Annotated in this window: 50 protein-coding genes, 1 tRNA gene and 1 pseudogene (1 of these 52 running past the window's edge); 37 read left to right on the top strand and 15 right to left on the bottom strand. The window is 71.5% G+C overall.

The genetic code is table 11. From position 1 onward, the window contains the following. The 12 genes from metG to pth form a co-directional block, all read left to right on the top strand. A protein-coding gene (gene metG, locus VK923_08685; protein ID HSJ44740.1) for a methionine--tRNA ligase crosses the window boundary here: on the top strand, positions 1–1169 show its 3' portion. The gene continues 442 nt to the left of window position 1, outside the view; 1169 of the gene's 1611 nt are visible here — the last part of the coding sequence; its start codon lies off the left edge, out of view; its stop codon occupies positions 1167–1169. A gap of 90 nt (positions 1170–1259) precedes the next feature. Then, entirely contained in the window at positions 1260–1922 is a 663-nt protein-coding gene (locus VK923_08680; GenBank protein ID HSJ44739.1) for a helix-turn-helix domain-containing protein, read from the top strand. Further along, a complete protein-coding gene (locus tag VK923_08675) occupies positions 1909–3177 on the top strand; it encodes an MFS transporter (protein ID HSJ44738.1) in 1269 nt (422 codons plus the stop codon). The genes VK923_08680 and VK923_08675 overlap by 14 nt, the downstream gene beginning before the upstream one ends. Positions 3178–3296: 119 nt before the next feature. Beyond that, a complete protein-coding gene (locus VK923_08670) occupies positions 3297–4076 on the top strand; it encodes a TatD family hydrolase (GenBank protein HSJ44737.1) in 780 nt (259 codons plus the stop codon). Beyond that, a complete protein-coding gene (gene rsmA, locus VK923_08665) occupies positions 4073–4945 on the top strand; it encodes a 16S rRNA (adenine(1518)-N(6)/adenine(1519)-N(6))-dimethyltransferase RsmA (protein HSJ44736.1) in 873 nt (290 codons plus the stop codon). Before VK923_08670 ends, rsmA begins: the two co-directional genes overlap by 4 nt. A 75-nt stretch (positions 4946–5020) precedes the next feature. Further along, positions 5021–6028, top strand: coding sequence for a 4-(cytidine 5'-diphospho)-2-C-methyl-D-erythritol kinase (locus tag VK923_08660; protein ID HSJ44735.1), 1008 nt, complete (start codon positions 5021–5023; stop codon positions 6026–6028). A gap of 38 nt (positions 6029–6066) precedes the next feature. After that, positions 6067–6140 (top strand) — tRNA-Gln (locus VK923_08655). Positions 6141–6187: 47 nt separating this feature from the next. Then, positions 6188–7564 (top strand): bifunctional UDP-N-acetylglucosamine diphosphorylase/glucosamine-1-phosphate N-acetyltransferase GlmU, encoded by a 1377-nt coding sequence (glmU, locus tag VK923_08650; protein ID HSJ44734.1) that lies wholly within the window; start codon positions 6188–6190, stop codon positions 7562–7564. A 12-nt stretch (positions 7565–7576) separates the two neighbouring features. Next, positions 7577–8545: a ribose-phosphate diphosphokinase gene (locus tag VK923_08645; GenBank protein ID HSJ44733.1), complete on the top strand. Its 969-nt coding sequence runs from the start codon at positions 7577–7579 to the stop codon at positions 8543–8545. Positions 8546–8599: 54 nt separating this feature from the next. After that, positions 8600–8986 carry a LysM domain-containing protein gene (locus VK923_08640; protein HSJ44732.1) on the top strand — a complete coding sequence of 129 codons (387 nt, stop codon included), beginning with the start codon at positions 8600–8602 and terminating at the stop codon, positions 8984–8986. 142 nt (positions 8987–9128) lie between these two features. Continuing rightward, positions 9129–9827, top strand: a complete 699-nt coding sequence (locus VK923_08635) for a 50S ribosomal protein L25 (protein HSJ44731.1) — start codon at positions 9129–9131, stop codon at positions 9825–9827. Positions 9828–9845: 18 nt separating this feature from the next. After that, on the top strand, positions 9846–10436 hold the full coding sequence (gene pth, locus VK923_08630) for an aminoacyl-tRNA hydrolase (protein HSJ44730.1): 591 nt from the start codon (positions 9846–9848) through the stop codon (positions 10434–10436). 137 nt (positions 10437–10573) lie between these two features. Here pth and VK923_08625 read toward each other — a convergent pair whose 3' ends face one another. After that, a complete protein-coding gene (locus VK923_08625; GenBank protein ID HSJ44729.1) occupies positions 10574–11425 on the bottom strand; it encodes a YhjD/YihY/BrkB family envelope integrity protein in 852 nt (283 codons plus the stop codon). An 89-nt stretch (positions 11426–11514) separates the two neighbouring features. Between VK923_08625 and mfd the strand changes: the two genes are divergently transcribed. From mfd to VK923_08600, 5 genes are all read left to right on the top strand, one after another. Then, complete coding sequence (mfd, locus tag VK923_08620; protein ID HSJ44728.1) at positions 11515–14952, top strand: transcription-repair coupling factor; 3438 nt, start codon at positions 11515–11517, stop codon at positions 14950–14952. 306 nt (positions 14953–15258) lie between these two features. Then, positions 15259–15900 (top strand): SurA N-terminal domain-containing protein, encoded by a 642-nt coding sequence (locus tag VK923_08615; protein ID HSJ44727.1) that lies wholly within the window; start codon positions 15259–15261, stop codon positions 15898–15900. Further along, on the top strand, positions 15897–17057 hold the full coding sequence (gene mazG / locus VK923_08610) for a nucleoside triphosphate pyrophosphohydrolase (GenBank protein ID HSJ44726.1): 1161 nt from the start codon (positions 15897–15899) through the stop codon (positions 17055–17057). Before VK923_08615 ends, mazG begins: the two co-directional genes overlap by 4 nt. Before the next feature lie 151 nt (positions 17058–17208). Next, a complete protein-coding gene (locus VK923_08605) occupies positions 17209–18114 on the top strand; it encodes a hypothetical protein (GenBank protein ID HSJ44725.1) in 906 nt (301 codons plus the stop codon). After that, positions 18111–18674, top strand: a complete 564-nt coding sequence (locus tag VK923_08600) for an HhH-GPD-type base excision DNA repair protein (GenBank protein ID HSJ44724.1) — start codon at positions 18111–18113, stop codon at positions 18672–18674. The genes VK923_08605 and VK923_08600 overlap by 4 nt, the downstream gene beginning before the upstream one ends. Before the next feature lie 24 nt (positions 18675–18698). On the opposite strand, the gene VK923_08595 is transcribed toward VK923_08600, so the two are convergent. Both VK923_08595 and VK923_08590 read right to left on the bottom strand, forming a co-directional pair. After that, positions 18699–20480, bottom strand: coding sequence for an ABC transporter ATP-binding protein (locus tag VK923_08595; GenBank protein HSJ44723.1), 1782 nt, complete (start codon positions 20478–20480; stop codon positions 18699–18701). Beyond that, positions 20477–22321, bottom strand: coding sequence for an ABC transporter ATP-binding protein (locus tag VK923_08590; protein ID HSJ44722.1), 1845 nt, complete (start codon positions 22319–22321; stop codon positions 20477–20479). Before VK923_08590 ends, VK923_08595 begins: the two co-directional genes overlap by 4 nt. A gap of 212 nt (positions 22322–22533) precedes the next feature. Here VK923_08590 and VK923_08585 point away from each other — a divergent pair, with 212 nt between their 5' ends. Beyond that, a complete protein-coding gene (locus VK923_08585; GenBank protein ID HSJ44721.1) occupies positions 22534–22881 on the top strand; it encodes a spore germination protein GerW family protein in 348 nt (115 codons plus the stop codon). A 1-nt stretch (position 22882) separates the two neighbouring features. Here VK923_08585 and VK923_08580 read toward each other — a convergent pair whose 3' ends face one another. Together VK923_08580 and VK923_08575 are read right to left on the bottom strand one after the other, a co-directional pair. Next, entirely contained in the window at positions 22883–23116 is a 234-nt protein-coding gene (locus VK923_08580) for a dienelactone hydrolase family protein (protein HSJ44720.1), read from the bottom strand. Next, positions 23080–23493 carry a dienelactone hydrolase family protein gene (locus VK923_08575; GenBank protein HSJ44719.1) on the bottom strand — a complete coding sequence of 138 codons (414 nt, stop codon included), beginning with the start codon at positions 23491–23493 and terminating at the stop codon, positions 23080–23082. Before VK923_08575 ends, VK923_08580 begins: the two co-directional genes overlap by 37 nt. 518 nt (positions 23494–24011) lie before the next feature. Here VK923_08575 and VK923_08570 point away from each other — a divergent pair. Beyond that, positions 24012–26246 carry a 6-phosphofructokinase gene (locus VK923_08570; protein HSJ44718.1) on the top strand — a complete coding sequence of 745 codons (2235 nt, stop codon included), beginning with the start codon at positions 24012–24014 and terminating at the stop codon, positions 26244–26246. Positions 26247–26289: 43 nt separating this feature from the next. Here VK923_08570 and VK923_08565 read toward each other — a convergent pair whose 3' ends face one another. Continuing rightward, positions 26290–27264 carry an oxygenase MpaB family protein gene (locus VK923_08565; GenBank protein ID HSJ44717.1) on the bottom strand — a complete coding sequence of 325 codons (975 nt, stop codon included), beginning with the start codon at positions 27262–27264 and terminating at the stop codon, positions 26290–26292. A 177-nt stretch (positions 27265–27441) separates the two neighbouring features. Between VK923_08565 and VK923_08560 the strand changes: the two genes are divergently transcribed. From VK923_08560 to VK923_08515, 10 genes are all read left to right on the top strand, one after another. Next, complete coding sequence (locus VK923_08560; GenBank protein ID HSJ44716.1) at positions 27442–28590, top strand: 6-phosphofructokinase; 1149 nt, start codon at positions 27442–27444, stop codon at positions 28588–28590. A gap of 84 nt (positions 28591–28674) precedes the next feature. Continuing rightward, entirely contained in the window at positions 28675–29967 is a 1293-nt protein-coding gene (gene eno / locus VK923_08555) for a phosphopyruvate hydratase (GenBank protein ID HSJ44715.1), read from the top strand. 109 nt (positions 29968–30076) lie between these two features. Next, positions 30077–30523 (top strand): septum formation initiator family protein, encoded by a 447-nt coding sequence (locus VK923_08550; protein HSJ44714.1) that lies wholly within the window; start codon positions 30077–30079, stop codon positions 30521–30523. Positions 30524–30530: 7 nt separating this feature from the next. Continuing rightward, positions 30531–31019 carry a GNAT family N-acetyltransferase gene (locus tag VK923_08545; GenBank protein ID HSJ44713.1) on the top strand — a complete coding sequence of 163 codons (489 nt, stop codon included), beginning with the start codon at positions 30531–30533 and terminating at the stop codon, positions 31017–31019. After that, positions 31016–31570 (top strand): DUF501 domain-containing protein, encoded by a 555-nt coding sequence (locus VK923_08540; protein ID HSJ44712.1) that lies wholly within the window; start codon positions 31016–31018, stop codon positions 31568–31570. Before VK923_08545 ends, VK923_08540 begins: the two co-directional genes overlap by 4 nt. Next, positions 31560–32513, top strand: a complete 954-nt coding sequence (locus VK923_08535; protein ID HSJ44711.1) for a hypothetical protein — start codon at positions 31560–31562, stop codon at positions 32511–32513. The genes VK923_08540 and VK923_08535 overlap by 11 nt, the downstream gene beginning before the upstream one ends. Then, positions 32510–33784, top strand: coding sequence for an NAD(P)H-hydrate epimerase (locus VK923_08530; GenBank protein ID HSJ44710.1), 1275 nt, complete (start codon positions 32510–32512; stop codon positions 33782–33784). Before VK923_08535 ends, VK923_08530 begins: the two co-directional genes overlap by 4 nt. Positions 33785–33802: 18 nt before the next feature. Then, a complete protein-coding gene (locus VK923_08525; protein ID HSJ44709.1) occupies positions 33803–35278 on the top strand; it encodes a histidine kinase N-terminal domain-containing protein in 1476 nt (491 codons plus the stop codon). A gap of 224 nt (positions 35279–35502) precedes the next feature. Next, a complete protein-coding gene (locus tag VK923_08520; GenBank protein ID HSJ44708.1) occupies positions 35503–35754 on the top strand; it encodes a hypothetical protein in 252 nt (83 codons plus the stop codon). A 543-nt stretch (positions 35755–36297) separates the two neighbouring features. Further along, positions 36298–37239, top strand: a complete 942-nt coding sequence (locus VK923_08515; GenBank protein ID HSJ44707.1) for a type IV toxin-antitoxin system AbiEi family antitoxin domain-containing protein — start codon at positions 36298–36300, stop codon at positions 37237–37239. A gap of 357 nt (positions 37240–37596) precedes the next feature. Here VK923_08515 and VK923_08510 read toward each other — a convergent pair whose 3' ends face one another. Beyond that, positions 37597–38739, bottom strand: coding sequence for an acyl-CoA dehydrogenase family protein (locus VK923_08510; GenBank protein ID HSJ44706.1), 1143 nt, complete (start codon positions 38737–38739; stop codon positions 37597–37599). Positions 38740–38893: 154 nt separating this feature from the next. On the opposite strand from VK923_08510, the gene VK923_08505 reads away from it, so the two are divergent. After that, positions 38894–41791 carry an ExeM/NucH family extracellular endonuclease gene (locus tag VK923_08505; protein ID HSJ44705.1) on the top strand — a complete coding sequence of 966 codons (2898 nt, stop codon included), beginning with the start codon at positions 38894–38896 and terminating at the stop codon, positions 41789–41791. Positions 41792–41989: 198 nt separating this feature from the next. On the opposite strand, the gene VK923_08500 is transcribed toward VK923_08505, so the two are convergent. From VK923_08500 to VK923_08485, 4 genes are all read right to left on the bottom strand, one after another. Further along, the gene (locus VK923_08500; protein ID HSJ44704.1) at positions 41990–42241 is read right to left on the bottom strand and encodes a WhiB family transcriptional regulator; all 252 of its coding nucleotides are present in this window, start codon (positions 42239–42241) and stop codon (positions 41990–41992) included. 304 nt (positions 42242–42545) lie between these two features. Continuing rightward, positions 42546–43454 carry a diacylglycerol kinase family protein gene (locus VK923_08495; protein HSJ44703.1) on the bottom strand — a complete coding sequence of 303 codons (909 nt, stop codon included), beginning with the start codon at positions 43452–43454 and terminating at the stop codon, positions 42546–42548. 28 nt (positions 43455–43482) lie between these two features. Then, positions 43483–44247 (bottom strand): RNA polymerase sigma factor SigF, encoded by a 765-nt coding sequence (locus VK923_08490; protein ID HSJ44702.1) that lies wholly within the window; start codon positions 44245–44247, stop codon positions 43483–43485. Next, positions 44244–44615, bottom strand: a complete 372-nt coding sequence (locus tag VK923_08485; protein HSJ44701.1) for an ATP-binding protein — start codon at positions 44613–44615, stop codon at positions 44244–44246. Before VK923_08485 ends, VK923_08490 begins: the two co-directional genes overlap by 4 nt. Before the next feature lie 134 nt (positions 44616–44749). Here VK923_08485 and VK923_08480 point away from each other — a divergent pair, with 134 nt between their 5' ends. The 5 genes from VK923_08480 to VK923_08460 all read left to right on the top strand — a co-directional run bounded on the left by VK923_08480 (position 44750) and on the right by VK923_08460 (position 51565). After that, positions 44750–44947 carry a hypothetical protein gene (locus VK923_08480; protein HSJ44700.1) on the top strand — a complete coding sequence of 66 codons (198 nt, stop codon included), beginning with the start codon at positions 44750–44752 and terminating at the stop codon, positions 44945–44947. Between the two features lie 30 nt (positions 44948–44977). Beyond that, positions 44978–49546, top strand: a complete 4569-nt coding sequence (locus VK923_08475) for a DEAD/DEAH box helicase (GenBank protein HSJ44699.1) — start codon at positions 44978–44980, stop codon at positions 49544–49546. Between the two features lie 3 nt (positions 49547–49549). Beyond that, positions 49550–50365: a DNA-formamidopyrimidine glycosylase family protein gene (locus VK923_08470; GenBank protein ID HSJ44698.1), complete on the top strand. Its 816-nt coding sequence runs from the start codon at positions 49550–49552 to the stop codon at positions 50363–50365. Next, on the top strand, positions 50341–51087 hold the full coding sequence (locus tag VK923_08465; GenBank protein ID HSJ44697.1) for an AzlC family ABC transporter permease: 747 nt from the start codon (positions 50341–50343) through the stop codon (positions 51085–51087). Before VK923_08470 ends, VK923_08465 begins: the two co-directional genes overlap by 25 nt. Positions 51088–51256: 169 nt before the next feature. Beyond that, the gene (locus tag VK923_08460) at positions 51257–51565 is read left to right on the top strand and encodes an AzlD domain-containing protein (GenBank protein ID HSJ44696.1); all 309 of its coding nucleotides are present in this window, start codon (positions 51257–51259) and stop codon (positions 51563–51565) included. Between the two features lie 21 nt (positions 51566–51586). On the opposite strand, the gene VK923_08455 is transcribed toward VK923_08460, so the two are convergent. From VK923_08455 to VK923_08445, 3 genes are read right to left on the bottom strand one after another with little or no spacing between them, the layout of a single operon-like run. Beyond that, positions 51587–51835, bottom strand: a complete 249-nt coding sequence (locus tag VK923_08455; GenBank protein HSJ44695.1) for a cold shock domain-containing protein — start codon at positions 51833–51835, stop codon at positions 51587–51589. Between the two features lie 39 nt (positions 51836–51874). Beyond that, the gene (locus VK923_08450; GenBank protein ID HSJ44694.1) at positions 51875–52417 is read right to left on the bottom strand and encodes a GNAT family N-acetyltransferase; all 543 of its coding nucleotides are present in this window, start codon (positions 52415–52417) and stop codon (positions 51875–51877) included. Between the two features lie 53 nt (positions 52418–52470). Further along, positions 52471–54357 carry a penicillin-binding transpeptidase domain-containing protein gene (locus VK923_08445; GenBank protein ID HSJ44693.1) on the bottom strand — a complete coding sequence of 629 codons (1887 nt, stop codon included), beginning with the start codon at positions 54355–54357 and terminating at the stop codon, positions 52471–52473. 315 nt (positions 54358–54672) lie between these two features. Between VK923_08445 and VK923_08440 the strand changes: the two genes are divergently transcribed. Further along, entirely contained in the window at positions 54673–55503 is an 831-nt protein-coding gene (locus VK923_08440) for a lamin tail domain-containing protein (protein HSJ44692.1), read from the top strand. 1096 nt (positions 55504–56599) lie between these two features. On the opposite strand, the pseudogene VK923_08435 reads toward VK923_08440, so the two are convergent. After that, positions 56600–56911: pseudogene (locus VK923_08435) on the bottom strand (PPOX class F420-dependent oxidoreductase). A gap of 410 nt (positions 56912–57321) precedes the next feature. Here VK923_08435 and VK923_08430 point away from each other — a divergent pair. Then, positions 57322–57671: TetR/AcrR family transcriptional regulator C-terminal domain-containing protein (locus tag VK923_08430; GenBank protein HSJ44691.1), on the top strand; the 350-nt coding region annotated here is incomplete at its 3' end.

Genomic DNA, 57671 nt, shown 5'->3' with positions numbered 1-57671 from the left:
ACGCGGGGCCCTACTGCGTGCGCTGTGAGGCGTACTACACCGTCGAGGAGCTCGTCGGCGACGACCTGTGCCCGATCCACCTCCGGCCGGTCGAGCGCCTCGAGCAGGAGAACTGGTTCTTCCGTTTGTCGCGGTACGGCGACCGCCTGCTCGCGCTGTACGACGAGCACCCCGAGTTCGTGCGCCCGGCCGCGCGGCTCAACGAGGTGCGGTCCTTCGTGGCGTCGGGCCTGGCCGACATCTCGGCCTCGCGCAGCGCCTTCGACTGGGGCGTGCCGGTGCCATGGGAGCCAGGTCACGTCTTCTATGTGTGGTTCGACGCGCTGCTCAACTACATCACCGCGGCGGGCTACGGCGACAGCGACGAGTTTGACCGCCGCTGGCCGGCCGACGTCCACCTGATCGGCAAGGACATCCTGCGATTCCACGCCGTGTACTGGCCCGCGATGCTGATGGCCGCCGGCGTCGAGGTGCCCCGGCAGGTCTACGCGCACGGGTTCCTGCTGGTCGGTGGCGAGAAGATGGGCAAGTCCAACGCCACCGGCATCGCCCCCTCGCAGCTTGTCGACCACTTCGGCCGCGACTGCTATCGCTACTACTTCCTGCGGGAGATCTCATTCGGGCAGGACGGCACGTTCTCGTGGGAGTCGATGACCGATCGGTACACGGCCGACCTCGCCAACGACCTGGGCAACCTGGTCAACCGGGTGCTCAACATGGTCGGCTCGTACTGCGACGGCGCGGTACCCGAGCCGACCGGCGCGTCCGGCGATCCCGAGCGGCGGCTGGCGGACGACCTCGCGGTCGCCACCGACGGCCTCCGGGCGTTCGACAGGCTCAACTTCAAGGCGGGGTTGCAGGCGCTGTGGACGTTCGTGTCCGGCGTCAACCGCTATGTGGAGGCGCGCGCGCCGTGGGCGCAGCGCAAGGCCGGTGACATCGACGGCCTGCACACAACGCTGTACACCTGCGTCGACGCGCTGCGCATCATCGCCGTGCTGATCCTGCCGGTGATGCCCGACGCGGCCGAGGCCCTGTGGTCCAGGCTGGGCATCGACGCCGACCTGGACGACCAGCGCTTTCCGGACGCGGCGGCTCAGGGCGCGATGCCGGTCGGCGCGGCGACGACGCGTGGCGATCTGCTGTTCCCCCGCCTCGAGGACGCATAGGGGCATCCGGGCACCTAGCACGTGCATGCCCGCGGGACAACGGCAAAGACAATTTTTGCAAACTAATCTTTGCAGTTCTACCCTGCAGGCATGGAACCTCGTCACGCGGACCTCGACACCGAGCGGCTCAAGGCACTCGCGCATCCGCTGCGGCTGCGGATCCTCGGTGCGCTGCGCATCACCGGACCGTCGACGGCCAGCAGGCTGGCCGACCAGCTCGACGAGTCCAGCGGTCTGACCAGCTACCACCTGCGCATGCTCGCCGCCGCCGGGCTCGTGGAGGAGGAACCCGAGCGTGGGACCCGGCGGGACCGCTGGTGGCGGGCCGCCCACGACCTCAGCTCGTTCCAGTCGACCGACTTCGACGATACCGAGGGGGCGCCGGCGGCCGCATGGCTCGAGTCGTACGGCGACCGGGCGCGCGAGCGCGAGGCCGCCACGTGGACTGCAGAACGTGGCGACTGGTCCCAGGCGTGGCGTGACGCGGCCGACCGCTCGGACTACTACCTGCTGGCGACGGCCGACGAGTTGCACGCTCTGGTCACGGCGCTGCACGACACGATCCAGGCCGCGCTGGCGACCACCATCGCGCGGCGCGACGGTGCCGCACCGATCCCTGGCGACGCCGAGCACGTGCGCCTGCACCTGCTGGCCTTCCCGATGCACGAGGTGGCTGGTGTGCGGGTCGTACCGCCGACCCCCGGACCGGCCCGCACGCCGCGCACCACGGTCGACGACGATGACGACGGCTGAGCCGCTGGTGCCCGAGACCCCCCGAGCGACGCGCCGGATCACGCGTGCGTTCCTCGTCTGCCACGGCCTGCGGTGGCTGCCGATCGGGTTCGTGATCCCGATCCTGGTGCTGGTGCCGACCCAGCGGGGCCTGGCACTGCCGACCGTCGGCCTGATGTTCGCCGCCTACGGGCTGACAACGGCGCTGCTGGAGCTGCCGACCGGCGGTCTCGCCGACACGCTCGGCCGGCGGCCGGTGCTTCTGGTTGCGACGGTCGCCGACACCGGCCTGCTGCTGTCACTCGGGTTCGGCACCACGGCATGGCACTTCCTCGCCGGTGCCGTGGTCGGCGGGCTGGGCCGCGCGCTGTTGACCGGCCCGCTCGAGTCGTGGTACGTCGACACGGTGCGGGTCGTCGATCCCGCCACGGCGCTGCGTCCCGGGTTGTCCGCCGCCGGCTTCGCCGAGGGCATCGCGTTGGCTACAGGCGCCCTGCTCTCTGCACTGCTGCCCACCCTCGGCGCCGGCCTGCCGCTGGACGGACCGGTCTCGCAGCTGACGCTGCCGGTCTACGGCGGGCTCGTCGCGGAGGTCCTCAGCTTCTCGGCCGTGCTCGTCCTCGTCCACGAGTCCCGGCCGCGGGTGGCGGGCCGATGGCGCGCCAGTGTCCGCGCGGTCCCGGCGATCGTGGTCGAGGGCCTGCGCGCCGCCGCAGGCGCGCGCGACCTGCGGCGGCTGTTCGGCGCATTCGTCCTGGCGGCCATCGCCTACGTCGGCGTGGAGGTGCTGTGGCAGCCGCGGTTCACCGATCTGCTGGGCAGCGCGTCACGGGCGACCAGGACCTTCGGCTACGTCGTTGTCGCCATGAGCTTGGGTGCCGCGGCCGGCGCCTGGCTCGCGGACCGGCTGCCGGGCGCGATCGCCCGCCACGCCGGACGTATGGCCGCGGTGGCCACCGCCCTGTCTGCCGCCGCTCTGGCCGGTCTGGCGGCGGCGCCAACGTTCGCGGCGGCCTCCGCCGCCTTCGTCGGCGTCTACGCCCTCGGCGCGCTGCGCAGCGTCGCCGAGGCCGAGATGCTCCATGAGCGGGTGCCCGCCCAACGCCGCGCGACGATGGTGTCAGCGCAATCGCTGACCGAGCAGGTCGGCAACGTCATCGCGAGCATCGCCCTGACCCGAGTCGCCGCCGCTGCGGGCATCCCGACCGCGTGGGTCGTCGGCGCCGTCGTGCTCGTCGCCGCGTCCGTCCTGCTGGCGTTCATCGGCGACGAGTGAGGCGTAGGCAGGAAACCGCCGGCCACCCCGGACGGGCCGGTGGGCGCTGCTAGGCTTCCGCTCCTGCGGGCCTGAGCCACCCGCGACCTCGAGCGATCCGGACGGAGGGTCCGGCACCGGTGTACATCGACACGCACTGTCACCTCGAGATGGTTGACGGGGAGTTCCCCCGCGCCGTCGTCGAACGTGCCATCGACGCCGGGGTCGACACGATGCTGACCGTTGGCGTCGACCTCGCGTCGTCGGCCGAGTGCGTGCAGACCGCGGGTGCCGTACCCGTGGTGTGGGCTGTCGTGGGCATCCATCCGCACAACGCCATCGAAGCGACCGAGGCGGTGATCGGCCGCCTCGCGCAGCTCGCGGAGCATCCGCGGGTGGTCGGCATCGGCGAGACCGGGCTCGACTACTACCGTGACCATTCGCCCAACGACCAGCAGCGCGCGGCGTTCCGGGCACACATCGACCTTGCCAAGCAGCTCGACAAGGCGCTGGTCATCCACTGCAGGGACGCCCATGCCGACGTCCTGGACATCCTCGACGACAAGGGCGCACCCGAGCGCGTGGTCTTCCACTGCTTCTCCGGCGACACCGAGTTCGCGAAGCGGTGCGCCGCGAACGGCTGGTACATGTCGTTCTCGGGTACCGTGACCTTCCTCAACGCACCGGTCCTGCGCGACGCCGCGGCCACCGTGCCCCCCGAGCTGCTGCTGACCGAGACCGACGCGCCGTACCTGTCGCCGCACCCCCACCGCGGTGAGACGAACGAGCCGTCGCGGGTGTCGCTCGTCGCCGCCACGCTCGCCGAGCTGCACGGCATGACGGGCGAGCAGATGGGCCAGCTCACCAGCGCCAATGCCCGTCGCGCGTTCGCGCTGCCCGCGCCGGCCGACGCGGCGTGAACGGCCGGACCGGCCGCCTGCTCAGCGTCACCGAGCTGCGCGACCTGCTCCGTCGTCATGGCCTGGCACCGAACCGCCGGCTCGGTCAGCACTTCGTGATCGACCACAACACCCTGCGCCGTATGGTCGCCGATGCGGGCGTGCGGCCGGGGGACCAGGTGTGCGAAATCGGGCCAGGCCTGGGCAGCCTGACGCTCGCGCTGCGCACGGCCGGTGCGCGGGTGACGGCGATCGAGGTCGACGCCGGGATGGTGCGGGCGCTGACCGAGGTCGTCGGCGACGATCCCATGGTGCGGGTGATCCACGCTGACGTACGCGACGTCGACCTCGTCGCCGAGATCCCGGCTCCCGCGCTGGTCGTGGCCAACCTGCCGTACGCGATCGGCACGTCAGTCACGTTGGACACGCTGGCGCTGGAGCACTTCTCGCGGCTGCACCTCATGGTGCAGCGTGAGGTCGGGCAGCGGTGGACCGCCGAGGTCGGCGATCCCCAGTTCGGTGCGGTCAGCCTCAAGATCGGCGCCTACGCCGACGCTCGCGTGGTCGCGCGGGTCAGTCGGCGGGCCTTCCAGCCCGTGCCGGGCGTCGACTCGGTGACCGTGCACCTCGAGCCACGGCCGTGGGAGCGCGCGATACCGCGCCCGACGGTCGTAGCCCTGATCGACCAGGGCTTCACCCAGCGCCGCAAGCGTCTGCGCAACGCGCTCGCGCCACTGCTCGACACCGCGCGGGTCGACGTGGCGCTGGCTGCGGTCGGCCTGGCACCCGACGTCCGCGCAGAGCAGCTCCCGCTGACGACATGGTGTGAGCTGGCTGACGCGCTGCGCGACCGCCACATTGCCGACGGAGCGTCGCTGCCCCTACCATGACTCGCTGTCCACCCTGATCGACGCGGTCGCACCGCTCGGGCCACGACGATCACCGAGGTCCGGGAGTTCGCATCGGTGGCAGCCGAGGACATCGACGGCAGCGCGCTGCGCGTCCGCGTTCCCGCGAAGCTGAACCTGTTCCTGGCCATCCGCGGCCGGCGGGCGGACGGTTACCACGAGCTGGTCACGGTGTTTCAGACCGTCTCGGTGTACGACGACCTGCGGGTCGCGCTCCTCGGCCTCCCGGGCAGACGCCACCATCCGGCGGCCCGCAGGCACATGCGCGTCGAGCTCTGGGCCGATCCAACCCTGCCGCAGGGGCGTGACAACCTCGCGCTGCGCGCTGCGCTGCGCCTCGGGGAACTCAGCGGCATCGTGCCCTCCGAGAGCGGCACCGACCGTGACGCTGTCCGCACGATCATCGACCTCGACAAGCACATCCCGGTGATGGCCGGCATGGCCGGCGGCTCGGCCGACGCCGCGGGCGTGCTCGTCGCGCTGAACCGCCTGTGGCGCTGTGGCCTGTCGGTCGAACAGCTCCGGTCGGTGGGCGCCGAGCTTGGCAGCGACGTGCCGTTCTGCGTCACCGGGGGCACCGCGCTCGGCGCCGGCCGTGGCACCGACATCACCCCGGTGCTGGCGCGCGGACCGTTCCACTGGGTCATCTGCCCCGACCCCGAGCCCCTGTCGACGCCGGCGGTCTACCGCGCCTGGGACCACCGGTCGCGCCCAGCGGACACACGCGCCGACGAGGTGCTCTACGCGGTCCGCTCGACCGATCCCGGCCGGCTCGCGGCCGCGCTCGACAACGAGCTCGAGGACGCCGCCTTCTCGCTGCGCCCAAAGCTTCGCAGCCGCAAGCGTCAGCTGCTGGAGGCGGGAGCGCTGGCCGCGGTCCTGGCCGGCAGCGGCCCGACGCTGCTGGCGCTGGCCCCGGACGAAGCCGCCGCGCGCGCCCTCGCCCGCGCCATCGAGCACTGGTGCCCGCAGGCCATCGTCGCGACGTCGCCGGCCGGTGGCCCGGAGCTGTCACGCGACGCCGGGCTGTCCGACACGGGCCCGCTGCTGCGGACGTTAGAGTAAGCGCCATCTCTCGTGCGCGTGCTCCGCCGCGGGGGCGATGGGAGGTGGTGAAATGGCATCACGCCGTCCTTTGGAGTCGGAGTTGAAGGTTCGATCCCTTCCCTCCCAGCCACACCGAGCAGCCCGCTGAGCCGTCGACCAATCCGAGACAACACCCAAATGAGCCGTGCAGCCGTCGTCCTGGCAGCCGGAAAAGGCACCCGTTTCAAGTCCGACCTGGCGAAGGTCCTGCACCAGGTCGCCGGTCGGTCGCTGCTGCAGTGGGTGCTGTCCGCGCTGCGTCCTCTCGAGCTCGACCGTGTCGTGGTGGTGGTCGGCCACCAGGGTGACGACGTGGCCGCCGACGCCGCGCAGGTGCCCGGCCTGGAGCTGGTCACGGTCCACCAGGCTGAGCAGCGGGGGACGGGCCACGCTGTGCGGGTCGTGTTCGAGGCGGGTGCCCTGGACGGCATCGACATCGTCATGGTGGTCCCTGGGGACGCCCCGTTGGTCGCTGGCGCGCCGCTGGACCGGATGTTCGAGGTCCAGCCCGGCAACGCGGTGGCGATGATGACCACGGTGCTCGATGACCCCACCGGCTACGGGCGCATCCTACGCGACGACGACGGGGCGGTCCTACGCGTCGCGGAGGAGCGCGACGCCACTCCTGAGGAGCGGGCGGTGCGCGAGGTCAACGTGTCGATGTACGTGTTCGACACCGCAGCCCTGCGTCGCGAGATCGGACGCCTGGGGACCGACAACGCCCAGGGTGAGGAGTACCTGACCGATGTCGTCGAGCCACTGGTCGGCGAGGGGCTGGCCGCGGTGCGTGCGGCCGCCGCGACGGTGCGCGGCGTCAACGACCGCGCGGAGATGGCGGCGGCCGGCGCCGTGCTGCGCGCAGGCATGCTGGACCAGCTGATGCGCGACGGCGTGACGGTCGTCGACCCGGCCACGACCTACGTCGGCGCAGGCTGCGTGGTCGCGGCCGACGCCACGCTCCTGCCGGGCACCCACCTGGAGGGGGCCACGAGCATCGCCTCCGGCGCGGTCATCGGCCCAGACACCCGGCTGATCGACACCACCGTCGAGGCGGGTGCGGCCGTCACCTACACCGTGGCGTTGTCGGCGCACATCGGGCCGGACGCGAACGTCGGGCCCTTCACCTACCTGCGTCCCGGAGCCGAGCTCGCCCACCGCGCCAAGGCCGGCGCCTTCGTCGAGATCAAGCAGTCGGTCGTGGGTGAGGGCAGCAAGGTGCCGCACCTGTCCTATATCGGCAACACCGTGATCGGCGCCGGCTCCAACATCGGCGCGGCCACCGTGACGGTCAACTACGACGGCTACCGCAAGCACCAGACGACCATCGGCGACCGGGTGCGCATCGGGGCCGACACGATGCTGGTCGCCCCGGTCAAGGTCGGCGACGATGCGTACACGGGTGCGGGATCGGTCATCACCAGTGACGTACCGCCCGGTGCGCTCGCGCTGGAACGCAACCAGCAACGCATCATCGAGGGGTACGCCGAACGCCGACGGGCGTCGAACGAGACCTGAGGACACACCGCGATGGAAGTCGTGACCAAGAAGCGGATGCAGGTCTTCACCGGCCGGGGGTACCCCGAGCTCGCGCGTGAGGTCGTCGACCACCTGGGGATGCGCCTGGGCTCGGTCGACATCCACGAGTTCTCCAACGGCGAGCTGTACGTGCGGTACCAGGAGAACGTGCGTGGCAGCGACGTGTTTCTCATCCAGACCCACTGCTCGCCGGTCAACAACAACATCGTCGAGCAGCTCATCATGATCGACGCGGCCAAGCGCGCGTCCGCCAAGCGCATCATCGCCGTCTGCCCGTACTACGGGTACGCCCGCGCCGACCGCAAAGCCCGGTCGCGCGAGGCGATCACCGCCCGCCTGCTCGCCGACATGCTCACGACGGCGGGTGCTGACCGGGTCGTGTCGGTCGACCTGCACACCGGCCAGATCCAGGGGTTCTTCAACAAGCCGCTGGACCACCTGACGGCCCTACCCCTGCTGGTCAGCTGGCTCGCCGAACGGTTCGCCGACGACGACCTGGTGATCGCGTCGCCCGACGCCGGCGGCGTGAAGCTCGCCTCGAAGTACCAGGCGCTGCTGCCCAGCGCGCGGATGGCGTTCCTCGCCAAGACTCGCGAGGCCCACAACGTCGCCCGCACGCTGGCCGTGGTCGGCGACGTCGAGGGCCGTACGGTCGTGCTCGTCGACGACATGATCGACACCGCGGGAACGATCTGCGGTGCCGCCGAGGCCCTGGTCAACCGCGGCGCCGCCCGGGTCGTGGTCGCCGCGACCCACCCCGTGCTGTCGGGTCCGGCCTGCGAGCGGCTCTCGGACTCGGCCATCGATACCGTGGTCGTGACCAACACCATGCCGATCCCGGCCGACTGCGACTGCGCGAAGATCGAGGTCGTCTCGATCGCGGCGATCGTCGCGAGCACAATGAAGGCGATCTTCGAGGACGAGTCGGTCAGCGAGCTGTTCGACGATCGCAACCAGTAGGGTCGCCGGGGGACACTGGATGCCGGCGCGCACGCCCGAGCCAGAGGAGAACACGTGGAGCTGTCGCCCCCGCTGCGCTGGCTTGGCGCCCTTGCCGTCATGCTCGTCGTCGTGCTCATCGCCGTGCCGATGCTGCTGCAGACCATCGGCGACACGGTGGTGTTCGGCGAGGACGCGACCGCCGCGCCATCCGAGACCGCGGCGGCGCCATCGGAGGTCGCCAGCGGCGACGCTGCGGCAGACGAGGGTGGCGGAGGTGGTGGTGGCGGTGACGAGTTCCCCGTCACGTACGAGGTCGTGGCAGGCGACACCGGCACGAAGATCTCCGAGCAGTTCTACGACACGTCCGACGGATGGCCGGCGATCGCCGAAGCGAACGACATCGACCCGTCGGCGCCGCTGCGCGTCGGGCTCGAGCTGACGATCCCCGCGCCCGAATAGGCACACCGCTCCTCGCACGAAGTTGTGGCGATCACGCGGCCTGCCTAGACTGGCCTGTCGCCGGTGCCGGACGCGTCTTCGCTTGTCCGCACAGCGGATCTCGATCTTCTTCTTCCTGCAGTGACCAAGAGGAGTGCAGGCGATGGCTGACCAGGTGACGCTCACCGCGGAGGCGCGCGACGGCCGCGGCAAGGGCGAGGGTCGTCGCCTCCGCCGAGCTGGTCGCGTGCCCGCGGTCGCCTACGGCGCGGACCTCGATGCAACCCCGGTGTCGGTCGACGCGCTGGAGCTCTACCACGCCCTGCGCACGGACGCCGGGCTCAATGCCCTGATCCGCCTCGAGGTCGGCGGGGACACTCACCTGACGCTGGCGCGGCAGCTGCAGCGACACCCGGTGCGGCGCGAGATCATGCACGTCGACTTCGTCGTCGTCGACCGCAGCCGCAAGGTCACGGTCGACGTCCCGATACACCTCACCGGCGAGGCAGCCGGCGCCGACGAGGGCGGCGTCGTCGACCAGGTGCGGTTCGACGTGCCGGTCGAGGTCCTACCGCTGGAGGTGCCCGACAGCCTCGAGCTCGACATCTCCGACATGGGGGTCGGCGACGTCAAGCGCCTCGACGACCTCGACCTGCCCGAGGGCGTCGAACTGCTCGAGGACCCCGAGCACGCCGTCGTGTCCGTCTACATCCCGCAGGTCGAGGTGCCCGAGATTGAGGTCGCCGAGGGCGAGGAGCTCGAGAAGGCGCTCGGAGCCGAGGGCCAGCCCGTGCCGGCTGACGCGAGCGAGGCCGAGGCCACGGAGGAGGGTGGCGGCACCGGCGGCGGCAGAGACGAGTAGGTCGCCCGCACCTTCGTCGTGGACGACGAGCGCACGTTGATCGTCGGCCTGGGCAACCCGGCCGCGGAGTACGCCGGCACCCGCCACAACCTCGGTGCCGACGCGGTGCACCTGCTCGCCGAGGAGCTCGGCCTGCGCATGACCCGGCACCGCGCCGGTGGCGTCGCCGCCGACGGGCGTCTCGGACCCGACGGCCCGCCGATCACGCTGTTCGTGCCTGGGGGGTACATGAACACATCGGGCGGGCCGGTCCAGCGGGCGCTGCGCTTCTACAAGGTCCCACTGGAGCGCCTGGTCGTCGTGTATGACGACATCGACCTCGAGCCGTGGGTCGTCCGCCTCAAGCGCGGGGGTGGCCCCGGGGGCCACAACGGGGTGCGCGACATCATCAACCGCTGCGGGGGGCGTGACTTCGTCCGCGTGCGCATCGGCGTCGGCCGCCCGCCCGGACGGCAGAACGCCGCGACCCACGTCCTGGCACGCATCCCCGCGGCGCAGCGCGAGGACGCGCTGGCGGCGGTCCGCCGCGCCGCCGAGGCGACGCGCGACCTGGTGGCCGAGGGTCTCGAACCGGCCCAGAACATCCACCATGCCCCCCACCCCGCCTGACGCCCCCGTCCCGTACTTCGCTCCCCACCTCGACGTTCGCTCCTCACCTTTGGGCGTCAGCTTCGGGGTGTGGGTGATTGGTCGCGCTGCGTCCGCCTTCTGCTCCCCACCTCGACGTTCGGTGCACGAGGTGGGGGTCAGGTTTCGGGGTGGGGGTCAGAGTCCGGCGTGGGGGAGGTGAGGTGCGCGTCGATCGACAGGACCAGCAGGTAGCCGAGCAGGACGGCGACCTGCACCAGCAGCAGATACACGGTGAACAACACGACCCTGCCGACGTCCACCGAGCCGCCGAACGCGCGGCCGACCGCAACGCCGTAGCGCAGCACGAGCACCCAGCCCAGCGACATCCCCGCCAGGAACGACCCGGTCGCCAGCGCACCCCATACCGTCGCGGGCCAGCGCAGGCGCTGGACGGAGAAGAGCCGGTACAGCACGACGAGCAGGGCGGTCGCCGACAGCCAGCCAATCCAGAACGTCAGGTACACCCCGAGGACCTGCCCGATCGTCCCGCCGCCGAGCATGTCCGGTAGCGCGGCGACTGTCAGCAGGCCCGCGACCGTCACGAGCGGGAACACCCCCACGTACGGCAGCACCCGGATGCGCCCCGCCAGCGTCCGGTTCCGGCGCTGCTGGCCCTCCAGCACGTCGACGGCGCGCAGCATGCCCTCGCCGTACGTCGTCGCGGCGAGCACCGATGCGATCAGGGAGCCGATGCCCAGCCTCGGGCCGGCGTCGGCGAGGGAACGGATGATCTGCCGCACGCCCATCGTGGGTGGCACGAACGTCGCGAGGTCCCGCACCAGCATCGCGACGCGATCCGGGTCGATGACCAGGCCGGCGCCGTACAGGCCGAGCAGGAGCAGCGGCACGATGGCGATGCCGGCATACAGGGTCAGGCCGGCGGCCACCAGCATCAGGTCGTGTCCCGCCGCGCGGTCACGTGTGGCGCGCACGAGCGCAAGCGCCGTATCGAACCATCGAGCGAGCATGGGCCCATCGTGGCAGCACGTCCCGGTGCTGCCCCGACAACCGATGCATCCGCACTCCGGCGACGCGGCAGTGTGTCACCATTAGGGCCATGAGCACGCCCCGCCCGCCCCTGTCGGGGCTGCTGGACCACGTCCGTTCCTCACTCGACACTGACATGTTCGTGCCGGGTGCTCTGCACGTGGGTCCTGCGCTGCGCCCCCTGGCCTGTGCCCTGCTGAGCGAACGCGCGCGACCGCTGCTGATCGTCACCCCGACAGCCAGCGACGCCGAGCAGCTCGTCGACGGGCTCGGCGCGTTCATCGGCACCGACCGCGTCGCGCTGTTCCCGGCGTGGGAGACGCTGCCGCACGAGCGGCTGTCACCCCAGCCGGCGACGGTGGGGACGCGCCTGCGGGCGCTCGACCGGCTCGGCACCGACGACCTGCACGCCGTGGTCGCACCCGTGCGCGCGCTGCTGCAGCCGATGGACCCTCGGCTGGGGGAGCGGCGTCCGATCGTCCTGTCACCCGCCTACGACGGTGGCCTGGACCACCTGGTACACCAGCTCGCGACGCTCGGCTACGTCCGCACGACGCTCGTTGCCCAACGCGGTGAGTTCGCCGTGCGCGGCGGCATCGTCGACATCTTCGGGTCCTCCCACGACCACGCGTTGCGGGTCGAGTTCTGGGGTGACGACGTCGATCAGCTGCGCTGGTTCGGCGTGGCCGACCAACGGGCACTCGAACCGGTTGACACAGTCGACATCTACGCGGCGCGGGAGCTGGTCCTCGACGACGAGACCGCCGGCACGGCCCGCGCGCTCGCCTCACGCATCCCCGACCTCGCCGACCAGTTCGGCATGCTCGCCGACGGGATCGTGTTCGAGGGCGCCGAGTCGCTGATCACCGCGATGCATCCGGCGCCAGCGTGGCTGCTGGACCTGCTGCCTGCGGGTGCCGGCATCGTGCTGGTCGACCCGGTCCGGCTCGAAGGGCGCAGCGCGGAGCTGCGCGAGCAGGCCGAGGCGCTGGCGATCGCCGGCTGGTCCGAGGCCGGCGGCGGCATCATCCGCGACGACGGTGTCGGCTTCGGCGAGTACAAGCAGGTCACCGACCGCTTCGGCGGGGACCAGTGGACCCTGGACCCGTTCGGTCCGCCCGACATCCCGGGCCGGCCGTGGGACTCGTTCCGGGGCGACGTCGTCCAGGCCGCGCGCAGGGTGGCCGAGCTGTCGCGCGACGGCGTGCGCGTCGTCCTGACGACGCCCGGGCATGGCCCGGCCATGCGCCTCGGGGAGGTACTGCGGGAGCACGGCGTCGCAGCGCCGGTCGTCGCAACCGTCACCGACCAGCCCATCGCGATCACCGAGTCACCGCTGCGCGACGGGTTCGTCTCGCCCGAGCTCGGCGTCGCGCTGCTCGGCGAGTGGGATCTGTTTGGCCCCCGCCGGTCGCGGGCGAGTCGCCGGCTGCCGAGCAAGCGGACCGCGCAGGCCACGGTGCTCGACCTCACCCCCGGGGATCCGATCGTGCACGCCGTCCACGGCGTCGGCACGTACCGGGGCATCACGACCCGGCAGCTGCGCGGGCCGACGTCGAGCGTCGGCGGGCAGGCCGCCGGCCACCTGACCCGCGACTACGTGATCGTCGAGTACGCGGGCGGCGACCGGCTGTTCGTGCCGAGTGACAACGTTGACGCGCTCGCCCCCTACATCGGGGGCGAGGACCCGCGGATCATGCGGATGGGCGGGACCGACTGGGAGCGCGCCAAGGGCAAGGTCCGACGGGCGGTCCGCGAGATCGCCGGCGAACTGCTGCGGCTGTACCAGGCGCGCATGCACGCGCCCGGCATGGCGTTCGCGCCGGACTCGCCCTGGCAGGGTGAGCTCGAGCAGGCGTTCGCCCACGTCGAGACGCCCGACCAGCTGGCGGCGATCGACGACGTCAAGCGCGACATGGAGACGCCGGTCCCCATGGACCGCCTGATCTGCGGCGACGTCGGCTTCGGCAAGACCGAGATCGCGGTCCGCGCTGCAGCCAAGGCGGTGTTCGACGGCAGCCAGGTCGCGGTGCTGGTGCCGACGACGCTGCTCGCCCAGCAGCACGGCGAGACCTTCTCCGAGCGCTTCGCGGGCTTCCCGGTCCGGGTCGAGACCCTGTCGCGGTTCGCCACCCCGGCGCAGCAGCGCTCGGTCCTCGACGGTGTGGCCGACGGGACGGTCGACCTGGTCATCGGCACGCACCGGCTGCTGTCGGGCGACGTCGAGTTCGCGAACCTCGGGCTCGTCGTCGTCGACGAGGAACAGCGCTTCGGCGTCGCGCACAAGGAGAAGCTCAAGCAGCTGCGGACCAGCGTGGACGTGATGACAATGACCGCGACGCCCATCCCACGGACGATGGAGATGGCGATCACCGGCATCCGCGACCTGTCCACGATCGACACGCCACCGGAGGAGCGCCAGCCGATCGTCACGCACGTCGGACCGCACGACGAATCGATGGCCGCGCTGGCGATCCGGCGCGAGCTGCTCCGCGAGGGTCAGGTGTTCTGGCTGCACAACCAGGTGGCGACGATCTCTGCGGCGGCGCAGGCGGTGCGCGACCTGGTGCCGGACGCACGGGTCGAGATCGCCCACGGGCAGATGGCCGAGTCGCAGCTCGAGCGGATCATGATCCGCTTCTGGGAGCGTGACTTCGACGTGCTGGTGTGCACGACCATCGTCGAGAGCGGCCTGGACATCCCGAACGCCAACACGCTCATCATCGAGCGGGCCGACATGCTCGGCCTGGCGCAGCTCTACCAGCTTCGCGGCCGCGTCGGCCGATCGGTCGTGCGTGGCTACGCGTACATGTTCCACCCCGAGCGGCGGGCGCTGACCGAGGAGGCCTACAAGCGCCTCGAGACGGTGGCGACCCACACCGGCCTCGGCTCGGGGCTGTCGATCGCGCTGCGCGACCTTGAGATCCGTGGCGCGGGCAGTGTGCTGTCAGCGGACCAGTCGGGCCACATCGCCACGGTCGGCTTCGAGGCCTACGCCCAGCTGATGCGTGAGGAGATGGCGGAGCTGAATGACCCGGCGGCTGCAGCCCGCGAGCGTGCCGAGGCCGCCGAGATCACGATCGACCTGCCTGTCGACGCGCACCTGCCGCCGGACTACATCGCCGACGAGGGACTGCGGCTGCAGGCCTACCGGCGCATCGCCGGGATCCGCGACGGTGCCGGCGCGCGGGACGTCGCCGATGAGCTGACCGATCGCTACGGGCCGCTGCCCGAGGCGGCGAAGCGGCTCATCACCGTCGCCGCCCTGCGGGCGGCCGCCCGCCGGTGGGGGATCACCGAGATCGGGATCACGCCGCGCCGCACCGTCAGGGTCCTGCCGGTCCACCTCTCCGAGTCGCAGCAGGTGAGGCTTCGACGCCAGCGGCCACAGGCGCTGTGGAACGAGGCCGCGGGGGCCCTGGAGCTGCCGATGCCGTCGGCCGACGTGGAGCTGATCGGGTGGGTCGCGCGTGAGCTGAAGGCGGTCCTTGGGCGGCGCCGCCGCTGAGCCGAGCCGCTGCTCACCCCAAGGCCGTGTCTCCCGGCTCCAGCCGGCTTCAGCCGCGTCTGCATCCCGGCTCGCGGCGTGCGCTCGCACGACTTCGCGAAGCCTGGTTCCACGAAACACGACGTGGACCGGCTACGCCGGACAGATGTCCAGGCCCGGTGTGCGACCGTCACCGTGCCATACGAGGCGGGCGCAGCTGCCCTGGTCGCCGTGCCCTGGGCTCCCTGGGACGTTGGGAGTCGAGCGTCAGCGGGACGACCAAGCGCTCGGCCGGTCCGAGGGACACGGCCTACACTGACGCGGCACATGCGCACACAGGAGCGATCCGTGACCACGCTTGCCCGTCGTCTGGCCGTCGTGACCGTGGTGTCGCTGACCACGGCGTGCTCGCTGACGGGTACCGGCGACCCCGGGACCGCCGCGACCGTCGGCGACCGGTCGATCCCGGCAGCCGAGATCGACGAGACCCTCGCGTCGATCCGCGGCAGTTCGGCCTTCCAGCAGCAGGCCCAGGGCGACACCAGCGGGCAGTTCGTCCTCGACGCGCAGAACCAGGTCGTGACGTCGTTCATCCGGTCCGAGATTCTCGACGTCGTCGCCGACCGGCAGGACATCGCGGTGTCCGACGACGAGGTCGCGCGGGCCCGCGACGAGCTGGTCGACCAGCTCGGCGGCGCCGAGGCGTTCGAGGACCGCATCGCCGAGCAGGGCCTGTCGGAGGAGTTCGTACTGCAGCAGCTGCGCGACCAGCAGACGCAGGCGCTGTTGCAGGACAGCATCGGAGCGTCGGAGGACCTCGCGGCGTTCATCCGCGACGAGATCGCCGATGTCGATATCGAGGTCAACCCGCGGTACGGGCAGTGGGACGAGGCGAGCCTGTCGGTCGCACCGTACGACCCGCTGGCCGTCGCAGGCGGCGCCGAGGCCGCGGCGAGCGACGGCCCTTGACCGGCTCGGCGTCGGCACAGCCCCGCCTGGTCCTGATCGACACCGTCGACCAGCTCCCAGGACTGCTGCCACTGCACGCGTGGACGGCGCTGTCGGGCACGGACCTCGTCCTCGTTGGTGATGCGGGCCATCCGATGGTGGATCACCTGGTCAATGCCGACCTGCGGCACGAGGTGGTGCCCGAGCCCGAGGAGCCGGCGGCGTTGAGCCGTCGCGACCTGCTCAGCGGCGTCGATCCGCTGCAGCGCGCACGCGTCGCGTGGATCGTCGACCGCGTCCGCCAGGCCGGAGCCGTCGCGTACCTGTACGGCGCCGCCGACACCGAGGCGTTCACCCGGGCGCTGGGCATGGAGGCCGCGCGCAGCCAGGTCGAGGTCGAGGTCGTGTACTTCGGCGTGGCGCCGACCGGCGTCGGCCTGCTCGAGCTCGTCGCGGTCGAGCAGCGGCTGCGCGGCACCGGAGGGTGCCCGTGGGACCGCGAGCAGGACCACACGACGCTCGCGCGCTACGCCGTCGAGGAGGTCTACGAGCTGCTCGAGGCGATCGCGGGCGGTGACGACGACCACATCGCCGAGGAGCTCGGTGACCTGCTCCTGCAGGTCGTGTTCCACGCGCAGATCGCAGCGGACCACGGCAGGTTCGACATCGACACCGTGGCCAGGGGCATCGTCGACAAGCTGGTGCGCCGGCACCCCCACGTCTTCGGCGATGTGACCGTCGACGACGCCGCGTCGGTCATGGCCAACTGGGAGCAGCTCAAAGCCGACGAGAAGCCCGAACGCGCCGGTGTCTTCGACGGCATCGTCGAGGGCCAGCCGGCGATCCCGCTGGCGGTCGCGCTGCAGCGGCGCGCGGAGAACCACGGGTTCGCGTGGCCGGGGAGTAGGGACGCGCTCGCGAAGGTCCACGAAGAGCTCGCCGAGCTCGAGCAGGCCGCCGACGTGCACCAGGCGCATGAGCTGGGTGATCTGCTGCTGGCCGTGATCGCCGTCGCGAGGCAGCTCGACATCGATCCCGAGCTCGCGCTGCGTGCGAGCGCGTCGCGGTTCCGCGTGCGCTTCGCGCGAGCACTCGAGCTGGCTGCCGGCGCACCGGAGGACATCTCGCCGGCCGAGTGGCTCAGGCTCTGGAACGACGCGCGCGCCGACGTGACATGACCGGTCGGCCATCCCTGCGGTGACGACGGGAGCGCGTGCGCCGTGCAGCATCTTCACCGACGCGTGCGCGTCCCTGGGGGAACGCCACCCGGGTTCGACGTCATGAGATCGTGGGTGCTCCCCGCCCATGGTCGAAGGGAGTGACCAGACGGTGAGCGACGCCTACCCACGGCCCGGTGCCGACGAGCCGGCATGGCCGGAGACGGCCCGGTGGTCTCGGCTCGACGACCGGGTCCTACGGCCCCGCAACACCGGCGAGCCTGGCGACGGGGACGACCGCCAGGTGCGTGCGGTCCCGCCCGCACCACACCCGTGGCAGGCGGCCGTGGCCGGTGACGACCGGCACGCGTCGTCGTGGGCCGACAGCGCGCCGTCAGACGATCGTGCCACCTGGTCCGCAGCACACCGTGACGTCCCACCCCACGCACCGCCACCGCTCGCGCCGGAGCATGCCGGGGCGCCGACGTCCGCCGACCCGCCTCCGGCCCCGGACGCCGCTGCACGGGACGACCATGACGCACCGGCTCGCCGCGCACCCGACGAGGTCGAGCACGCGGTGTCCGTCGCGCAGCGGCTGCGGGAGGCGGTGGCACGGCTCACGCCGAGGGTCCGGGCGTCGGTCCCGCTGCGGACCGCGCTGTTCGTGCTGCCGCCGCTCGTCCTGCCGGCGGTCGCCTTCAACCTGTCGCTGGGCGCCGCGCTGGTCGTGTCCGTGCTGCTGCTGTGGCTCGCCGCCGCGGCCGGGGTGGTGGCGACGATGATGTTCGACGGCAGCGATCAGCTGGCTCTGCGGGCGATCGATCGGCGGCTCGACCAGCTGCCGCTCGCCGGCCGGGCGGCCGACGACGAGGCGCTCCTGGCCGTCGGCGCCCAGCTCGACGCGCTCAACGACCGCCTCGACGAGCTGACCGCCGGTTGGCACGGCGTCGCGGATCCGGCGATGGACCATCGGCCACAAGAGCAGTGGTCAACGTCGGAGGACGTGCCCCAGAATGACCGGTACGACCATGACGTCGGATCGGGACGTCACTGGAGTCCACCCCGATGGGAACGATGACCACACTGTCCTTCACGGGCGACGAGAAGGCCAACTCCTACCTCAGCACCAATCCGCTCGCGCTGCTGATCGGGCTGGTCCTCGACCATCAGGTGCCCATGGAGCGCGCCTACGCCGCGCCCTACGAGTTGTCCCGGCGCCTGTTCGCTCCGCTGGACCCGCGGACCGTCGCCACCCTACCGGTCAGCGAGATCGAGTCGTGCTTCCGGCGCCCGCCGGTCCTGCACCGCTCCCCGGGGGTCATGGCGCGCCGCGTCCACGCGCTGTGCACGTACCTGGCGGTGCATCATGGCGGTGACCCCGCAGCGCTGTGGGAAGGTGCTGTCGACGCACGGCAGGTGTACCGAACGGTGCGGGCGCTGCCCGGCTTCAACGACCACACCGCACGGGTGCTGATCGCCCTGCTCGGCAAGCAGCTCGGCGTGCGGCCCGCCGGCTGGGACCGCGTCGCCGGCGTCTACGCGCTGCCTGGCCACCGCTCGGTGGCCGACGTCGTGGACCGCGAAAGCCTCGAGCGCGTCCGGCTGTACACCAGGAGCCACACCAGGGTCGGCGCCTGACCTCCTGACGCGAGCCCCTGCCGGTCAGGACGGCGCGAGGGTGGTGCCGGCCGTCCAGTCGGCGTGGAGCGCGCGGTAGACGTCGCTGCCGGCAAGCAGGTCGGCGTGCGTTCCGGTCGCCACGATTCGCCCGGCGTCGAAGACGATGACGGTGTCGGCGCTCTCTGCCGTCGCGAGCCGGTGGGCGATCGTGATGCTCGTCCGTCCTGATGTCAGGTGCTCGATGGCGCGGCGCAGCTGGACGTCCAGCGCCGGGTCGACGGCCGAGGTGGCCTCGTCGAGCACCAGGACGTCCGGGTTGGCGATCCAGGCCCGCACCAACGCGACCAGCTGCCGCTCGCCGGCCGACAGCTGGGTGCCGCGCTGCCCGACCTGGCTGTCGATGCCGCCGCCCCTCGAGCCGAGCCAGTCGTCGAGGTCGAGGTCGGTGAACGCCCGGCGGACCTCCTCGTCGGTGGCACCGGGACGTCCGTAGCGGACGTTGTCGGCCAGCGAGCCGTCGAACAGGAAGCCCTCCTGCGGGACGAACGCGACGTGCTCGCGTAGTGCGGCCGACCCGACCTCGTCCAGCGGCACGCCGCCGATCAGGATGCGACCGGTGCCGGGTCGCAGCAGCCGGACCAGCAGCTTGGCGAACGTCGTCTTGCCCGAGCCCGTCTCGCCGACGATCGCGACTCGATCGCCCGCCGCGATGTCGACGCTCACGTCGTGGAGGACCTCGACCCCGGCGCCGTAGGCGAAGCCGACGCCGTCGGCGACGACCGACAGCCCACCGTTGGGAAGGTCGCGCCCGTCCTCGCGCTCGTCGAGGTCGGGCGCGATGTCGAGCACCCGCAGGATCCGGCGCACGCCCGACGCCGCCACCTGTGCCTGATCGAGCGTCTCGACCAGCATCTGGACGGGCTCGATGAACTGGTTGACCAGGAACAGGAACGCGATCAGCGTGCCGGCGGACACCTCGACGGCGAACAGGCCGACGACGAGGACCATGGCCTGGACCAGCGCGGAGAAGATCTCGCCGCTGCTGAACAGTGCCGCCGCGGTGCGGTGCGTGCGGTACTCGGCTGTGAACTGGGCGGTCAGCCGGTGACGCAGCCGCCGGCGCGTGCGCTGCTCCGCGCCGTAGGCCCGCACGGTCGGCAGGCCTGCGATCGCCTCGCCGATCGCGGCCATGCTGTCGGCGACGCGTACGCGGACCTGGTCGTACGCGCGCTGCAGCATCCGCTGGAACCAGCGCAGCACCAGGCCGTAGCCGAACGTGATGCCGGCGACGACCAGCGCGAGCTCCCAGCGGTAGACCAGCATCACCGCCATGACCAGAGTGACTCGCAGGACGCCCAGGATGAGGTTGATGCCGCCCCACCCGAGGAACTGCTGGATCTCCTGGACGTCCGAAGTCACGCGGGCGACGAGCGCACCGCGCCGCTCGCCCTGGACGTGCAGCAGCGACAGGCGGTGCAGGTGGGCGAACGTCATCACGCGCAGCTCGCAGAGCCCGTTGGCCGATGCGGTGCTCATGCGCACCTGTGCGTGACGGTTCGCGAACGCTGTCAGCGTGAGCACAATCAGCGCGACGCCGCCGAGCGCCGCGACGGCACGGATGTCGACCCCATCCGGCGCCAGCACATACCGGTCAATGACGACCTGCAGGCTGACAGGCACCACCAGGCGGCCGATCGCGCCGACGAACCCGAACGCGACGGTTGCCAGCAGGCCCCTGCGCAGCGTCGGTGCCAGCGCGAGCGCGCGGCGCAGCGCGGCGGTCGTGCTGATCGGCGCGTCGTCGGCTCGGGTCGCGCCGCTCACGGCGCACCACGCCCATCGGGCCCCGGCATCGCGAGGGGCGCGGCCGGGCGTCCAGCGCCGTCGCGCGCGCGGCGCAGCGCGTCGTGCTCATAGGCGCGCAGTAGCCGGGCGTACGCGGGCACCTCGCGCAGGAGCACCTCGTGGCGGTCGTGCGCGACGATCCGGCCCCCGTCGACGAAGGCGACCTCGTCTGCGAGCGCGATGCTCGACGGGCGGTAGGCGACGATCAACACCGTGGCCGGCAGCTCGGCGTCGCCCAGGCCACGCAGGATCTCCGCCTCGATCGAGGGGTCGACCGCCGAGGTCGCGTCGTCGAGGATCAGCAGGCGCGGGCGCTGCGCCAGCGCCCGCGCGAGTGCGAGGCGCTGCCGCTGGCCGCCAGACAGTGCCACGCCCCGCTCGCCGATGCGGGTGTCGTAGCCGTCGGGCAGCGCCATGACGAAGCCGTCGGCACGGGCCAGCCCGGCCGCGGCGCGCACCTCGTCGTCGGCCAGGTCGTGGTGCAGGGCGATGTTGCCGCGGACCGTGTCGTCGAACAGGAAGCCGTCCTGGGCGACGTACGCCAGCTCGCGCGCGAGCTCACCTGGAGCGAACTCCCGCACATCGCGCCCGTCCACCCTGATCGCGCCGGAGACAGGATCCCACAGGCGGGCCAGCAGCAGGGTCAGCGTGGTCTTGCCGGACCCGGTCGGGCCGACCACGGCGACCGTCCTGCCGGGGGGTATGTCCAGGCAGACACCGTCGAGTACGGCGCGGCCGTCGCCGTAGGCGAAGCCGACGTCGACGCTGGCGACGGGTGCCGGGCCCGTGCCCGGCGTCGCCCGGCGCTGCCCATAGGCGATGCGGTCGTCGGCCCCGAGCACGGACTGCACGCGGTCCCACGCCGGCACGCTGTCGCCCAGCTGCCACAGCGTGAACCCGATCAGCCGGGACGGCAGCAGCACAAGCGACAACAGGAAGGTGACCCGGACCAGCTCACCGGCCGTGATCGCATCGACCGAGATCCGCCAGGCGCCGAGCACCACCACCACGACGGTGATCAGCCCGGGCAGCACCTCCTGCGCCGCGTTGAACCACGCGCGCAGGATGCCCAGGTCGACCAGGTGGTCGCGGAGCCCCTCCGCGTCGTGACGAAGGCGAGCGACCTCGTGCTCCTCGCGTCCGAGCGCCTTGACGGTCAGCGCACCGTCGAAGCTCTCGTGGGCGGTCGTGGCCACCGTGCCGCGCATCCGCTGGACCTGCTGGCCGAGATGTGCCATCCGCCAGCTGCCGCGCACGTTGATGGCGACGCTCACCGCGACCCACACGATCGCCGCGACGCCGAGCCAGGGATCGGTTGCGGTGATGAGCGCCGCCGACCCGACGAGCAGCGCCGCTGCGCCGACGCCGTAGGGCAGGGGGGCCAGCACGTAGGTGGCCTGTGTGGTGTCGGCCTCGGCGATCGACAGCAGGTCGCCTGTCGCATGCCGCTCGTACCAACGCATGGTCAACTGGAGCTGGTGATCGACGATGCGCTCCCGCAGGTCGTTCTTGGTCCCGTACTGCAACGCCGCGGCGGCTGCACGGCGCATCGTCACGCCCACCGCCTTGCCGATGCCCACGCCGACGATCAGAGCGACCGCGAGCCTGATCCGCCCGGGATCGCCCGTACCGCGCGTCACCGGAACGATCAGCCCGTCCGTGACCCATCCCAGCACCAGCGACGAGGCGACGATGCCACCGGCGAACAGCAGCGACCCGATGAGTGCGACCACGAACGGCCGCGGACGGCCGCGCACGTGCGCGGCCACCACACGCAGGCCGGTCCGGACGACCGTGGCGGGGCGGATCGACGGGGACATGCGTGCGGAAGCGACCTTCCGGGAGAGGATGGCGGCGCGGGCCGAGGCGGCAATCCACCACTGTATGCCGGGTCCCGCCGGTCGGCGTGCGGCTCCCCCGGTGCCGACCGGCGGCCCCGATGGTCCTGACTGAGGGTGACGTTCGCCCCTGCGCGCCAGGTGCGCACCGATCGATACTCCGTGCGGGTGGTCGTTCCAGTGAGGTGACCGGCATGGCGTTCGAGGACATGGTCGAGCGGGTCCAGCAGGCGATCGACGTGCGGCGGGTGTTCGGTGAGCCCTACGTCCGCGATGGTGTGACCGTCATCCCCGTCGCTGCCGTGGGGGCCGGCGCGGGTGGCGGCAGCGGCGATGACCCCGAGCATGGCGGCAGGGGCGAGGGCGGCGGCTTCGGCGGAGGTGGCCGGCCGATCGGCGCCTACGTGATCAGCGATGGACAGGTGTCGTGGCGGCCCGCCATCGACGTCACGCGCCTGGCCGTCTGGGGCAACATCGTGCTGATCGTCCTCATCCTCGCCGTGTCGCGGGAGCGGCGCCGGCGCTCCGCACGCGCGGCGTGACTCACTCCCGCAGGTGCGCGTCGAAGAACGCGACGATGCGCCGTCGTGCGTCGCGGGCAGACGGCTCGTGGTACGCCGACCGTGCCAGCGCACCGGCCACCAGCGCCCAGCGTGGCATCTCGTCGGGATCGTGGTCGTTGAGGAACGAGTGGCCCGCGCGGGGGTAGGTCGCGATGTCGTGGTCAACGCCGTTGACGGTCAGCGCGTGCTCCAGCCGCCGAGGTCCGTCACCCATGGAGGGGTCCCGCGCGCCGAAGCTGCCGACGATCGGACACCCGCCGCGCAGCAGCTCCTCGGCGTCGTCAGCCACGACCCGTAATTCACGCTCGAGGCGTCGTAGCCGCGGGCTGCTGCGAGCAGGAGCGCGAACCCGCCGCCCATGCAGAACCCGATCACACCGACCCGGTCGGTGCAGTCGTCACGCGCTGCCAGCCATGACCGGACGGCGTCGAGGTCGTCGAAGGCGGGACCGGAACGGCGGGCAGCGTCCCGGATCGTCGCGAACATGCACCGCAGCCGCCCACCGCGGTGGTACAGGTCCGGGGCGGCCGCGAGGTATCCGGCGTCCGCCAGCCAGCCCGCCTGGTTGCGCCGGTCCGTCGTCATGCCCAGCGCGTCGTGGATGCACGACCCCGCGCCACGGCCCGGTGCCCGGCGGTGTGGCGAGGTGGACGGGCACGACCTCGGTGCCCGCGGCGACCGTCACGTCGCTGGTGGCCATCTCCTCCTCGGTGTCGTCGTGCGTGATCGGTCGGTGGCCGCGTCGCGTTCCACGCGGTCGCCGCCGCCCCTGTCGACCGACCGCGGGAAGTGTCCACGGTCGAACGACGCGGCGCAGGGCGGACGAGTGGCACGGCGTTTGGCCAGGCACCGCCGGGCGCCGCCGGCGGATCGTCCATCCCGAGGGGAGTGACGCTTGTGCCGACAGCGTCAGCGGGATGCTTCCGCATGCCCTGAACCCGTGCCCGTGGGGCGAGCCGGGGATGCGCTGGCGCACGCGGCGTCCGGCTCGGTGGGTGGCGCGTCGGCACCTCGGGTACGAAGACCCCAGCGCGGCGCGGGCGACGCGGAGCTGTGCGATCGTACCCCCAACTGAGCACCGTCCCTGACGGCAGGACCGGGAGGAGATCATGAGCGAGGCTGCAGGGCCCCCGACGCGGATCGCCGTGCTCACCAGTGGCGGCGACGCGCAGGGGATGAACCCAGCCGTGCGCGCGGTGGTCCGCACGGCACTGCACCACGGGGTCGACGTGTACGCGATCTACGAGGGGTACCGCGGTCTGGTGGACGGCGGTCCCGCCATCAAGCGTTTCGCATCGTCAGACGTCGGTGGCATCCTGCACCGCGGCGGCACGGTGATCGGCACGGCGAGGTCCGCCGAGTTCCGTGAGCGACAGGGTCGGCTGCACGCGGCACGCAACCTGCTCGAGCACGGCATCGACGCGCTCGTGGTGATCGGAGGAGACGGCAGCCTGACAGGCGCCAACCTGTTCCGTGAGGAATGGCCGGGCCTGCTGTCAGAGCTCGTCGACGCGGGGCAGGCCGACGCCGATCTGGCCGACGCGCATCCGTTCCTGCGCCTGGTCGGGCTCGTCGGCTCCATCGACAACGACATGTTCGGCACGGACATGACGATCGGCGCCGACAGCGCGCTGCACCGCATCACCGAGGCGCTGGACGCCCTCCACAGCACCGCGTCTAGCCACCAGCGCACCTTCGTGGTGGAGGTGATGGGGCGCCACTGCGGCTACCTGGCGCTGATGGCGTCGCTGGCGACCGGCGCCAACTGGGTCCTCATCCCCGAGCATCCGCCGGACACCGACGACTGGGCCGACGTCATGTGCGCGGCGCTGCGGGCCGGACGTCGCATCGGCAGGCGGCAGAACGTCGTCATGGTCGCCGAGGGCGCGCAGGACCGCCAAGGCAACCCGATCACCGCCAACGATGTCAAGCGGATCCTCGAGGACACACTTGGCGAGGACGTGCGGATCACGATCCTGGGCCACGTCCAGCGCGGCGGCGCGCCGAGCGCGTTCGACCGCTACCTGAGCACGCTGCTCGGGTACGCGGCCGTCGAGCAGCTGCTCAGGGACGCGCCGGGCGCACCGGCGCAGCTCATCGGCATCCGGGAGCACCAGGTCATCAGCTCGCCGCTGATGGACTGCGTCGAGCGGACCCATGCCGTCGCCGACCTCATCGACAAGCAGGACTACGACATCGCGATGCGGCTGCGTGGGGGGAGTTTCCGGGAGTCGTTCGGCATCCTGCGGACGCTCGTGCAGGCCACCCCGCGGGCGCCCGCGACTGCCGGACGTCGACGCCGCGTCGCCGTCGTCCACGGCGGGGGACCGTCGCCCGGCATGAACACCTCGGTCCGGGTCGCCGTGCGCCTCGGCCTCAACCACGGCCACACCATGCTGGCGGTCAGCAACGGCTTCCGAGGGCTGCACGACGGCGACATCAACGAGATGGAGTGGATGAGCGTCAGTGGATGGGTGTCGCACGGGGGTGCCGAGATCGGCACCAACCGCTACGTCCCGGACCGCGCTGCGGTCGTGCGGATCGCCGAGCAGGTTGCGGCGCACCGGATCGACGCGCTGCTGATGGTCGGCGGATGGGCAGGATACGAGGCCGCGCACGTGCTCCACACGGCACGCCGGCAGCACGCCGCGCTCGACATCCCGATCGTGTGCCTGCCGGCCTCGATCAACAACGACCTGCCCGCGTCAGAGCTGAGCATCGGCAGCGACACCGCGCTCAACAGCATCGTCAGCGACGTCGACAAGATCAAGCAGTCCGCAGTCGCCTCGCGCCGGTGCTTCGTCGTCGAGGTCATGGGCCACGACTGCGGCTACCTGGCGTTGATGAGTGGGCTGTCGACTGGGGCGGAACGGGTGTACATGCCCGAGGAGGGCATCACGCTCGCCGATCTCGCGACCGATGTCGGTGCCCTCGCGGCCGGCTTCCGCCGCGGCAAGCGCCTCGGTCTGGTGATCCGCGGCGAGAACGCCGAGCCCGTGTACACGACCGGCTTCATCCACGCGCTGTTCGCCAAGGAGGGCGGCGAGCTGTTCGACGCCCGCGAGGCCATCCTCGGCCACGTCCAGGAGGGTGGGGACCCGTCACCGTTCGACCGCATCCAGGCGACGCGGCTGACCGCGAGGTGCATCGACTTCCTCACCGAGCAGCTGGAGTCGGAGGGACGCGCGGGGGCCATGATCGGCCTGCAGTCCGGCAGGGTGCAGTTCACCGACCTCACCTCGTATCCCACGCTCGTCGAGACCGGCGTCCAGCGCCCCCTCGAGCAGCGGTGGATGCGCCGCCGACCGCTCGCCCGGGTCATGGTCGGAGGGACGGCCCCGTGACCCGTGCCGATCCGTCGCCGACCGGGAGCGCCGCCGCGTCCGGTCAGGCGGCCGTCGTCACCCGCGCCGTCGCGAACGTGTAGGCCGGGGAGCGGCCCACCGCAGAGCGCAGCACGCCGAGAAGGTTACCGGCGTTGGCGACAGCCACGCGCGCCGCGAGCCGGCCCGCCGACAGGTGCAGCATCCTGCGGTGGACGCCCGGCAGCGAGCCGGCGGCACCGGCGAACAGCGGCAGGTAGGCGGCGCGGAGAGCGGGTGCAAGGGGTGGCCAGCGCAGGAAGCGCACCGCGTCGCGGGCCTGCACACCGACCGCCAGCTCCGGCGCGATGTCGTCCAGTGCGGTCGTCAGCTCGGCCACCGTCCGCGGCAGCTCGTCGAGCAGGGGCAGATCGACGTCACCGGCACGCAGCAGGTCGGCTGCGTCGGGGGCGCGCAGCAACGGCGCCAGCGGCACCCGCTCGTCGAGCAGGGCTGCCATCCGCGACTGCTCGGCCACGAACCGGTCCGCCGCGTCGGACCCCACCGGGTCGGGCGACCACAGGCGGTCGGCGGTGAGGAACGACGACGTCAGGGCCATCGACACCCACCCGAGCAGCGCAGGGTCGCCTGCGCGGTAGGGGCGGCCGTCCGGCGCCGTGCCCCGGACCACACGGTGGGCCCGGCGCACGGCCTGTGCCGCGCCGAGGACCTCGGCGGTCGTGCCGAAGGTCGACGTGGTCACCCAGCGCGACGTCGACTGCAGCCGCGCCAGCGGGTCCTCGCGGTAACGCGAGTGGCTCGCGATACCCGCCATCGCGAGCGGGTGCAGCGTCTGGAGCAGCAGGGCACGGACGCCACCGGCGATCGCCGCGGGCTCGGCGATGATCGTCCACGACGGCGACCCTGGCCCGCACAGGCCCGGGTCATGGTCACCCGGAGGGCTGGGGCGGCGGGCGCCGAACACCCGTCGCATGATCGTCTGGATCCCATCGCGTAGGACGGGCACCCCGTTGGGTACGGTTGCGGCGACAGCGGTCACCGGTTGCACCGGCCTCGGTCCACCCAACCAGTCGATGGCTGTCACACAGCCACCGTAGCGGTACCGCGAGGCGGCCAGCGGTGTGGCCGCGACGCCGAGGGTCGGCCCCGACGGCGGCGCGGTGTAGCGTGCACGACCGAGCGGACGCGCGAGACGACTCAGACGAAGGACGGTGGCATGCGGATCGGGATCCTCACGGGTGGGGGGGACGTTCCAGGGTTGAACCCATGCATCAAGGCGGTGGTCAACCGCGTGATCGACGACGGCCACGAGGTGCTCGGCATCCGGCGTGGCTGGGGCGGGCTGCTCGCGTGTCAGCCCGACGATCCGATGTCGATCAAGGACAGCACACTGCCGCTGGACCGCAACGTGGTGCGGCGCGTCGATCGCTCCGGCGGCACCTTCCTGCATACGTCGCGGACCAACCCGGGCCGGGTGCGACCGAAGGAGGTCCCGACGTTCCTGGCCGGTCAGGCCGACGGCGACGGTCCGTTCGACTTCACGCCTCACGTGCTGTCGGTCATCGAGAGCCTCGGCATCGACGCGCTCATCCCGATCGGAGGCGACGACACGCTGTCCTATGCGGTGCGCATGCACAAGGAGGGGGTGCCGGTCGTCGCGATCCCCAAGACGATGGACAACGACGTCCACGGCACCGACTACTGCATCGGCTTCTCCACGGCGGTCACGCGCAGCGTGCAGTTCATCCACTCGCTGCGCACGTCTACCGGCTCGCACGAGCGCATCGCTGTCGTCGAGCTGTTCGGACGCTACTCGGGTGAGACCTCGCTGGTCTCGGCCTACCTGGCCGGCGTCGACCGCGCCGTGATCTCGGAGGTGCCGGTGGATGTCGACAGGCTCTCGCAGCTCCTCATGACCGACAAGCGTGCGAACCCGAGCAACTACGCGATGGTCACGGTGTCGGAGGGCGCCACGATCAAGGGCGGCCAGATGCTGGTCTCCGGCGAGGCGGACGCGTACGGGCACCGCAAGCTCGGGGGCATCGGCGAAGTGCTGGGCGCCGAGATCAAGGCCCACACCGGTGAGGACATCGTGGCGCAGACGCTGGGCTACCTGATGCGATCCGGTGCCCCGGACTCGCTGGACCTCATGGTGGCGACCAACTACGCGGTGATGGCGGCCGACCTGGCCGTCGAGGGCTCGCGCGGACGTCTCGTCGCGCTGCGCAGCGGGACCTACACAAACGTGCCCATCGGGGTGACCGGCGAGGGCGCGAAGCGCGTCGACGTCGACGCGCTGTACGACGTGGAGCAGTATCAGCCAAAGGTCCGGCACGTCAGTGGCAAGCCGATGTTCCTCTACTAGAACGTGAGACCGCACACGGTACATGCAAGGACAATGACCAGCCGTGATGAAACGCGGCGTGTCGGCGAGGAGTGTGAACCTCAAGTGGAGATCGAGAGTATTCGCGCACGTGAGCTGCTGGACTCGCGCGGCAACCCGACCATCGAGGTCGACTGCCTGCTGATCGACGGCGCGTTCGGGCGAGCGATCGTGCCCAGCGGCGCATCCACAGGGCAGTTCGAGGCCGTCGAGCTTCGCGATGGCGGCGAACGCTACGGCGGCAAGGGCGTTGCCAGCGCCGTGAGCAACGTCAACGACACCATCGCCGGCAAGGTGGTCGGCATGGACGCCACCGATCAGCGTGCAGTCGATGCGGCGTTGCTGGCGCTCGACGGCACTGATGACAAATCGAACCTCGGAGCCAATGCGCTGCTGGGCGTCAGCCTCGCGGTCGCCCGTGCGGCGGCCGAGTCGCGGGCACTGCCGCTGTACGCCTACCTCGGCGGACCCAACGCGCACCTGCTGCCCGTGCCGATGATGAACATCGTCAACGGCGGCTCGCACGCCGACTCCAACGTCGACTTCCAGGAGTTCATGATCGCTCCGGTCGGTGCGCCGACGTTCGCCGACGCGCTGCGGATGGGCGCCGAGGTCTACCACGCGCTCAAGGGCGTGCTGAAGGCCTCGGGCCTGTCGACGGGACTGGGTGACGAGGGTGGCTTCGCACCGGAGCTCGAGTCGAACACCGCTGCGCTGGACCTGATCGTCGAGGCGATCAGCGACGCCGGCTACACCCCCGGGGACGACGTGGCCCTCGCCATGGACGTCGCCGCCAGCGAATTCTTCGACGATGGCGTCTACAACCTGGCCGGCGAGGGGCGCGAGCTGTCGTCGAACGAGATGGTCGACCTGTTGTCCGACCTGGTCGACCGGTTCCCGATCGTGTCGATCGAGGACGGGCTCGACGAGGAGGACTGGGGCGCCTGGCAACGGCTCACCGCTCGCGTGGGAGACCGCTGCCAGCTGGTCGGCGACGACCTGTTCGTCACCAACTCACAGCGGGTCCGGCGGGGTATCACAGAGGGCAGTGCGAACAGCGTCCTCGTGAAAGTCAACCAGATCGGTACCCTGACGGAGACGCTGGACACGATGGAGCTCGCACACCGGTCCGGGTGGACCTGCATGGTGAGCCATCGCTCCGGCGAGACCGAAGACACGACGATCGCGGATCTGGTGGTCGCGACCAACGCAGGGCAGATCAAGAGTGGTGCTCCGGCCCGCACGGACCGGGTCGCCAAGTACAACCAGCTGCTGCGCATCGAGGAGCTGCTGGGCGACGCCGCGCGCTACGCGGGCCTCGACGCCTTCCCGCGGACCTACCACCGACCCGACGACTGAGAACACTTCGCGGAGCCTGGTTCCACGAGCCCTGGTCGTCTCGCTGACGCTCGACTTCCAACGGTCCGGGGAGGCTCCGCCGGACAGAAACCGACAGGAGCGCGGCCTCATGGCTTCTTCCCTCCGCTCCATCATCGACCGGGCACGCGGCCACGCGCTGGCGGCGGGCCGTCGGCTGGTCGCCGCCGTCAGCGCGTCTCGGCGGTTCGTGCTCGGGCTGGTGGCGCTGCTCGCCCTGCTCGGCTTCATGGCCGCGGCCCCGATCCGCAGCCTGGACGCCGCCACCCAGCGCGTCGAGTATCTGCGCGCCACGAGGGCGCAGCTGACCGCCAGCATCACCGATCTCGAGCACCGCAAGGCCGGGCTGCAGGACCGCCAGCACATCGAGCTGCTGGCGCGCAGCCGGTTCGGCCTCGTGCGGCGCGGCGAATCGGCCTACGTGGTCGTGACGCCCGAGGACGAACTGCGCACCGACGGCGAGCCACCGGACAGCGCCGGACACCGCGCGTGGTACCGATGGCTGCTCGACGCGGTCGTCGACATGCTGCCCTCGTGACCGGACGATGAGACGATCGGCGCGCGATCCGGTGACCGCCGACACGGTGGTGCGGTCCGCGACGTTCGCCGAGCTGGACGTCGCGACCCTGTACGCGATCCTGAGGCTGCGCTCGGACGTGTTCGTGGTCGAGCAGCGGTGCACCTATCGTGACATTGACGGACGTGACACCGAGCCGACGACGCGGCACCTGTGGATCGCCGGCGGCGACGGTGCGGTGGGCGCCTACGTCCGGACGCTCGACGAGGGCGGCGACGTCACGCGGATCGGGCGCGTCGTGACCGCACCGGAGCTGCGCGGGCAGGGCCTCGCGGACTGTCTGGTCCGCCACGCCGTTGAGGCCGCGCCGGGCGCGGTGGTCGCTGCGGTGCAGGCGCGCCTGACCGGCTGGTACGGTCGGCGCGGCTTCGTCGTCGACGGCCCCGCCTTCGTAGAGGACGGCATCGCCCACGTCCCGATGCGACGGGACCCGGGTGGCGACGGGTGGTCCGGATGATCCCTGACGCCCTCCGCCCGGCCGACGACGCGTCGTACGCGGCGCAGCTGGCCCGTGCACCCATGGACCCCGAAGAAGCCGAGTTGGCGGCGCGCATGATCGGCCGTCCGCTGCGGGGCCGGTCGGCCACCGCGGTGCGGTGCGCGTGGGGCCTGCCCGCCGTGCTGCGGGTCGATCCGCAGCTCGACGACGGCACGCCGTTTCCGACGGTGTTCTGGCTCAGTTGTCCGCTGGCGAGCCGGGCCATGGGGCGGCTCGAGGCCAGCGGGATCATGCGCGACCTCACCGCCCAGCTCGGAGAGGACGAGGTGCTCGCTGACGCGTACCGTGCGGCACACGAACGTTACGTGGCGTTCCGCAGCGAGCTCGGACCCCGAGTCCCTGGTGATCCCAGTGCGGGCGGCATGCCCGGCAGGGTCAAGTGCCTGCACGCGCTGTACGCACACCACCTCGCGACCCAGGACAACCCGGTCGGAGCATGGGCTGCGCGTCAGAACGAGCCGATGCCGTGTCCCGGTCCGTGCGTTGGCGACGACGCCGATGACGGCTGACCGTCGCGTCGTGGCCGCCGTCGACTGCGGTACCAACTCGACGCGCCTGCTGCTCGCCCACGTCGACGGCCGCGGCGTGGATCCGCTCGTGCGGCGAACCGCGCTCACACGGCTGGGCGCTGGCGTCGACGCGTCCGGACGCCTGTCTGAGGCCGCGATCACCAGGGTCGGTGACGTGCTGGCCGATTACGCCCGGCAGTGGCGCGACGCCGGGGCGGTGCGCGTCGCGATGACAGCGACCAGTGCGGTGCGCGACGCGACCGACGCCGCGGTGTTCCTCACCACCGTGCGCGACATCACGGGCGCCGACGTCACGGTCCTGACCGGTGCGCAGGAGGCGGCTCTGACCTTCGAGGGGGCCACGGCCGGAACCAGCGGGCGCCGGGTGGTGTGTGACATCGGCGGTGGGTCGACCGAGCTGATCAGCGGCGACGGCAGGGTCGACCGATGGGTCAGCATGCAGGTGGGCAGCGTCCGCCTGCGCGAGCGACACCTGCACGGCGACCCGCCGTCGGTGGCCGAGTACGCGGCGCTGGTGAACGGGATCGACGATGTGCTCGCCCGCCAGGACGACGCGTTCACGGCCGTCGGGTGCCACCCGCAGATCGCGGTGGCGGGCACCGCCCTGACCGTGGCCGCGGTGGCGGTCGGCGCGACGGCTCCCGACGTCGACGCGGTCGACGGCACCGTCCTGTCGTCCGTCGACGTCGCGCAGGTCATCGAGGACCTGGCCTGGGTGCCGGCCGCGCAGCGCCTGGCACTGCCTCCCGTCGTCCCCGGCCGCGAGGACGTCATTGTGGCGGGTGCGCTGCTGCTCAGCCGCCTGCTGGCGCGGTTCGGCTTCGACGCGGTCGAGGTCCGGGTCGCCGACCTGCTCGACGGCATCGCGCGACGCGTCGGCGCCGACGCGTGGCCTCCAGCGGCCATCGACGGAGCGACGTGAGCGCCAACGCGCGCCGGTGGCACAGGCTGCGAACAGGCCTTGCCGAGCTGCGTGCGACGGATGTCGGCGCGACGACCGCCCGGGTCGGCGCGGTGCTCGTGCTGCTCGAGGAGCGCAACGACGACCTGGTCTTCGTGCTCACCCGCCGCCGCGACGATCTGCCCACGCATCCCGGGCAGGTCTCGTTCCCCGGTGGGCGACGGGAGTCGTGGGAGACGACCCGGTCGGCGGCGCTGCGCGAAGCCGCCGAGGAGATCGGTCTGCGGCCTTCGACGGTGGAGGTCGTCGGGCGCCTGCCAGCGTTCTTCATCCCACCCTCGCGGTTCTGGATGGCGCCGGTCGTCGCCAGGTGGCACGCGCCTCACCCGCTGGAGGCGCAGGAGGCGGAGGTCGCGGCGATCGTCCACGCGCCGCTGTCGGCCCTGACCCACCGGTCACGCTGGCGCAAGGTCAGGCTGTCGGCCACCGGCTGGTCGTGGGCGTGGGCGCTCGATGGTGACCACACCCTCTGGGGCGCCACCGGCATGGTCGTGACGGTGCTGCTCGACGTGCTCGAACCGGACTGGCGCGCTGGGACCGATCCAGGTGACCTGCCCGACGAGCAGGAGGTGATGCCCTGGCTGGATCCCCGCCTCGAGCGCCGTGTCGCCCCGGCGCGTCTGCCCGGCACCGCCACCCGCCCGCGGCACGGCCTCACAGCGCCGGGACCTCCCGCGCTCGCCAACGTCGACGCCGCCGGACGCGCGGTCGCGGCGGCGGTCGGCCGCCTGCCAGAGCCGGCGGGGCACATCGTGGTCCTGGCCGGGACAGGCGGGACCGGTGCGGTCGGCCTCGCGGCCGCACGCCTCCTGATCGCGACGGGCGCGCGGGTGAGCGTCGTCACGGCGGCCGCGGACGCCGGTTCGCCTGCCGTGCCGTTCACCGGCACACTGCCCGGGGCCGACCTGTTCATCGACGCGCTGGTCGGCGGTGGACTGCAGGGACGGTTGCGGGGGACGCCGCTGGAGATGATGTTGGCGCTGCGGGCTCACACCGCACCGATCCTGTCGGTCGACCTGCCCAGCGGTGTGCATCCAACGGAGGGGCTGATCGGGGACGCGGTGAGTGCGACCGTCACGGTGGCCCTCGACGGCATGTGGCCGGCGTTGGACCACGTGGGCCTGTCGCCGTTCGTCGGTGATCTGTACCTGTGGCGGCCGGGCTCTGACGAGGTCGTGCGAGTCGTCGGTGGCCCCGAGCGGACGAGCGCGGCGGGTGGCTGGCGTGAGTAGACACGGGAGGGTGGCGACGTGACGCTGCTGGAGAACCTGCTGGCGCACCGCAGCGCGCTGTCGGCCGACGCGGTCGACCACCTGCAGGCCCTGCTGGGGGAGTGGCAGACGCTCGCCGACATGTCCTTCGCCGACCTGCTGCTGTGGGTGCGCTGCAAGCTAGCGGACGGCAGCCCCGCGTACCTGTGCGTCGGCCAGATGCGGCCCTACACGACCCAGACGATCTACACCGAGGACCTGGTCGGCCAGGTGTTCCCGACGAGCGCGCGACCCATGGTCGGTCGGGCCCTGGTCGAGCAGCGCGTCATCCGCGATGCCGACCCTGACTGGTCCACCGGTGTCCCGGTCCGTGAGGAGGCGATTCCCATTCGCTTCCGCGGTGAGGTGATCGCGGTCATCACGCGGGAGTCCAACGTGTCGACCGCCCGCGCGCCGTCGCAGCTCGAGCTGACCTACCTGCAGACCGCAGGCGAGCTGGCCCAGATGATGGCCGAGGGCACGCTGCCGCACCCGGACGCCAGCCGCGAGGAGCGTGAGCTCGCCCCGCGGGTCGGGGACGGCATCATCCGCGTGGACGCCGACGGCGTGGTCGGGTTCGCGTCGCCGAACGCCATCTCGGCCTACCGGCGTCTGGGTAGCCTCGATTCGGTGATGGGCTCGCACATCGAGCGGCTGGATCCCGAGCCCCGCCAGCTGCTGGAGAGCCTGCGGACGGGCATCCCCGTCGACGCCGAGGTCGAGGTCAACGACGCCGTCGTCATCCGCCGGTTCATCCCGCTGATCGCCAACCGCCGCATCATCGGCGCGCTGCTGCTGGTGCGCGAGGTGACGGAGCTGCGCCAGCACGAGCGTGCGCTCATGGTCAAGGACGCCACGATCCGGGAGATCCACCACCGCGTCAAGAACAACCTGCAGACCGTCGCGGCGCTGCTGCGGCTGCAGGCTCGAAGGCTCAAGAGCGACGAGGCGCGGGCCGCGCTGAGCGAGAGCGTCCGGCGGATCACGTCGATCGCGCTCGTGCACGAGACGCTGAGCGAGGAGGCGCGCCAGCGGGTGCCGTTCATCAAGATCACCCACCGCATCGTCGACATGCTTGCGCAGGGACTGGTCGGCCCCGACATGCCGATCGAGTTCGAGCTGACCGGTGATCCCGACGAGCTGTCGGCCGAGGTGGCGACGCCGCTGGCGCTCGTGATCGCGGAGCTGCTGCAGAACTGCGTCGAGCACGCGTTCCCCTACGACCAGGAGCCGCCGAAGGGCGACGCCCACGTGTCGGTCCACTTCGACCGCGGCGGCGACGAGCTGCGCGTCGTGGTCGCCGACAACGGCGTGGGGCTGCCGGAAGGCACCTCGCTCGACGACATCGCCAACCTCGGCCTGCGGATCGCCAGGACGCTGCTGGAGACCGAGCTCGGAGGCACCTTCGAGGTGTGCCGCGGTGACCCCGGCACGATCGTCGAGCTGCGCGTCCCCCTGCGCCCGGTCACGGCCTGATCCAGCCTCCGGCGGTCCGCACGGGCCGTGTCATGGACGTGCCACAGGTTCACTCGTGTGGCGTCGGGTTCAACGAAGTGTTGTCATCAAGTGGCGCCTGGTACCTGATGATCAGCTGCGCGATCCGCACCATTCGCCAAGGGGGCTTCACATGCGGAAACGACTGGCAATGTTCGTCGTGGCGTCGATGATCCTTAGTCGACGTCACCGACAAGGACAACCCGGTGCCGCTGGCGCGGTACGAGTACGAAGATGACGGTTACATCCATCAGGGGTGGCTGACGCCGGATCAGCAGTACTTCCTGCACAACGACGAACTCGACGAGGAGTTCGGGCAGGTCGCGGGCACGACGGACCGGATCTTCGACGTGCGCGACCTTGACACATTGAGCGAGCCGCCGCATGTCAACCACGGCACCACGTCGATCGGGCACAACGAGTACACCGAGGGCCGCTACCTGCACGCTGCGAACTAGACGTCGGGCTATCGCGTCTTCGATACCAGCAACGTCGCTGAGGGAGAGCTGCCACAGGTCGCGTACTTCGACATGTATCCGGAGAACGACAGCCCGACGTTCGAGGGCGGGCCGTGGAGCAACTACCCCTACTTCCGTCAGGAGGGGATCGTGGGGCGTGAGCAGCATGGATCGCGGGCTGTTCATCCTGCGGCCGCGGTTGCGCGGCCGGTAGGGCGACGGGGGGACGCCCGCTCCCGGCGGGCGTCCCCGTGCCGCGTTGCGCCGGCCCGTCGCTGCGTCCCGCTACCCCCGCTGCTTCGCCTCCGCCACGCCGGCCAGTCGCCGAGCCCGGCCGGCGCAAGTGCCACCCACCTGCCATACGTCCCACCACGCCCGCTGAACTGCCCGCCCGCCGGCCGGGGCGCCCGAACCGTACCCGGGTGCGGTTGCGGTCGGATCTGGCTCGGAGCGCGCCCGGGTGCTGTTGTGGCGCGCACTTGTCCACGGCCAGAGGCGGTCGGCGCTCGACGTCCACCGCGAGAGTGGGCATCGTCGCGCGGCATGCCGGACAACTCGTGGATCGCCCTGTTCGAACTCGCCACGCACCAGTGGGGCGTGATCGCGAGAGCCCAGGCTCGACAGCGGGGGATCAACGACCGCACGTTCACCCGTCGTGTCCGATCCGAACGGTGGCAGCAGCCACATCGTGGTGTGTACGTGGTCCCGGGCGCGATCTGGGGGCCGATGCCGCGTCTCAGCGCCGCACTGCTGGCCGTCGGCCCGCACGCCGCGGCCACCGGTGTGACCGCACTCCACGTGCATGGGGTCGTGGACCGCCAGCCGGCGCGCCTGATGCTGGTCGTACCGCACGGCCGCCGGGCCCGGAGGCTGCATGCCGTGGACGTGGTCCGGTCGCGCACGCTGCGCACTGATGACATCACCGTCGTGCGCGGCCTCCGGTGCACCACACCCCCGCGGGCCTTCCTCGACGCGGCGCCCGCGACCCTGGATGACCCAGAACTGCGCGCGATGCTGATCGACGCCCGTCAGCGCGGCATCGCTCAACCGGCGGAGGTGGGCGAACGAGCGGCGCTGGCCACGCCGACGCTGCCCGGCCGCCGCCGGCTGCTCGACGCGATCGCGGCCGTCACCGAGGTCGGGGCCGATTCGGTATTGTCCGACCTCGTCCACCGGCGGCTGGTAGCAGATGGTCTCAGCCCGGACCCGACACCGACACCGGTGACCGTGGAGGGGCGACGGCTGCATCCCGACATCACGTTCGCCTCGGCCCGGGTGTGCATCGAGTGCGACTCTCTGGCACACCACGCCGACCAGCGTGCCCTCGATCTCGATCATCGCAAGGACCACGCATACACCACGGCACGGTGGCGATGCCTGCGTGTCGGTTGGCGTCGCTACGACCGCGACTGGCCGGGCTTCGTCGCAGCGGTGCGGCAGGCGCTGGAAGAGTGGCCCAGGGTGTGCGCCGCACTCGGCCCGTGAGCCCGCCGACGTGCCGAGGATGCGCCTGAGTGCGGGCGTGGTCAGGTATGCCGGTAGGGCACCCGGGGCGGTTGTGGCGGCGATGGGCGCGCGTGCCCGACGTGCGCCCCCGGTGCGGATCAGGTCGCATCCGACCCGAAGTGCACCTGGGTCCGGTCCGGGCGTGGGCGGGGTCGGGTCCGGGCCGATCGTGGCGGCGGGGTGAGGGTCGGGTCCGGGCCGATCGTGGCGGGGTGAGGCTCGGGTCCAGGCCGATCGTGGCGGCGGGGTGGGGGTCGGGTCCGGGCCGATCTGGCGGCGGGGTGGGGGTCGGGTCCGGGCCGATCGTGGCGGCGGGGGTCTGGGTCGGAGGCGGGTCTACAGGCCGAGCTCGCGGGCGATCAGGATGCGCTGGATCTCCGAGGTGCCCTCGCCGATCTCGAGCACCTTGGCGTCCTGGTAGAAGCGACCGACGCGCGACTCGGTCATGAAGCCGTAGCCGCCGAAGATCTGCGTGGCCTCGCGCGCGGCCGTGACGGCCTGCTCGGACGAGTACAGCTTCGCGATCGACGCCTCCTTCTTGTAGGGCAGGCCCTGTTCCCGGCGCCAGGCGGCGTTGTAGTACAGGTGCCGTGATGCCTGCGCGGCGACCTCGAAGTCGGCGATCTTGAAGGCGATCGCCTGGTGCTCGCCGATCGGGCGTCCGAACGCGGTGCGTTCGGAGGCGTAGCGGACGCACTCGTCGATGCAGCCCTGGATCAGGCCGGTCGCCAGCGCCGCGATGGCGATGCGCCCGTCGTCGAGGATCTGCAGGAACTGGCGGAACCCCGCGCCGACCTCGCCGAGTGTGTTGGCGACCGGGACGCGCAGGTCGCTGAACGCCAGTTCGCGGGTGTCCGATGCGTGCCAGCCCACCTTGCGGTAGGGGGGTGCGACGGTCAGCCCCGGCGCGCCGGCGGGCACGATGATCGCGGTCATCTCGTCGTCGCCGGTCCACGCCGTGACCGTGATGATCGATGTGAGCTCGGTGCCCGCGTTGGTGATGAACACCTTCGAGCCGTTGATGACCCAGTCGTCGCCGTCGCGCGCCGCACGGGTCGTCGTGCCGCCGAGGTTGTCGGATCCGCCGCCCGGCTCGGACAGCCCGAACGCGCCGATCCGCTCGCCGCGGCACAGCTCCGGCAGCCAGCGCTCCTTCTGCTCGTCGGTGCCGAACCCGTCGAGCGGCGCCGCTCCGAGCCCCACCGCGGCCTCGAGCGTGATGCCCAGGGACTGGTCGACGCGGCCGATCTCCTCGATCGCCAGGCACAGCGTCAGGAAGTCCCCGCCCATGCCGTCGTAACGCTCGTCGAACGGGATGCCGAACAAGCCCACCTCAGCCATGCGGCGGACGATGTCGGTGGGGAACCGGCCCTGTGCGTTGATGTCGTCGGCGACTGGGGCGATCACCTCGTCGGCGAAGTCGCCGACGACGGCGCGGAACTCCTCCTGCTCGGGTGCCAGGGCGAACGACAGGCTCACGGGGTCTCCTCGGTGCGGCGCGGTCAGCGGCGTGACCGGCTGCGCTCAGCGTACGTCGCGGGGGAGTTGACCAAACGGCCGGGTCGGGTTGCTATGGTGCCCCACGCCAGGGCGTGCGGTCAGCGCCCACCAGCGGGAGCAGGGGAGCGGCGGCATGGGTGTTCGGCGGACCGTGCACGTGGTCATCGGCACGGCGCTCGTCATGGTGGCGACGATGCTGCCGGGGGCGGCAAGCGCGCAGACGGCTGGTCCGGTCATCAACGAGTTCGTCGCGAACCACACGGGGGCCGACACCTTCGAGTACGTCGAGGTGACGGCACTGGCGTCCGACGGTCCCGGCGACCTGACGGTGCTCGAGGTCGAGGGCGACGGCGGCGGCACGGGCACCGTCGACGCCGTGCTCCCAGTCGGTGCCCCCAACGCCGACGGCTACTGGACCACGGGCTTCTTGGACAATGAGATCGAGAATGGCACGGTGACGCTGCTGCTCGTCGCGGGCTTCAGTGGCAGCCTGGGCGACGACCTCGACGCCGACGACGACGGCACGGTCGACACGACGCCGTGGACGACGCTGGTCGACGCCGTCGCGGCGTCCGATGGCGGCAGCGGCGACCGGACCTACACCGATGTGGTGCTGACATCGGGCTTCGACGGCATGTCCTTCGCGCCGGGTGGCGCATCGCGCATCCCGGACGCGACCGACACCGACGCGGTCGCGGACTGGACGCGCAACGACTTCGAGCTCGCGGGCATCCCCGGGTTCGCCGGCACCCTGCAGGATGGCGAGGCGGTGAACACGCCTGGCGCGGAGAACACGACCGAGCTCGACGATGGCGTCGTGCTGGGTGCGTGCGGCGACGATGCGACGCTCATCCACGACGTGCAGGGCGACGGCGCCACCAGCCCGCTGGTGGGTGCGCGAGCCGTTGTCGAGGGAGTCGTGGTCGGCGACTTCCAGACCGGCGCGACCGGCGAGGACGGCGATCTCGGGGGGTTCTACGTCCAGGAAGAGGAGGACGACACCGACGACGACCCGGCGACGTCTGAGGGTGTGTTCGTCTTCGACGACGACGCGGCCGTGGCGGTCGGCGACGTTGTGCGCATGCTGGTCAGCGTGGTCGAGTTCGAGACGTCCGGCGGCGCGTCGTCGCTGACCGAGCTGACTGGCGTGAGCGGGCTCGAGGTCTGTGGCGAGGCGTCGCTTCCGACGCCGGCGACGGCGCAGCTGCCGGTCTCCTCACCGGACGCCTACGAGCGCTACGAGGGAATGCGCGCGACCTTCCCCCAGGACCTCGTCATCTCGGAGTACTTCAACTACGACCGCTTCGGTGAGATCGTGCTGTCGCTGCCGTTCGACGACCCGGACCTGGGCGACGATCGCCTGTTCCAGCCGACCGCAGTCGTCGAGCCAGGGTCTGCGGCTGTCGCGCTCGCCAAGCAGATCGCGCTGCGCCGGATCACGCTCGACGACGGTCTGAGCGTCCAGAACCCCCCCGCCACGCGCCATCCGAACGGGGAGCCGTTCTCGCTGTCCAACCGGTTCCGCGGCGGCGACACCCTGACCGGCACGATCGGCGTGATCGACGACACCTTCGGCCTGTACCGCGTCCAGCCGACGGCACCCGCGGAGCACACGGTCGAGAACCCACGGCCCGCAGCGCCGGATGACATCGGCGGCGACGTCACCGTGGCGACGTTCAATGTGCTGAACTACTTCCTGACGCTCGACGACGGAGTGAACGACATCTGTGGGCCGCTCCGTGACCAGGAGTGCCGCGGCGCCGACGATGCGGAGGAGTTCGAGCGCCAGCGCGCCAAGATCCTGGCCGCGCTGGCCGAGGTCGAGGCCGACGTGTTCGGGCTCATCGAGATGGAGAACACGACCGATGTGTCGCCGCTCGCCGACATCGTCGCGGGCCTGAACGCCCAGCTCGGTGCGGGGACGTACGACTACATCGACACCGGCACCATCGGCACGGATGCGATCAAGGTCGGCATCATCTACAAGCCGGCGGCGGTCACGCCGGTCGGTGACTTCGCGATCCTCGACTCGTCGGTCGATCCGCGGTTCCTCGGCACGTTCAACCGGCCGGTCCTCGCACAGACCTTCGCCGACGGTGACGGCGGGGTGTTCACGATCGCCGTCAACCACCTCAAGTCGAAGGGCTCGGACTGCAACGACGTCGGCGACCCCGACGTCGGCGACGGACAGGGCAACTGCAACCAGACCCGCACGCAGGCCGCGGAGGCCCTCGTCGACTGGCTGGCGACGGACCCGACCGGAAGTGGCGACGCGGACACCCTGATCGTCGGTGACCTCAACAGCTACGACAAGGAGGACCCGATCGACGCGGTCCGCGACGGCGCGGACGACGTGTCTGGGACCGACGACGACCACACCGACCTGCTCTTCGCCTACGAGGGTGAGCTCGCCTACACGTACGTGTTCGACGGGCTGCTCGGTTACCTCGACTACGCGTTGTCCAGCGGGACGCTCACCCCGCAGGTCGTGGACGCCACGGCGTGGCACATTAACGCCGACGAGCCCGACCTCCTCGACTACGACACGACGTTCAAGAGTGACGGGCAGGACGCACTGTACGAACCGAACGCGTACCGGTCGTCGGACCACGACCCGGTGATCGTGGGGCTGGACCTCAACGCGTCACCGGTGTGCGACGCAGCTGTGGCCGATCCAGACCGGCTGTTCCCGCCGAACCACCGGTTCGTCCCGATCACCGTGGAGGCGGTCACCGACCCCGAGGGCGACCCGGTCACGATCACCGTCGACAGCATCTTCTCCGACGAAGCGGTCGACGCGGCGGACAGCGGCGACACCGCTCCTGACGGCCGGGGGATCGGCACCGGGACGGCCGAGGTCCGTGCCGAGCGCGTGGGTGGCGGCAACGGCCGGGTCTACACGATCGGCTTCACCGCGACGGACACGTCCGGTGGCAGCTGCAGCGGCGAGATGACCGTGGCCGTGCCCGTCGGACGCGGGGGCGACGCGGTCGACGATGGACCCCAGTTCGACGCCACCGCCATCCCGTAGCCCGGGCAGGGCGGCCGGCGTGATCATCACGCCGGCCGCCGGCACCCACGGACCCGGTGGATGACCGGCGGGCCGCGGCGCCTGAGAGGTGCCGCGGATCCCTGGGCTGCATGGATCCCCAGCCGATGTCGCCAAGGAAGAGGGACTGGCGGCCGCCGCGCGGCCGCCAGTCCCTGTCGGTGATCGTGGCCGTCGGCGTCAGCTCGCCAGACGGCGTCGACGCTGACGGCTGCGACGCAGCGACCGCCGCTCGTCCTCGCTCAACCCGCCCCAGACACCGGCGTCCTGGTTGGTCTCGAGGGCCCACTCGAGGCAGGCCTCGATGACGTCACACCCGTGGCACACGTGCTTGGCCCGCTCGAGTTGCTCCAACGCCGGCCCGGTCGATCCCACCGGGAAGAACAGTTCGGGGTCCTCGTCGAGGCAGGCAGCTCGCTGTCGCCAGTCCATAGCGGAATGCTCGCTTTCTCACCAGAGTCAGTGTCGGGATCGAGTGGTGGCGACCGGTGTCTCCGGGTCGTCGCAGACCCTCGATCCCTTGTGAAACGGAGCACAAGCCCGTTGTGTGGATGACTGTACTCCCGCCTCGGAGGACCGTAAAGGTTGTTCTTTCGGCCGATACCCCCCATGAGACGTATGCTACGTTGACCGGTTTTGTGTCCGGCGGAGCCCGACCTCCCGTTCATTGTGCGAACCGGGCCTGGCACGGTTTCCCAGCCCGGTGCCGTTGGTCCGTGGATCGGGCGGGCCGATCTCAGGCGACCACGTGGAGCGCGTCGCGGACGCTGCGGAACGCCACACGATCCGTCTCGCCGACGTAGTCGCCGTCGAGTTGCAGCGGCAGTGGCCGGTCCGACTCGCAGATGACCTCGGGCAGGTCCGAAAGGAGGTCGACGAAGCGCAGCCGGCCGACGTCGTCCGAGGTCAGCGCGGTCCGAGCAACGCGCAACAGCACCATGGCCGACAGCCGTGACAGGGCGGTCAGGGCGAGGTCGGCGGAGATGTCCGCGACCGGGCACAGGTCGGCTGCGCGGCGCCCCAGGTACGTGTACGGCCGCGCGTTCGCGCACACCACCCAGCGCTGCTCGGACAGCAGAGGGTTGTCCACCGTCCGCACCCGGATGCGTGCGCGGCGCGTCGAGGACGACTCGGCGACGGCCTGCAGCGTGCACCAGATGAACGACGCCTGTCGGACGGTCCGCTTGAGGTGGTAGCGCTGCTCGACCCGGCGGACGACGTCGGCATCGAAGCCGAACCCCGCGTGGAACGCGAAATAACGGTCGTTCGCAAGGCCGAGGTTCACCGTGCGCACCTCGTCGTCGGCCAGGTGGCGCAGGATGGCCGTCGTGGCCGCGATCGGCTCGTTGGGCAGTCCGAGGCTGCGGGCCAGCACGTTGGTCGAGCCACCGGGGATGATCGCCAGCGCGACGCCGGTCCTCGCGATGCCCTGGATGACCTCGTTGACCGTGCCGTCGCCCCCGAGCACGATGACGACCTCGTAGCCCTCGTCGGCAGCGCCGGCGCCAAGGAACCCCGCGTGGTTGCGGCGCTTCGTCGGTACCGCCTCGAGGTCGAGCGCGCCGCCCAGCGCCCGGGTGATGACGTCGATCACCGCGGCGCTTGTGGTCGTCGCGGTGGGGTTGTACAGCAGCAGCGCACGCACGGCGTCCGCCTCGCCCTCTCCCGACCTCTCAGAAGCTCGCGTCGCCGTTGTCCATGCCCCGCCGCAGGAACTCGAGGATCCGTGTGAGCAGGCGGGACACGTGCATCTGGCTGATGCCGACGTGGTCGGCGATGCGGGACTGGGTCATGCCGCGGAAGAACCGCAGGAACAGGATCGTGCGCTCGCGTTCGGGCAGTTCCGCGATCAGCGGCGCCAGCGATGCGAAGTACTCGAGGTTGTCGAGCGCGATGTCGTCCTCGCCCATGCGGTCGAGGCGCATGGGCGAGTCGGCGTCGTCGGCGCCCGACGGCGCGTCCAGCGAGGTCGTCGAGTACGCCTGACCGCTCTCGAGGGCCTCGAGCACGTCCTCCTCGCTCACACCGGCGTGGTTGGCGATCTCACTGACCGTCGGCGAGCGCCCGAGCTGCTGGGTCAGCGTCGCCACGACCTTGTTGAGTCGCAGGCTGAGCTCCTGCAGCCGGCGCGGGACGCGGATCGCCCAGCCCTTGTCGCGGAAGTAGCGCTTGAGCTCGCCGACGATCGTCGGGGTGGCGTAGGTCGAGAACTCCACGCCGCGCTCGAGGTCGAAGCGGTCGATCGCCTTGAGCAGGCCGACGCTGCCGACCTGGATCAGGTCGTCGAGCGGCTCACCGCGGTCCCGGAACCTCTTCGCCAGGTACTCGACCAGGGGCAGGTGCAGGCGGGCGAGCGTGGCCCTGATCTCGGGATCACCAGTCTCGCGCAGTTGCGCGAACAGGTCCTTGGTGTCGTCGCGCGTGTAGCTCGTCTTCAACCTTGGCCCTCGGCGTGGTGGTCGGCGTGATGGCGTTGCTTGACGAGTGTGAGGCTGGCGGTCGTGCCCTCGACCGTGGTGGACAATCCGTCAGTCAGCGCCTGCAGGATCATCCAGCTGAACGACGACGGATCGATGACGGTCTCGGGTGTCGAGACCTTGGTCGACAGCTCGACCTGCAACTGGTACTCGTCGACCGCGGCCCGAAGTTCCAACGGCGTTCCATCCCCATGACGTAGAAGCAGCACCGCCGCCTCCTCTACAGCCATTCGTAGGTCGTCGACCTGCTCCAGCGTATAGTCCCGCCGGGCAGCTATTCCGCTCACGACCGTCCGTAGTAGCGTGAGATGATCCGCGAGCGGCGGCACACGCAGTGTCACAGTTGGTGCGTCCAAGGGGTCCTCCGAGGGCCAGCGGGAAGAAGAATACCGATCTGACCACGCACGTACCGTTGTATGACCGACAATGGGAGCCCGCTGCGGCAGGGCTCCGTGGAGATGAGATGGCGATCGACATCAACACCTACTTCCGCGGCCTTGCGTCGGACCGCTTGCGCGAGCTCGGCGATTCGATGCTCGGGCTGTCCCGCGAGGCGGAGGAGTCCGAAGCGCACATGGCGGCGATGCACTTGGCCGACATCGCCACCCAGCTCGAGGGCATCGCGCGGGAGGCCTCGCCCGAGTCCAGCCAGGCGACCTGACCGAGTGGCGGATCCCGCGCTGCACCGCGCATGACGGGGTGGCCGCTGACCACGACGATGACCGACCTTCCCGACCACCTCCACGAGCCGACCCGCACCTGGTTCACGTCGTCGTTCGCCGCGCCGACCCGGGCGCAGCTGGGCGCCTGGGAGGCCATCGGCGCCGGCGCCAACGTGCTGGTAAGTGCCCCGACCGGGTCGGGCAAGACACTCGCGGCGTTCCTTGCGGGCGTCGACCGGTTGCTGTTCGGGCCCGCGCCCGACGGGGCCCGCCGCACCCGCGTGCTCTATGTGTCACCGCTCAAGGCGCTGGCCTACGACGTCGACCGCAACCTGCGCGCCCCCCTGGTCGGCATCACCTACGCGGCGGAGCGAGCTGGCGTCGCGGCGCACCCTGTCGAGGTCGGGATGCGGACGGGGGACACCCCGGCAGACGAGCGTCGCCGCCTGGCGCGCCGGCCGCCGGACATCCTCATCACCACTCCCGAGTCGCTGTACCTGCTGTTGACGTCGCAGGCGCGTGAGGTGCTCGGCGCGATCGAGACTCTGATCGTCGACGAGGTGCACGCGGTCGCGAACACCAAGCGCGGCGCCCACCTGGCTGTCAGCCTCGAACGACTGGAGCACCTGCGCGGCGCGCGCGGGGCCGTGGCTCCGATGCAGCGCGTGGGGCTGTCCGCCACCCAGCGGCCGCTGGAGGAGGTCGCCCGGTTCCTGGGCGGTGGGGACGCGTCGGGCGCGGAGTGGACGCCACGCCCGGTGCGCATCGTCAAGGCACCTGCGCACCGGCCGCTCGACGTCGAGATCGTCGTGCCCGTCGAGGACATGGGCAGCCTCGGCGACATCATCGACGAGCCCGTGACCGGTCCCGCAGCCGGCGGCACCGAAGTGCGGCGTAGCATCTGGCCGGCGGTCCACCCGCGGATCCTCGAGCTGATTCGCGCCCACCGCTCGACGATCGTGTTCGCCAACTCGCGGCGGCTCGCAGAGCGGCTGTGCTCCCGGCTCAACGACCTCGCCGGCGAGGAGGACCCCGAGGCGCCGCCGCTGGCCCGTGCGCACCACGGGTCGGTGGCGCGCGAGCAGCGGCTGCAGATCGAGGAGGGCTTGAAGTCCGGTGAGCTGCGCTGCGTCGTCGCGACGTCGTCGCTGGAGCTGGGTATCGACATGGGCACCGTCGACCTCGTCATCCAGGTCGAGTCGCCGAAGTCGGTGTCCAGCGGGCTCCAGCGCATCGGCCGCGCCGGTCACCACGTGGGTGGGGTCAGCGTCGGCAAGGTGTTCCCCAAGTACCGCGGTGACCTCGTCGAGTGCGCCGTCGTCGTCCGTCGGATGCTCGACGGCGAGATCGAGCACACCCGTTACCCGCGCACGCCGCTGGACGTGCTCGCCCAGCAGGTCGTGGCCATGTCGGCGATGGACGCGTGGGCCGTTGACGACCTGCTCGCGTGCCTGCGCGGAGCGGCGAACTTCGCCGACCTGCCGCGCGCGCAGCTCGACGGCGTCCTCGACATGCTCAGCGGCCGCTATTCCTCTGACGAGTTCGCCGAGCTGCGTCCGCGGATCAACTGGGACCGCGTCGCCGACCGCATCGACGGTCGACGCGGGGCGCAGCGGCTGGCCGTCACCTCCGGCGGGACCATCCCCGACCGCGGGTTGTACGGCGTGTTCATCGCCGGCGAGGGCGATGGTCGGCGCGTTGGAGAGCTCGACGAGGAGATGGTCTACGAGACCCGTCCCGGCGAGACGTTCACGCTCGGCTCGACGACGTGGCGGATCGAGGACATCACGCGCGACCAGGTGCTGGTGTCGCCCGCGCCGGGGGAGCCCGGGAAGCTGCCGTTCTGGCACGGCGACGGGTTGGGACGCCCCATCGAGGTGGGGCGTGCGGTCGGTGTGTTCCTGCGTGAGCTCACCGACGCGGCGCGGGGATCTGCGGGCGACGCACTGACCACCGACTACGGGCTGGACGTGCTGGCCGCACGGAACCTGACGGCGTACCTCGGCGAGCAGGTCGAGGCCACCGGCGTGATCCCGAGCGACCGCACGATCGTGGTGGAGCGCTTCCGCGACGAGATCGGCGACTGGCGGATCTGCCTGCTGTCGCCGTTCGGCGGCCGGGTGCACGCGCCGTGGGCGCTGGCGATCGAAGCGCGCCTGCGGGAGCGCTTCGGCGTACCGGTGCAGACCATGCACGCCGACGACGGCATCGTGATCCGCGTGCCCGACGGCACCGAGACCGACTTGTCGCTGCTCGACCTGGTCGCGATCGACCCCGACGACATCGACGACCTGGTCGTCGGTGAGCTGGCAAACGCGGCCCTGTTCGCCTCGCGGTTCCGTGAGTGCGCGGCGAGGGCGCTGCTGCTGCCTCGGCGCCGCCCCGACGGACGGACCCCGTTGTGGCAGCAGCGCCAGCGTGCCGCCGACCTACTGGCCGTCGCCAGCCGGTACGGCCAGTTCCCGATCCTGCTCGAGACGTACCGCGAGTGCCTGCGCGACGTCTTCGACGTCCCGGCGCTGGCCACCCTGCTTCGCGACATCGCCGCGCGGCGCATCCGCATGGTGGAGGTCGAGACGCCCGTCGCGTCGCCGTTCGCATCGTCGCTGCTGTTCAACTACATAGCCAGTTACATGTACGAAGGGGACGCGCCGCTCGCCGAGCGACGGGCCGCCGCGCTGAGCCTGGACCGCGAGCTGCTCGCCGAGTTGGTCGGCAGCGAGGAGCTGCGCGAGTTGATCGACGCCGACGCACTCGCCGAGCTCGAGCTTGAGCTGCAACGGCTCGTGCCCGACCGCCGCGCGCGGGACGCCGACGGCGTACACGACCTGCTGCGGGCCATCGGCGACCTGCGCACCGACGAGGTCGTCGCCCGGACGGCGGCTGAGGAGGAGCGGGTGCACGCGTGGCTGGACGACCTGGCGTGCTCCCGCAGGGTGTACGAGACCGGGATCGGCGGCGAGCACCGGTGGGTCGCCGCCGAGGACGCTGGCCGGCTGCGCGACGGTCTGGGCATCCCCCCGCCGTCCGGGCTGCCCGACGCCTTCCTCGAGCCTGTGCGCCGCCCGCTGGTCGACCTGGTCGCCCGCTTCGCCCGCACCCACGGCCCGTTCCACGCCGCCGACGTCGCGAACCGGCTCGGCCTGCCCACGGACGCGGTCGACCTGGCGTTGGCCGAGCTCGAGCGCGAGGAACGGGTCACCCGCGGCGAGTTCCGGCCCGGAGGCGTGCGCCGCGAGTGGTGCGACACCGAGGTCCTGCGTCGCGTGCGGCGCAGGTCGCTGGCCGCGCTCCGACGTGAGGTCGAGCCGGTCGAGCCCGAGGCGCTGGCGCGCTTCCTGCCCGGGTGGCAGGGCGTCGGCAGCCGCGCGCGCGGTGTCGACCGCACACTCGAGGCGGTCGAGCAGCTTCAGGCCGCGCCCGTGCCCGCGAGCGTGCTCGAGGTTGACATCCTGCCCCTGCGGGTCGCCGACTACCGCAGCGCGTGGCTCGACGAGCTGACCGCGACGGGCGACATCGTGTGGGTGGGGCGGGGACCGCTGGGCTCCGACGACGGACGCGTGGCGCTGTACCTTCGCGACCAGGCACCGCTGCTCGTCCCGCATCCGCCCGACGAGCTGGAGGCACCGCTCGGCGGCCCTGTTCACCAGGCGCTGCTGACGCACCTGCACGCGCGGGGTGCGTCGTTCTGGCCGGACCTGTACATCGCGGCCGGCGGCGGCGAACAGCCGGCCGTCGTCGAGGCATTGTGGGACCTGGTGTGGGCCGGCCTGGTGACCAACGACAGCCTCCAGCCTCTGCGCGCTCTGCGCGGGAGGGTACCTCGCCGCGCCGGGTCGTCGCGGCGCCGCCGCCCCGGGCGCGTAGCGACCCGCACCGGCCCTCCACGGGCTGCGGGCCGCTGGTCGCTGGTAGCGGACCTGGTCGGCGATGGCGCCACGCCGACCGAGCGGGCGACGGCGCTGGCCGCCCAGCTGCTGGACCGCTACGGGGTGCTGACCCGGGACGCGGTCCGTGCCGAGGACGTCGTGGGCGGGTTCAGTGCCGTCTACGGCGTGCTGCGAGCGATGGAGGAGTCCGGCCGCACCCGGCGCGGCTACTTCGTCGAGGGCCTCGGCGGGGCGCAGTTCGCCGTGCCAGGCGCGGTCGACCGGCTGCGGGCGGTGCGCACGCCCGACGTCGCCGGCGAGGACGCCGCGACGCGCGTGCTGGCCGCCACCGACCCGGCGAACCCGTACGGTGCCGCGCTGGACTGGCCGGCGCCTCTCCACGACAGCCGGCACCTGCCGAAGCGGGCGGCGGGCGCGCACGTCGTGCTCGTCGCCGGTGCGCTGGCCGTCTTCGTGGAGCGTGGCGGGCGGTCGCTGCTCACCTTCAGTGACGACGGCGAGGCGCTGGCGGCGGCCGCCGCCGCCCTCGCGGACCTGGTTGACGACGGCCGGGTGGATCGCCTCCAGCTGCAACGGGTCGATGGGGATGCACCGCAGGACCAGCCGGTCCTGGACCACCTGCGTGCTGCCGGGTTCGTCGACCACCCGCGGGGGCTGATCCGGCGGCGCGGTGCGGAGCGGCCGACGGGTGGGCGGCTGGTCGGCTGAGCGATGCCCGAGGGTGACACGATCTTCCGGGCGGCGCGGGCGCTGCGCCACGCGCTGGAGGGCGAGACCGTCACCGCCGTGGCGACGACCGTCGGGCAGGTGCGCGCGCTGGGGGAGCAGCGCCTTGTCGGCCAGACCGTCGGTGCCGTCGAGCCGCGTGGCAAGCACCTGGTGATCTGGTTCTCACCGAGCGAGCTCGCACTGCACAGCCACATGCGCATGGCCGGGTCGTGGCACCTGTACCGCCACGGCCAGCGCTGGCGCAAGCCGCGCCACCTGCTGCGGTTCCGCCTCGAGACCGCGCAGTGGCTGGCGCTGTGCTTCTCGGCGCCGGTCATCGAGCTGCTGTCGGCTGACCAGGTCGCGCGTCACCCGACGCTGGCAGCGCTGGGACCCGACGCCCTGGGGGAGCAGCCGGACCTTGCCGAGGTGCGCTGGCGTCTGGACGCCGGCGGCGACATGACGATTGGCGAGGCGCTACTGGACCAGCGCGTGTTGGCCGGCGTGGGCAACGTCTACAAGAACGAGGTGCTCTTCATCCACCGGGTGGACCCGTGGACGCCGGTCGCCGAGGTCGACCCGGAGACGCGTGACGCGCTGCTCGACACGGCCGTGCAGCTGCTGCGACGCAACGTGCGGCCCGGCCAGGCGCGCCGGGTCACGACCGCGGCGACGGGGGCGGGCAGGGACCTGCACGTGTATGGCAGGAGCCGACGCCCGTGTCCGCGGTGCCAGCGCCCGATCGCCGTGGCCAGGCAGGGTGACCAGGGGCGGCTGACCTACTGGTGTCAATCGTGCCAGGGGCCGGGCCGGCCATGACGGCGGCGATCTCGGACCCGGCGCGGCGCCGGCTGCTGGGCCGAGCGCTGTCGCTGGCCGCGGCCGTGGCGCCCTTCGGGCTGGCCTTCGGCGTGCTGTGCACCCAAGCGGGCCTGCACCCGTTGACCGCCCTAGGGTTATCGGTCCTGGTGTTCACCGGCAGCGCGCAGTTCGCGGCGGTCGCGGTGCTCGGCAGCGGCGGCACGGTCGCGGCGGCGGTGCTCGGCAGCGGCGGCACGGTCGCGGCGGCGGTGCTCGCCGGGCTGCTCCTCAACGTCCGGTGCCTGGCGATCGGCCTGGTCATGGCTCCGGTGTTCCCGAGGTCGTGGTCCCGCCGGGCGCTGGCCTCGCAGCTGATGATCGACGAGGCGATGGCAGTCGGCACATCGGTCGACGAGCCCGACCTGCGCTGGTTCGGCTACCTGGCCGGCGGCCTCGGGGTGTTCGTGGCCTGGAACGTCTCGACGCTGGCCGGCGCGCTGCTGGTCTCGGGAACGGGCACCTTCGTCACCGACCTCGGCATCGACGCGACGATCCCTGCGGCGTTCCTCGCGTTGGTGTGGCCGCGCCTCGCCGACACGATGCAGCGGCGCGTCGCGCTGCTCGGCGGCCTGGTCGCGCTCGTGCTGGTGCCGCTGCTGCCCGCCGGCCTGCCCATCATCCTGTCTGCCGCCGCGGTCCCCGTCGTGCTGTGGACCCGCCCGACGCACTCCACCTCGTGAACCCGGGGACGGTGTGCATCGTGGGCCACGTGTTGGTTTCCCAGGTCGGGCGCCTCGTGGTTCCTGGGACGGTGTGCTCCGTAGGGCGCGTGCTCGCCCCCCAGGTCGGGCGCGTCGCGGTCCCGCGGGCCCGGTGCGCTGTGGTTGCGCGGGCCCGGAGCGGCGAGACGTGAGCACCGCGGTGGTGACCCTGGTCGTTCTGGCGGCGGGGACCTACGTGCTGAAGGCTGCGGGACCGCTGCTGCTGGGGCGGCGTGACGTCCCCGCTGTCTTCGCGCGCGGTGCGAACCTGCTGCCCGCCGCACTGCTGGCCGCGCTGGTGGTCACCAGCACCGTGACGGCCGGGCGCGCCCTCGTGGTCGACGCCCGCCTGTCGGCGCTGGTCGTCGCTGCCGCGCTGCTGGGGCTGCGTGCACCGTTCGTCGTCGTCGTGCTGGGCGCCGCAGCGGCGACCGCCGTGGTACGCGCCCTGGCGTAGGGCCTGGCGGGCGTCGAGCCGCTACCCGACGTCGTCGCCGTCGATGATGCGGACGTCCACGGCCTCGGGTCCGCGGCGCGTCTGGACGATCGAGAAGCTGACGCGCGCGTCGGTCGGCAGCGTACGGAACCCGCTGCCTACGATCGCGGAGTGGTGCACGTAGACGTCGTGTCCACCGTCGGTCGCGAGGTAGCCGAACCCCTTGTGGGAGAACCAGCGGACGTGACCGGTCACGCGGACCGACGCGTCCGGCGCGGTCTTCGCTGCCATCACTTATCCCCCCCGGGGCGCCGACGTCGTGACCCAGCCTCATACGTCCTCCCGGACCCAGCTGAACACCCTGGCGTCCGACGGCTCCTCCGCCAGATTCGGGAGGACAACCCAGCGCCGCAACGTGCCCTCATACGTCATACCTGACCGCTGGAGGACCCGTGCCGAGCGCACGTGATCGACAGCACAGTAGGCCCAGACGCGGTGGACGTCAGGCTGTGAGCGGAACCAACCGAGGATCTGCTCGAGCGCCTCGGACATCAGGCCGTGTCCCCACCACTGCGGTCCCAGGACGTAGCCGATCTCGATGCCGTGGGGGGTGTTGGCGGCGCTGATCGCACCGACCGGTCGATCCTCGGGGCGCACGAGCAGCACCCAGACCCACTCGGTGCCCTCGTGCCAGCTGGCCTGCGCACCCGCAAGGAACTCGCGGGTCTCGGAGACGCCTTGGTGGGTGCGCCACGAGAGGTGGCGGGTCGCCTGGGGGTCGCCGGCGTAGACGTCGAACAACGCGTCGGCGTCGGCGACGGTCACGGGTCGTAGGTGCAGACGCTCGGTCGTGAACCGCTCGGGTGGCTGCATGGCGGCGCACGCTAGCAGCCGCTGGTGCTGGGCCGCAGCCTGAACGGGGTGTCCTACAGCGAGCGGAAGAACCGTGCCGCCACCGGCGCCGCGACCTCGGCGCCACCGCCGCCGTCCTCAACGAGCACCGCCACGGCGACGTCGGCGCGTGCCGCGATGACCCACGCGTGGGTGCGCGGTGGATCCGCCGAGCCGTACTCCGCCGTCCCGGTCTTGGCGCGGACCGGTGGACCCGGCACGCTCGCCAGCGCCCGGCCGGTACCGTCGGTCACGACGCCGCGCATCATCCGGCGCATGGTCGGCAGGACGTACGGGTCGAGCGCGGGCGGGGTGTCGCCGGGTGCGGCGTGGTCGGGTAGCAGCGTCGGTGGCCGCCAGGTGCCGTCCTGAACCGCCGCGGCGACCGAGGCCATGACGAGGGGGCTCACGAGCACACGGGCCTGTCCGATCGTCGTCGCGGCGCGTTCGACGTCGTCCTCGGGAGCCGGCACCTGCCCGGTGTAGGCGTCGATGCCGGAGTACCACGTCCCACCGAAGCCCAGCACGTCGGCTGTCGTCATGATCGCGCCGTCATCAAGCCCGTCGGCGAGCTGGACGAAGGCGGTGTTGCACGACCGAACGAACGCGCCTCGCAGGGTCGTCGTGCCCAGCGCGAACCCGCCGGCGTTGGTGAACGTGCGCCCGCCGACGGTCGCCGAGCGCGGACAGTGCACCCGCGTGCCCGGCTCCATGCCGCCGACCAGCAGCGCCGCGCCCGACACGACCTTGAACGTCGATCCGGGCGGGTACCGGCCGGTGAACGCCCGGTTCTCGGATCCGCCGTCGGGACCGTTGGCGACCGCAAGGACCTCGCCGGTCGACGCGCGCAGCGCGACCAGCGCCGAGGGCCCGCCGACGGTGGACAGCGCGTGGTCTGCCGCACGCTGGACCGATGGGTCCAGCGTGGTCCGCAGGGCCTCCCCGTCCTCCGGTCGCGTCCGGTGCGGCGTCTGGACGGGTTCTCCGCCGACCTCGACGACCTCGACCTTGACGCCGGGCGTCCCGGCGAGCGCCCGCTGGAACCGCCGCTGGAGCCCCCATAGCCCGAGCGTGTCGGCGGCGTCGAACCCGAAGCCCGCCTCCTCGAGCACCTCGGCGGTCGCAGGCCCGACCCGGCCGAGCACGGAGCGGGCGAAGGCCCGGTCGGGGGTCAGCGGCAGGTCGCCACGTCGGAAGACCAGACCGGGCACCGGCTGCAGCGTGGCGCGCAGCGGTGCGTAGTCGTCCATGCGCAGCGTGATGACCTCGACCAGCTCGTCGGGGTCGGCGTCGTCGACCCGCACCTGCAACGACGCGCGATCGACGCCCAGAATCCGGTGGGCCGCCCGCGCCACCTGCTCCGCGCTGCGCATCCGGCGGGGCTGGACGTACACGGTGACGACCGGCCGCCGCCTGAACAGTGGCCGGCCATCGGCCGACAGGATCGGCCCGCGTGCCGGTGCCGTCGTCCGCAGGCGCAGTGCCCGGCCATCACCGAGCCGAGGGTGCACGATGGTGGAGCTCCAGTCGACCTTCCACCCGTTGTCGACGAGGAGCAACGGGAGTCGTGCGTCGTACGCCCACGTCCCGGTCGGCAGTTCCCACGAGATGCGCAGGTGAGCCAGTGCGCGGGTTGCGGTGCCGTCGACGGAGGTGCTCTCGATGACCTCGACCGGACCGATCACGCCAACCGACGGCGATGTGGTGAGCTCGTCGGTGACATCGGCCAGCATCTCGACGGCGGCGTCGGCGTCGCCGGGACGCACCAGGTCCGCTCCGTCGACGCGGCCGTTGCGCAGGTCAGACGCGAACGCCTTGGCGACCGGCTGCGGATCGGGCGTGCGATCGAGCACGGCGCACCCGCACGCGGCGGCGAGCAGCGCGACGAGCAGCACAAGGTTCAGGCGGCGTGCGGTGTCCATGGACGGGCTCACGAATACGTAGGACGATCCGGATGGCGACCCCGTGGCCGCCACGGGCCCGGCGACGTCACCGGCGGGCCGCGATTGTGTCATGGGCGGAGATGTCCCGTCCCCGGCACCCGGCACCTCGTGTCGCGGCGCAGGCGACGGCGTGGCCGGTTCGCAGCGAATCCCCCCCGATGACGCACACCCGGACGGTGGCCAGCGTAGCCAAGAAACAGGTGACGTCCGGTTCCGCGCTGTGTAGAACGTAACCACGGTGCGGAGACAGCACAGGCGGGGTGAGCGGTGGGGGCATCGTTGCGTGCAGGTCTGTTGGTCTGCGTATCGGCTGCGCTGCTGGGAGTCGCGCAGCCGGCATCCGGCATCGGCGAGACGCTCCAGGAGCGGGGGCGCACCGTCGGCATCGTCGACGGGGATACGATCAGGGTCGACATCTGGGGGGACGGGACGAACAGGCCGAGGAAGGTGCGGCTGACCGGCGTCAATGCCAACGAGATCGGCGAGTGCCACGCGGCGGCGGCAACCGCGCGTGCGAGGGCCCTGACCCTCGGCCGCGTCACGCGGTTGTACGCGATTGACGTCGCAAGCCACAGTCGCGACCGGATGCGCCGCACCGTCTACGCGCGACAACCGGACGGCAGCTTCAAGAACCTCGCCAATCGGCTGGTTGGGTCGAGCCTCGCCAATGCCTCCGCGCTCACCGACGAATGGGGGCGCAACAGCGAGTACCGCAGGATCGAGGACAGCAGAAAGGCGCTGGGTCGACGGATCTGGGACAAGAACGCGTGCGGGAGCGGGCCACAGGCAGGGATCCAGATCCAACTGCGGGTGAACTTCGTCGGCGACCTGAGCGCTGAGTCCGTGACCATCACGAACCTTGATGACGAGACGCTGCGGCTCGGGGGGTGGTGGGTCCGCAACGCCAGTCCGGACCGCTACGTGTTCCCCAGCGGCACCAGGGTCCCGCCGGGCAGGAGGCTGATCCTGCGCTCCGGAAGCGGCACCCGGAGCGGGCGGACCCACTACTGGGGTGCGACCAGCGAGCGGTTCCTCGATCCCACCGACGACCAGACCGCGATCGGCGGCGCTGCCTTCCTCGTCGACCCGCACGGAGACATCCGGCGGTCTTTCCGCTACCCGTGACGATCCGTCACCGCTGCGATGGCCGAGAGCCTGGCACAACCGCCGCACGCGAACGCAGCATTCTCCCGGTCGCCCGTCGGTCGTCACGGCTTGACCAGCATCGACGGCTGTGCGCCCGCGCCCACAACGCCCGACGCTGGTGTGCCCCCGGACCAGCCGAAACGCGCGCGAGCAGGCGTCGGCCACGAATGCCATCGTGGTTCGACGGTGGGCGTGGAGGATGTGACGGTGCGGCTAGGTGATCGGTCTGTGGGCTCGCTCCGGTTGCTGGTGGGGTTGCCCGCGGGCGTTGCGCGGCAGGCGCAGGGTGAGATGCTGACCGATGGTGTGCGTCGCCGTCTGGGTATGTGGACCGCGGTCGGCGAGGTTGAGGGTTGCGGCGCGGCTGTTCGGGGACCGTTGCACCGGACGTGTTGGCGCCGTGGTGGGCGGTGAGCGGCACAGTTCCATCTGTACCGAGCAACGGCCTCAGCCGCGTCGCGTATGACCCCGCCATGAGGTTGGCTCGGGAGTCCGGCGTGGTCGAGCCGGATCTGCGGTCGAGCGCGTTCGGCCGCGACGTCGTGATGGGGGCGTCACTTGCGAGCGGATGCGGGTGGGGTGTGATCGACCTGGCGTGCTCGTCTGAGGTGACCTGGCGCTTGATGCTGTCGGTGCGCAGGTGGCGTGGGAACTGCCGCCGCGGCACGTCGTTCGCGGTCTCGTCCTGGCCGGGGTCGCGGCGCTGTGGCTGGCCCATCACGGACCCGACCGTGTCCGCGGGGCAGTACGGTGCCGCACGGGTGCAGGACGCGTTCCTGACGTTGCTGCGCAGCGGGGGTCACCGGGTGCCGTCCGGTTTGGGTCGGCAACGGGTGGGGCGGCGACTACGGCGTCGGCATCGTCGATGCCGTGGGCTGTTGCGGGCCGGGCTGCCCGAGCTGCCCGCGGCCGTGGCGGTGGAGAAGGCGCCCACGTGGTGAGTCCGGCGGTGGCCAGGCTGCAACCCGCCCTCGGCATGCTCAGGGGCCGGCCGGACCACAGCGTGTTGTGCGGTCCTCGTCACGTCCGTGCGCACGTCGCCAAGGGAAGACGCAACCAGGAGTTGCGGCCCAGATCAGGCGACGGTGTGAACGGCCTTACGGGAGCGGTACCACGTCTCGCCGACTGGCTCGCCCTGCATGTTCCAACTCCATGACACGGTAGGAGTGATGCGCATGTAGCGGCCAGGTCCAACCATCCCGACACGCTCGATCGGTTGCTCGGCGGTGCCGTAGACCCTGATGCCTCGTGCGATGAACGGGTCGAACGACACCAGGTCGTCAACGACGAGTGCGACGGTGGCGTGGCCGTGCTGCACGTTTCGGACTTTGCGGGTTGCCAGGACGGTGTCCCCGCCGCCGATCCAGAAGTGGGTGCCGTCGAACTCGAAGGCAACCGGGGGTCACGTCCGGCTGGCCGCCAGGTGCCACTGTGGCGAGCCTGGCCAGTGGCTGGGACCGCAGGTACTCGATCTCTTCCTCCGTGAACGACACGCTCCCTCCTGTCATGTAAACTGCACGGTGTAGTATTCAACGTTGCCGCCAACGTCGAGACGCCGAAGTGGCACCTCCGCGTAGCGTTGAGACCGTGCGGTCGCGGCTGGGCGACAGGGACGCTCACAGCGCAAGCGGCAGGCGATTGCCGACGCCGCTACCGCGGCATGCCTCGACACCGGGTTCCTCGGAACAAGCATGGACGAGATCGCCGCAGCCGCTGGCGTGTCGAGGCGCACTGTACGCGCACTTCTCCGACAAGGACCGACTCTTCGTCGAGGTTGTCGTCGCCACGGTCAAGGCCGTGAGCGACCCTGTGCACGGGAAGGTGCAGCGCCTACGGGACACTGGCGATGTCGCTGCTGACCTACGAGATCTCGCCCGAAGTGAGCTCGCGCTCGTCATGCAGCCGCGGATCATTCGTGTACGGCGCCTGGTGATCAGCGAGGTCGACCGGTTCCCCGAACTCGGGCTCGCCTTCTACGAGCAGGGACCTGGACGCATCATCAACGCGCTTGCTGAGACCTTCGAGCGTCTGACCGCTCGCGGTCTGCTGTACTGCGACGACCCGCTCGTCGCTGCGACGCATTTCAACTGGCTCATCATGTCCCAACCGCTCAACCGGGCCATGTTCCTCCACGATGCCGCCGTGCC

Source organism: Euzebyales bacterium (assembly GCA_035461305.1).
Lineage (GTDB): Bacteria > Actinomycetota > Nitriliruptoria > Euzebyales > JAHELV01 > JAHELV01.
The sequence above is the reverse complement of the archived record's forward strand: the minus strand, read 5'-3'. Positions and strand labels throughout refer to the sequence as shown.

Coding starts and splice junctions, on each gene's coding strand:
- VK923_08680 (HSJ44739.1), top strand. CDS start 1,260: ATGGAACCTCGTCACGCGGACCTCGACACCGAGCGGCTCAAGGCACTC.
- VK923_08675 (HSJ44738.1), top strand. CDS start 1,909: ATGACGACGGCTGAGCCGCTGGTGCCCGAGACCCCCCGAGCGACGCGC.
- glmU (HSJ44734.1), top strand. CDS start 6,188: ATGAGCCGTGCAGCCGTCGTCCTGGCAGCCGGAAAAGGCACCCGTTTC.
- VK923_08645 (HSJ44733.1), top strand. CDS start 7,577: ATGGAAGTCGTGACCAAGAAGCGGATGCAGGTCTTCACCGGCCGGGGG.
- VK923_08635 (HSJ44731.1), top strand. CDS start 9,129: ATGGCTGACCAGGTGACGCTCACCGCGGAGGCGCGCGACGGCCGCGGC.
- VK923_08625 (HSJ44729.1), bottom strand. CDS start 11,425: ATGCTCGCTCGATGGTTCGATACGGCGCTTGCGCTCGTGCGCGCCACA.
- mfd (HSJ44728.1), top strand. CDS start 11,515: ATGAGCACGCCCCGCCCGCCCCTGTCGGGGCTGCTGGACCACGTCCGT.
- VK923_08615 (HSJ44727.1), top strand. CDS start 15,259: ATGCGCACACAGGAGCGATCCGTGACCACGCTTGCCCGTCGTCTGGCC.
- VK923_08600 (HSJ44724.1), top strand. CDS start 18,111: ATGACCACACTGTCCTTCACGGGCGACGAGAAGGCCAACTCCTACCTC.
- VK923_08590 (HSJ44722.1), bottom strand. CDS start 22,321: ATGTCCCCGTCGATCCGCCCCGCCACGGTCGTCCGGACCGGCCTGCGT.
- VK923_08585 (HSJ44721.1), top strand. CDS start 22,534: ATGGCGTTCGAGGACATGGTCGAGCGGGTCCAGCAGGCGATCGACGTG.
- VK923_08580 (HSJ44720.1), bottom strand. CDS start 23,116: ATGGGTGACGGACCTCGGCGGCTGGAGCACGCGCTGACCGTCAACGGC.
- VK923_08570 (HSJ44718.1), top strand. CDS start 24,012: ATGAGCGAGGCTGCAGGGCCCCCGACGCGGATCGCCGTGCTCACCAGT.
- VK923_08560 (HSJ44716.1), top strand. CDS start 27,442: ATGCGGATCGGGATCCTCACGGGTGGGGGGGACGTTCCAGGGTTGAAC.
- VK923_08550 (HSJ44714.1), top strand. CDS start 30,077: ATGGCTTCTTCCCTCCGCTCCATCATCGACCGGGCACGCGGCCACGCG.
- VK923_08545 (HSJ44713.1), top strand. CDS start 30,531: ATGAGACGATCGGCGCGCGATCCGGTGACCGCCGACACGGTGGTGCGG.
- VK923_08540 (HSJ44712.1), top strand. CDS start 31,016: ATGATCCCTGACGCCCTCCGCCCGGCCGACGACGCGTCGTACGCGGCG.
- VK923_08535 (HSJ44711.1), top strand. CDS start 31,560: ATGACGGCTGACCGTCGCGTCGTGGCCGCCGTCGACTGCGGTACCAAC.
- VK923_08515 (HSJ44707.1), top strand. CDS start 36,298: ATGCCGGACAACTCGTGGATCGCCCTGTTCGAACTCGCCACGCACCAG.
- VK923_08505 (HSJ44705.1), top strand. CDS start 38,894: ATGGGTGTTCGGCGGACCGTGCACGTGGTCATCGGCACGGCGCTCGTC.
- VK923_08500 (HSJ44704.1), bottom strand. CDS start 42,241: ATGGACTGGCGACAGCGAGCTGCCTGCCTCGACGAGGACCCCGAACTG.
- VK923_08480 (HSJ44700.1), top strand. CDS start 44,750: ATGGCGATCGACATCAACACCTACTTCCGCGGCCTTGCGTCGGACCGC.
- VK923_08475 (HSJ44699.1), top strand. CDS start 44,978: ATGACGGGGTGGCCGCTGACCACGACGATGACCGACCTTCCCGACCAC.
- VK923_08470 (HSJ44698.1), top strand. CDS start 49,550: ATGCCCGAGGGTGACACGATCTTCCGGGCGGCGCGGGCGCTGCGCCAC.
- VK923_08455 (HSJ44695.1), bottom strand. CDS start 51,835: ATGGCAGCGAAGACCGCGCCGGACGCGTCGGTCCGCGTGACCGGTCAC.
- VK923_08450 (HSJ44694.1), bottom strand. CDS start 52,417: ATGCAGCCACCCGAGCGGTTCACGACCGAGCGTCTGCACCTACGACCC.
- VK923_08445 (HSJ44693.1), bottom strand. CDS start 54,357: ATGGACACCGCACGCCGCCTGAACCTTGTGCTGCTCGTCGCGCTGCTC.